Origin of the sequence: Cyclobacterium jeungdonense, from assembly GCF_010994275.1 — a bacterium.
In the GTDB taxonomy this organism is placed as follows: Bacteria; Bacteroidota; Bacteroidia; order Cytophagales; family Cyclobacteriaceae; genus Cyclobacterium; species Cyclobacterium jeungdonense.
The window spans coordinates 1-57671 of sequence record NZ_WMCD01000011.1; the positions used below are offsets into that span (position 1 = coordinate 1).

The following is a 57671-nucleotide window of genomic DNA, read 5'->3' on the forward strand; positions in this document are numbered from 1 at the left end:
AAGCTACTGGCCAAACCCGTGGATCGACTGCCCTCCTGGCACGGAGCCGCAGGAAGCAAAGCATGGCTTATGGTCGATGAAATTGTGATGAACTAGGGGAAAAGCAGCGACAGCTAAAATGAATCAAAAAGCCGAGATGGGGAGCTTAACAAATAGAATATCGGACTTGAAAGCACTATTAATTATATTGATTTGGGCAGTTTTTATTTCATGTTCAGCTAAACATGAGAAAGGATTGATTCCGACAAATACCTCTATAACCGAACTACAGTTTACTGTCAAGGAAGCAGCTAATTGGACAAATCTTTTTAAAAGAACATCCGGTTGGTTTGGTGGAGATGGGATATTTACGATACCTTTAGATGGTCTGGAATCGGCTGTTGCCGACACCTCAGGAAAAACATTGGTCCTTTTTAGCGACAGTCTGATTGGAGAAATAACTGACGGAAAGCTGGACAGTCCCTTTGTGATGATCAATAATTCAGTTGCGTGGATGCACGGGGCAGAACCGATAGCATCCAACATTTCTTTCCATTGGGCCCTGGATGAGCAAAATGCACCGCTGTCTCTTTTTATACCCAATACCCCAAATTCTAAACCAGGTGAATATTTCTGGTTAGGAGACGGTTTTGTAAATCAGGCTCGGAACAACGATATTTACTTGTTTGGTTACCGAATTACAACCACCGGAGCAGATGCCTTTAATTTTAAGGAGGTTGGAAATACGTTGATTGTCCTTCCCTCCGGGAGTAAACCTCCGTTTGAAGATCAGCGCCAAATAGACACCCCTTTTTACATGGATGGAAAACCGGAAAGTACAGGTTCCTTTGGAGCGGGCATTTTGGTAAACACAAAGGATGCCGGAGCATTGAGACCCGATGGGTATGTATACATTTATGGCGTAAAGGGAATAAAAAAAGAGGTGATGGTAGCGAGAGTAAAGCCCAAGGACATCGAAAAATTTGATCTTTGGAAGTTTTGGGATGGGACTAGCTGGCAAAGTGAAATGAAGCAGGCGGCATCCATTGCAGAAAGAGCTTCCAATGAGTTGAGCGTAACTTCCCTGGAAGACGGGAGGTACGCCATGGTTTTCCAGACAGACGGCATCGCCTCCACCGTAGGACTACGTTTATCCCAATTTCCGGAAGGGCCTTTTGGCCCCATAATCACGATTTGGGATGCCTCGGCTGACCTAAGCAAGGGTAAACACCTAATCAGTTACAACGCGAAAGCACATCCCAGTCTGTCTATGCCAGGGGAATTGCTAATAAGTTATAATATTAATTCGTTCGATTTTTTTGCAGATGTCGAAATCTCACCAAACTTTTATAGACCCAGGTTTATCCGATTGAAAATAGGGGATTGATAGGGTGTTGTATCCCTCCCGATAGGTTTTTGTTTTATTCGCTCTTAGTGGCTTCCACCCAGTGCCTGGCATCAATAAATGCCTGAATCCAAGGAGTAACCTCTTGTTTGGCCATTTCATCGGTGATATGGGGCCAGTTCCAGGGTGCTAAGGAGCGCTCGATATGTGGCATGATGGCCAAATGCCTGCCATCAACGGAGGACAATCCTGCCACCGCATGGTCTGAACCATTAGGATTTCCAGGATAGGATGTGTAGGAGTAGGTCATACAAGTATGGTAATCCTTTTTATCCATCGGCAGCTGAAACTTGCCTTCCCCATGTGCCACCCAAACGCCAAGTCGCAATCCTGAAAGGGATTGAAGCATGATGGAGTTGTTTTCGGGAATGGTCACGTTGACAAAAGCGGATTCAAATTTATGGCTGTCGTTGTGCAGCATCTTGGTTTTCTGCGCATGTTCGGGATTCACCAGTCCCAGTTCGATCATCAACTGACAACCATTGCAAACGCCCAGACTCAGGGTGTCTTTCCTTGCATAAAACCGATCAAGCGCTTTTTTCGCCGTTTCATTGTAAAGAAAAGCACCAGCCCAGCCTTTGGCAGAACCCAACACATCCGAATTGGAAAATCCTCCTACAAAAACAATCATATTTACATCTTCCAGGGTTTCTCTTCCGGAAATGAGGTCGGTCATGTGGACATCTTTCACATCAAATCCTGCTAACCACAACGCATAAGCCATTTCCCGGTCACCATTGACTCCTTTTTCCCGAATGATGGCTGCCCGGACCCCGCTAGCATTTTTTCGTTCCGGATTCAGGCCCAAGGCATGGTAGCCGCCTTTCCAGCCTTCTGGGAATTGGTACCGTAGGGGTTGCTTCGTATAGTTTTCGAATCGTTCTTTCGCCAATACTAAGCCCGATTGCTGCCGGTCCAACAAATAGGAAGATCGGTACCAGGTATCCCGGAGTTCAGGCATTTCCCAGCTCAAGTCAAGGGATTTGATAGTGATTTTTCTATCGGTCTTAACCGTAGCGACGGTTACGCTAGCGATTCCTTCTTCTTTTAAATAGTCGGATACTTCTTCAGGATTCTGAACCTGAATGACCAATCCCGGATTTTCCGAAAACAGGGCTTTGACGGCATCCTTTTCGATCAGGTTTTCCAAATGAATTTGCAAACCGGAACCTTCATTGGGAAAACACATTTCCAGCAAGGTGGTAATGATTCCTCCCGAAGAAATATCGTGACCGGCCATAACATTGCCTTGTCTGATTAATTGCTGAACAGCGGCAAATGCGGTTAAAAAATAACCTGTATCCATAATGTCCGGCACTTGGCTACCAACCTTATTGAGCATTTGCGCAAACGAGCTGCCGCCTAATTTTGCCTCGTCATTAGATAGGTCGATGTAGAGTAGGGTGGAATCGGGAATTTCCTTAAGTGCGGGAGATACGATGCGGTTTATGTCGTCGCATTCACCCACGGTAGAAATAATAACCGTGCCCGGCGCCAGCACTTTTTGCCCGTCGGGATAGTTTTGTGTCATGGAAAGGGAATCCTTGCCCGTCGGGATATTGATGCCCAGTGCGATGGCAAAATGGCTGGTTGCTTCCACTGCCCGGTAAAGCCGGTCATTTTCGCCCTGATTTTTAGCGGGCCACATCCAGTTGGCACTGAGGGATACCCCCTTCATTCCTTCTGTTAAAGGAGCCCATATCAAATTAGTCAGTGCCTCTGCAATGGCCAGCCGGGATCCCTTTTCAGGACTGGCCAAGGCAGCTATGGGAGCATGGCCGATAGAAGTGGCTATTCCCTTCTTTCCGCTGTAATCCATGGCCATCACTGCCACATTATTTAAGGGCAGTTGAATGGCCCCTATGGTTTGTTGCTTTGCAACACGTCCGGTAACAGACCGGTCCACTTTATTGGTAAGCCAGTCTTTAGAAGCGACTGCTTCCAATTGTAATACCTGATTCAGGTACTCACTGATCTGGTTTTCTGTGTATTCCGGTTCGGTATAGGATTGGATGGAGTGCTGGTCTTCCAGCACTGTTTTTGGAGAAGACCCAAACATGTGCTGCAGGCTCCAGTCGATGGGTTTCTCACCGGTTTGGCTATTTTCAAACCGAAAATGAAAATCGCCGGTGGTTTCTCCGATTTCATAAAAAGGAGCGCGCTCTCTTGCTGCTATTTTTTTGATAGTCTCCAACCTGGACTTTTCCAGCACCAGTCCCATTCTTTCCTGGGACTCGTTGCCTATGATTTCTTTGGCAGAAAGGGTGGGGTCTCCAATGGGAAGTTTTTCCATCTGTATGGTTCCTCCGGTGTCCTCTACCAACTCCGAAAGGCAGTTGAGGTGTCCGCCGGCACCATGATCATGGATGGAGATGATGGGATTGTCATCGCTTTCAGCCATAGCCCGGATCACATTGGCCACCCTTTTTTGCATTTCCGGGTTGGATCTTTGTACGGCATTTAGCTCCAGGGAATTCGTGAGAACTCCCGTGTTGACGGAGGATACGGCACTTCCCCCCATTCCGATCCGGTAATTATCTCCTCCCATCAATACAATGCTGTTACCTGTACCAGGTTTTTGCTTCAGGCTATAAGGGGCCCTTGTGAATCCTACTCCACCGGCCAACATGATGACTTTATCATAGCCCCATTTTCTGCCCTGCTCCTCGTGCTCGAAAGTCATGAGGCTGCCACAGATAAGTGGCTGTCCAAATTTATTTCCAAAATCGCTGGCGCCGTTGGATGCTTTAATAAGAATATCCATTGGGGTTTGGTACAGCCATTTTTTTTCTTTCAGGTCCATTTCCCAGAAACGGTCCTTAGCGGTTCGGGGATAGGAAGTCATGTATACCGCCGTGCCGGCCAACGGAATGGAAGCAGTACCGCCCGCCATCCTGTCTCTTATTTCACCTCCCGAACCGGTGGCTGCACCGTTGAAGGGCTCGACCGTGGTGGGGAAATTATGGGTTTCGGCTTTTAAAGAAAGAACGGTATCTATTTCCTTAATAGCGAAAAAATCTGATTTATCATGGCTTAGGGGGGCAAATTGAACTGCTTTCGGGCCTTTTACAAAGGCCACGTTGTCCTTATAGGCGGAGACGATCCCATTTGGGTTGGCTGCAGCCGTTTTCTTAATCAACTGGAATAAAGAAAGGGGCTTTTCTTTCCCGTCAATCACAAAGGTTCCATTAAAAATTTTGTGACGGCAATGCTCTGAATTGACTTGGCTAAATCCAAATACCTCGCTATCGGTCAGGGGTCTTCCCAATGATTTACTTACCCCTTCCAGGTAGGTGATTTCTTCCGGATTTAGTGCCAGCCCCTCTTTTTCGTTATAGCCTCCGATATCTTCAATTAACAAAATGGGGTCGGGCTGCTTGTCTATGGCAAATACCTCTTGGTCCAGTTGGGAATAGAGACTTTGTAACATGGGATCGATGAAATCACCTTCTTTATAAGGATAAAAGGCTTCCATTCTTTTAATGGCAGAAATGCCCATGTTTTGGCAAATTTCCATGGCATTAGTGGACCAAGGAGTGATCATTTCCTTTCTGGGACCTAAAAATTGCTCGGAAATCTTGTCCTGGTCCAGGTAATTTGCACCACCAAAGAGCCAGGTTAATTTTTCCAGGGTTGTTACATCTAATGCCTGGCTGCACTCCAGGGCATATACTGTTTTTTCAGAGGTTTGAAAAAAGATAATCGTCATAAACGGATCGATAGGTAAATTGAAGCAGCAAAGGTACAAAATTGCTTTAATAATTTAGCGACCATTCGCCTTGCAAAGGACCTCCTATTTCGGTTTTACCTGTACGAAAGCGAATACTTTGCTGATTTAATTGTTCGATAACGTACAGTAGGTGTAAATAATTAACTGATTTCGGAATAATATTCGGTTTTAATGAGAGGTTTTTCACGGTGCCTATCCTAGAAATTTTGGAGCCTCAGGGATAATACCGCAGCAATAGAGCTGGTTTCCTTCCTCTTTTGAAAAAAAATACTTTAAATTTGCGGAAACTCTGAACCTTTTGAAAGTTTCCTGAGTTTTTTGGCAGGAAGTTTATGAAATAATATTTGGAAACGAGAGAAAAAATAATTGAGGTAGCCTTGGAACAATTTCTGGTTTATGGAGTCAGGGCTGTTACAATGGATGAAATCGCGAAACAAGCGGGTATGTCTAAAAAGACGATTTACGAAGAATTTTCAAGTAAGGAAGCACTGGTTAACGCATCCTTTGATGTGGCTTTGAAAGAAGACGAATGTGCCTTTCACGAATTGATGGAAGGGGAAGATGGAGTGATTGATCATTTATTGCACATGACCCGTTATTTGCGAGAACGGTTTTCCAGAATGAATCCCTTGCTATTGCAGGACATTCAGCGGTTTTATCCTAAATGTTGGAAAAAATTGGAAGATTTTAAACGAGAGCATGCCTGGAAAGGGATCGTTCAGGTTTTGGATCAGGGAAAGCAATCAGGGGATTTTAGGAAGGAAATTAATTCTGAGATTTTGGCATACATGCGATTGGAGCAGATTACCAGTCTTATGGCGGGCAATGTAATTTTGAAAAAATACAGTTTATTGGATTTTCATTTACAGGCATTGGATCATTTTATTCACGGAATACTAACCGATCAGGGGAGAAATACCTATTACAAAAAATTACAAACACAGCAATCTTAATTTTATGAAGAGTAAACAGGTAATTATAATCGTTTTTGCTTGGCTGTTTGGGTACCAAATGGTGGCCAACGCCCAACGTGTACCGCTGACTTTGGAAGAAAGTGTCTCTTATGCCCTGGAAAATAATGCGGAGGCCAGGAATGCCAGGCTTGAAATAGAAGCAGCACGGGGTTTGGTAGGGGAGCGAACCGCTGAGGGCCTCCCCCAAATTAATGCCAATCTCAGTGCCAATAATAATCTGGTTGTCCCCATTTCTCCTTTTCCGGCTGTGATATTTGATCCGGAGGCGGAGGAAGGTGAGTTTATTGGCGTTCAATTCTCTCCGGAGTTTACAGCCGGATTGTCAGCGACCGTTTCCCAAATGATTTTCAACGGTTCTTATTTTATTGGATTAAAGGCAGCCAAAACCTATCGTCAATTAGCCGAAGTGGATCGCAAGTTTACCGAACTCGAGGTAATTGAAAATGTAAAAAAAGCCTATTACTCGGTTTTAGTCAGCGAGGAAAGAGAGGAACTAGTGAGAGCTAATTTGAGCCGAATTGACACTCTCCTAAAAGAAACAAAAATTCTGTATGAAGAGGGTTTTGCAGAAAAAATCGATGTTAGTCGGATTCAGGTTCAGCACAACAACATCCTGACTGAATTAGATAAGGCGAAAACAGCGACGCTAGTAAGTCTGCGGCTGTTGAAATTCCAAATGGGGATGCCCCAGGATCAGGATATTATCCTTGTGGATTCGATTACAGGCCTGGAGTCTCTTTTGGACGCCGACAGGTTGTTGATGGAGGATGGCCAGCCGAGAGTAGAAATTGATCAGATCAATACCAATTATGATCTAGCTACCCTGGATCTAAAAAACAATCAGATTCAATACATGCCACGTCTGGATGCAAATTATACCTTTCAGCGAAATGCCTTTGGAAACAATTTTTCAAACCTGTGGTCTGGAAAATGGTTTACTGGGTCGGTTGTGGGCGTTACCCTACAAATTCCCATTTTTGACGGATTTACAAAAAGGTATAAAATCCAGCAGAATAGGGTACAACTCAGGCAACTTGAAGTGCAGAAGGAGTCGGTACTTCAAAACATTGCATTAGAAAAATTTCAATCTCGTCAAAACCTGATTAATAGCCTAAAAGCACTGGAAGTGCAAAGGGAAAACAGGGATTTGGCGCTCGAGGTATTTGATATGGCCAAAATTAAATATCAGGAGGGAGTTGGTTCCAACCTTGAAGTAGTAGAGGCAGATTCTGCCCTTAAAGAGGCTGAAACCAATTATTTCTCAGCCTTGTATGATGCCTTTATCGCAAAAGTTGATTTAGAAAAAGCATTGGGAATTTTAAAATAAAAAAAGGATACCACAAATTTATGAAACATACCATCAAGTTTTTAAGCCTTGCCCTACTGATTGGGGTAGTTTCCTGCTCAGCACCAAAAGACGAGCTAGCCGATAAAAAAGACCAGTTGCAGTCCTATAAATCAGAAGCTGCAGCATTAAAAGTTTCTATCCAGGAATTGGAGGATGAAATCGCCCGATTGGATCCAGAGTTCCGGAAAAACCAGCGTAAATCTATCCTTATCACCACGATCCAGCCGGAGCAAGGTGATTTTGAGCATTACGTGGAAGTTACCGGATCGGTCCTTTCCAAAAAGAACGTAAATATCAGCGCAGAACTTTCCGGTAGGATAGAGGAAATCGTCACCCGGGAGGGAATGGCCGTCAGAAAAGGGCAGGTAATTGCCACCATAGATTCTGAATCTGTACAGAGAAGTCTGGATGAAATCCAAACCCAATTGGATTTAGCCAAAACGATTTTCGAAAAGCAAGAACGGCTTTGGAATCAGCAAATAGGAACTGAAATCCAATATTTAGAGGCGAAAAACCGGATGGAAACCCTGGAAAAAAACCTGGCTTCACTGCAATTGCAAGAGGACAAAAGTACCGTCAGAGCTCCATTTGATGGGACAGTAGAGGAAATGCTGGTCCGAGTCGGAGAGTTGGTTCAACCCGGTACTCCAATTGTAAATATGATTGGAGAAGATGACCTGTTTATCGAGGGGGATATTTCCGAACGGTATATAGGCATTTTACAGCAGGGAGACTCGGTAGATATCCGTTTTCCCTCAATCGATAGATCGCTGAAAACCAAGGTGACCGCAATTGGAAGTGTCATCAATCCGGACAATCGAACTTTCAAAGTAGAGGTGTTTTTACCTAAGATGGATCTTGTTAAGCCTAACATGCTTTCGGTATTGAATATACAGGACTACGAAAATTCCGAGGCGGTGATCGTGCCTACTTATTTGATTTTACAGGATAATCAGGGGAGTTATATGTTTGTGGTGGAAGAAGGCTTGGCCCGAAAAAGGTATGTGGAGAGAGGGATGACCTATGAAGGCAAAACAGAAATTCTGGAAGGCCTGGACGGATCTGAAACCCTGGTAGATAAAGGTTTTCGGGAAGTCGGAGATAATTTTAATGTAAATATCGCATCGTAACGCATTTATGGCTACAGAAGATACATCAAAAAAAGGCGTGATCAGAGAGTTTGGTATTTCTTCGCTTTCGGTTGACAACCGGACCAGCGTCGTGATTCTAACTTTAATTATCACATTTTTAGGCATGTTTGCATACCGCACCATGCCTAAGGAAAGCTTCCCTGAAATCGTTATTCCTACGGTCTACGTTGGCACCGCTTATCCGGGCAATTCGCCGGTGGATATGGAGAATCTGATCACCAGACCGATAGAAAAGGAACTTAAATCGATCAACAATCTCAAAGATGTGAGTTCTACCTCCATTCAGGATTTTTCTTCCATTGTGGTAGAATTTAATCCCAATGTGGATATATCCAAGGCGCTTCAAGACGTGAAGGATGCGGTAGATAAGTCCAAAAGTGAATTGCCATCGGATTTGGATCGGGATCCAGACGTGTTGGAAATCAATACGTCGGAATTTCCGATTATGAATGTCAATATCTCCGGAAACTACACCGAACAGGAATTAAAAAAATACGGCGAATACCTGGAAGATGAAATCGAAAAACTCTCTGAAATTTCCAGTGCAGATTTGAGCGGGACGATCGAGCGGGAGATTCAGATCAATGCTGATTTGTACAAAATGGAATCCAATGGCGTTACTTTTTCCGATATTTCCAGTGCAGTAGCAGACGAAAATGTAACGATTTCCGGAGGCAATATTCTGTCTGGTGATTACCGCAGGACCTTGCGTATTGCAGGGGAGTTCACGGATCCGATGCAACTGGAAAACGTAATTGTAAAGACCGAAAACAATAATATCGTTTACCTCCGGGATGTGGCTTCTGTCAGCGACACCTATAAGGAGAGGGAAAGTTATGCCAGAAGCAATAAGCTCCCGGTTGTCACCATCAACGTAGTCAAAAGGAGTGGAGAAAATTTGCTGGATGCCTCGGATAAAATAAAAGAGCTGATAGAGGAAGTAAAAATCAACCGTTTTCCCGAGGATTTGGAGGTAACCATCACGAATGATCAGTCAAAAGCTACCCGGTCTCAGGTAGACAATTTGGAAAACAGCATCATTTCCGGTGTTATTCTCGTGGTTTTGGTTTTGATGTTTTTTCTGGGGTTTCGAAATGCTCTTTTCGTGGGAATCGCCATTCCGCTATCCATGTTTATTTCCTTTTTGGTGCTCAATTCGCTGGGAGTGACACTGAATCTGATGGTGCTGTTTTCATTGATCCTGGCATTGGGAATGTTGGTGGATAATGGCATTGTGGTAGTAGAAAACATCTATCGGTTGATGCAGGAAGGAAAGTCGCCCGTGAGGGCTGCTAAAGAGGGCGTTGGTGAAGTGGCCTGGCCAATCATCACTTCTACTGCTACTACCCTGGCAGCGTTTCTTCCATTGGCGTTTTGGGACGATATTATAGGGGAGTTCATGAAGTACCTTCCCATCACGCTTATTATCGTGTTGTCGTCTTCACTTTTTGTGGCACTGGTCATTAACCCGGTACTTACGGCGTTGTTTATGAAGATTCAGGATGTAGACGAAAAGAAGCCGGTCAAAAAACCAATGATCGTAGCAACAGTACTCACATTCCTCGCCATCGTGTGTTACTTTATAGCCTGGATAGCATTAGGTAATTTATTATTTTTGGCAGCGCTATTGACTATTTTCAATGTTTTTGCTCTTCGCAAAGCCATTCGCTGGTTTCAAAATGTCTTTCTGGTAAAGCTGGAGAACCTGTACGAAAATACGCTTCTTTTTGCTTTAAGAGGATTTAAACCTTATCTGTTTTTTGGAGGGACGATACTATTGCTAGTAGTGTCTCTGGTACTACTGGGAATCAGGGCACCTCAAATTCTCTTTTTTCCGGACAATCAGCCTGCCCTGGTAAGTATTTATATGGAAAAACCCATCGGCACAGATATTGAAGCTACGAATGATTTCGTCCATCAGTTAGAGGACGACCTTTTTGAGCTCCTCGAGCCCTATGAAAGTATCATAGAGTCCGTCATCACCCAAATAGGTGAAGGAACGGGGGACCCATTGGAAGGTCCAAGTCAGGCTACTACCCCCCATAAGGCAAAAATTACTATCGGATTTGAGGAATACCAGTTTCGGGAAGGGGTGAATACCAATGAGGTCATGGAAAAAATCCGTAATCTCGCCGAGGGATATCCCGGGGTGTTGGTAACCGTAGACAAACAGCGTAACGGTCCTCCTGTGGGTAAACCAATCAATATTGAAGTAAGCGGTGAGAATTTTGATCAACTTATCACGTTTGTAAATCGATTTCGGGAGCATATCAATGAATCCGGAATCCAGGGAATCGAAGAATTGAAGACCGATTTGGAACTCGGCAATCCGGAACTTATAATTGATATTGATCGTGAAAAAGCAAGAAGGTTTGGATTGTCCACCTCTACGATCGCCAATGAATTGAGAACGGCTTTATTCGGATTGGAAGTATCTAAATTTAAAGAAGGAGAGGATGACTATCCCATCCAATTACGTTTGGCTAAAGAGTACCGATACGATATAGGGGCACTTTTAAACAAAAAGATCAGTTTCAGGGATAAATTTGGCAATCTAAAAGAAATACCCATATCCTCCGTTGCCAGTCTGGAATACAGTTCTACTTATGGTTCGGTAAAGAGAAAAGACCTGGAAAGGGTGATTACCTTGTTTTCGAATGTCAATGATGGATATAATGCCACTGAAATCAACAACGAGATCAAACGATTGGTGCAGGATTTTGAAGTTCCGGAAGGTATCGATGTGAGCTTTACCGGCGAGCAGGAGGAGCAGGCCAAATCTGCAGAATTCCTCACTAGAGCCTTACTCATTTCCATATCCCTGATATTCCTGATTATCGTTGCTCAGTTCAATTCCGTGACTACCCCGTTTATCATCATGGCTTCTGTGATTTTCAGTACCATAGGCGTTTTTCTGGGATTGGTAACGTTCAATATGAATTTTGTGATCATCATGACCGGTATTGGCATTATTTCACTGGCGGGTGTCGTGGTTAATAACGCCATCGTTTTGATAGATTATACAAATCTCGTGAGAGCCAGACGAAGGGAGGAACTAAATATTCCCGAAGGTGAGTTTTTAAGCAAAGAAGATTTATTAGACAGCATTATTCAGGGAGGGAAGATTAGGTTACGACCTGTATTGTTAACGGCCATCACTACCGTGCTGGGATTGATTCCTCTAGCGTTGGGGATGAATATTGACTTCTATGGATTACTATCCTCTTTTGATCCGAAATTCTATATCGGCGGGGATAACGCAGATTTTTGGGGACCCATGGCGTGGACAGTAATATTTGGCCTAACCTTTGCAACCTTTTTAACGTTAGTAATAGTACCTGTCATGTATTTATTGGCAGATAAATTAAATTCAGTCGCTCGCAAGAGCAATTGATAAAATTTAATTAAAGGTTGGTGGTTTTTTTAAGTGTTCAAACCTCCGGGGCATTGCTCCGGAGGTTTTTTCATGGGGTTTTAGCAACCTTCTTGCCCATAGTAGGCACCCTCACCGTGTTTTCTTTCGTAATGTTTCTGGATCAAAGCCTCCTTTAACCTGGCTGCATTGGGGTTTATTTGCAGGGTAAGGTAAGCCATCCGAGCGATTTCCTCCAATACCCGACTGTTATACACCGCCTTTTGCGCATTTTTCCCCCATGTGAAGGGGCCATGATTGCCAATCAATATCATTTCCACCTCTTCATAAGACAGGTTTTTCTCGGAAAAACAATCCAATATTTGTTGCCCGGTCATGTGTTCGTAATCCCCGGCGATCAACTCATCGGACATAGGCGGGGCACAGGGAATGTCTTTGGTATTGTGATCGGCATGGGTAGTACCAAAAATCGGAATGTCCATTTGGGACTGCGCCCAGGATACGGCATAGGTGGAATGGGTGTGGCAAATGCCCCCGATCTTTTGCCAGTGCTTATATAAAAAAGCATGGGTTTTGGTATCCGAGGAAGGCCTCATTTTACCCTCTACCACCTGGTTATCATAATCTACAATTACGATATCTTCCGGTTTGAGGTCCTTATAGGGTAATCCACTGGGTTTGATAGCAAAAACAGCTTTTTCCCTATTCACGGCACTTACATTACCAAAAGTGTAGACCACCAAACCTAGATTTGGCAGTTCCATATTGGCCTCATAGCAGGCCCTTTTCAATTCTAAATATTCACTCTTCATATGTTTATGAGTTTTTCAGTCGTGTGATGTGCTGGATAAGTACAGGCTCCAGAAGGTATTGGTCCTTGTTTTCCCTTCCCTGTATTTGCCTTACGACATCCATGCCGTCCAGTACCTTTCCAAAAGCTGCAAACCCTTGTCCATCCGGATGGCGCTTTCCGCCGTAGTCCAGTTCCGGCTGATCACCGATGCAAATAAAAAAGCTGCTTTGTGCTGAGTTGGGATCAAGTCTTGCCATGGAAAGGACACCATTTTTATGCAGAATTCCGGTAGACCGGGTGGTTTCTATGGGTATGGGGGGCAATAGTTGTTCCTCAGAAACGTTTCCACCTTGTATCACCTGTATCTGTATCGTCCTGTCGGACTCATTCCCGGGCGTACAAACCCTAAAGAATGTTGAGCCATCATAGGCATCGTTTGCTACGTATTGGAGAAAATTGGCCACCGTTTCTGGAGCTTTATCCGGATAAAGTTCTATGATGATGGGGCCTTTATCCGTTGATATCCTGCAAGTTAAATCCGATTGGGAAGTGCCATGGAAATAGCTGAAATAGAACAAAAAGATAAAGCAAGTTAACTTATTCATTGGGTTTCTGGAACGATCATTTCAATAGCTACTTATTATTTTCTTAATATCCAAAAAAACGATTGCTTCGGCAATTAATTTTGGAGCAGACTGATGGCATTTAAAATAATTTCATTTCAAAAAGACATTTTAATTCGCATACCCCCCCCCATTTCACCGATCCTGGAAATTTCTTTTCTGATTATTTTAATTTCCAAAAATAAGGTGTAAATATGACATTTAAAACACAAACAGGTTCTATGAAAAGTTTTCCCCAATATGAAGTATGGTTTATCACAGGCAGCCAGCACCTGTATGGCGAAGCCACCTTGTCTGCGGTAACCTTGCACGCCCGAGAAATAGCTGCAGCTTTGGACGCATCAGAAAAAATAGCGGTTCCTATTGTTTTCAAGCCCATAGTCACCACTGCAGCTGAGATTTATGAAGTTATTACCCATGCCAATGTACAAAAAAGGTGCATAGGGCTCATCACCTGGATGCACACCTTTTCTCCAGCTAAAATGTGGATTAATGGCTTAAAAATTTTGAACAAGCCCCTGCTTCACCTGCATACCCAATTTGAGCGTAGCATTCCCTGGGAAACCATAAACATGGACTACATGAATTTAAATCAAAGTGCTCATGGAGATAGGGAGTTTGGGTATATATGTGCCCGGATGAAAGTTCGAAGAAAAGTAGTGGTAGGCCATTGGAAAGAAGCTTTGGTTCATAAGGAAATTGATAATTGGAGTCGTGCAGCTGCCGGATGGAATGATTGGCAGGGAGCGAAATTTGTCCGTTTTGGGGATAATATGCGTCAGGTGGCAGTAACTGAGGGAGATAAAGTGGGAGCCGAGATGCAATTCGGATTTTCGGTTAATACCCATGCCGTCGGAGACCTCGTCGAACAAATTAACCGGATTTCCCCGGATGCAGTCGAACAATTAAACAAGCAGTACGAATCAAGCTATATCCTCGACGAGAAATTGAAAGTGAGTGGCAGCCATCGGAATTTTTTGAAGGAAGCCGCACGGATAGAATTAGGCTTGAGGCAATTTCTTGAAGAAGGTGGCTTTAAAGGATTTACCAACACCTTTGAAGATCTTTACGGCATGCACCAGCTTCCCGGCATAGCGGTTCAACGATTAACCCGTCAGGGCTACGGATATGCCGGTGAAGGAGACTGGAAAACCATGGCTCTTGTACGTGCAATGAAGGTCATGGGAACGGGCTTGCCTGGAGGGAATGCCTTTATGGAAGATTATACCTACGATTTTCAGGAACAGGGAGGACTGGTCTTAGGAGCACACATGCTGGAAGTAGACGAAAGTCTGGCAGAAGGAGATATCCGATGTGAAGTCCATCCGCTGGGGATTGGGGGAAAAGCAGATCCTGTCAGGTTGGTGTTTACAGCGGGGGAAGGCAGGGCTATAAATGCATCACTGGTAGCTATGGGAGATAAATTCAGATTGGTGATAAATGAAGTACAAGCCATCAAGCCTCCAAGAGACTTACCAAACCTACCAGTGGCCAGAACCATGTGGCGTCCGTTGCCGGATTTTAAAACCGCCTGCGCAGCATGGATTTTAGCAGGAGGTGCACATCATACCTGTTTTAGCCAAAACCTGCCCGTAGCAATTCTTGAAGATTTTGCCGAAATGGCGGGGTTGGAATGGCTGCTAATTGATGAGGAAACCAACTTGAGAAGTTTCAAGCTAATGCTTAACCAGATTAATGGATGAAAAAAAACCTTCACGGGCCAGTTTTTAATCGTTGAATTCCGTAATCAGCTAAACAAATCTGTCCTCATTATTCCTCCTCACATGGAAGCACCATCAAGGGGGTTTGGCCATCATGTACCAAATCATTGATGAAGAATTTTCTGAAAAGTTGATCGTTTAGGGTCCGGGATCCTTTTTGCAAAACCAGGTAATTATCCGGAAAATTTCGGTACCTGGTTTTAATAATTTCAAATGCATCCGCACCTTCATATAATTTGACGGTGCACCTGTATTGGATAGATAATTTATCTTTTAGTTTATTTAGGTACGCTTCACTTTCGCCTCTTTCTTCTTTATCCGTCAGAATGGTTAGGAGTTCAATTTCCACAACAGAGCTGCCAAGCGTATTCAGTAGAAAAGAAAGGGCCTGCTCATTTAATGGGTATTTTACGTGACAAGCTAATGCCAGCTTGGTTGGAATGGCATGCTCAATAGACTTGGGTAATGCAATAATCAGCCGGTTTAGATGGTTGATGATATCGGTTGCAGTACTGCCTATTAATAGCTTTTTAAGGAAGCCAGTACCTTTCAATCCCAGTAATAGAATGTCATCCTGGCTTGTCTCTTCAGATAAAAAATGAGTTAGCTGCTTGTCGATAGCCAGAAAATCAACATCCCCATGGGATACACCTAACTTATTTATTGCGTCAGTAAAGGCTTTCCCGGCTTCTTTTTTCTCGAATTCAATTATTTGGTCTTTACTGGAGGAATTGGCAAGGGTGGGAGCTAAACCAGGGATTTTATAAATGAACTTCAGTGAAATATCGTACGATTTTTGCCATTCAAATGCCAGTTTTAAAATGGTTTGCGTATAGGGCGAAAAATCAATAAGTACGATTAATTTCTTCATGGTCAGCTGAAATAATCCGTGTTAGATTAAGAAAACTAAAGTTAGCGATTATCCGACAATTTTCCATCACCGCTCATTAAACCTGACCTTCTTCCAATTATTGATCTTCGTACCATTTTTCCTCAAAGGTATGCGTGGATTCAAATGCTGCCTTCAACACTTTGATGACCATCCAGATCATTAATATTGGTGACAGGGAAAACATCATCAGGATAATGGCTGTATTTATATTTACTGCAATCGCGACTACGTAAACCAGCAAAAATCCGGTTACTATCGCTACGGGGGTTAGGGAATTGTCCATGGTTTCTTCCTTTTACTCCTAAAACACAAGAACGGAAAGATTTGTTTACCAATACGTTACTTTCTGAAAAAGGAAAGGAATGGTCAAACTTTTTCAATTCTTGGTGCCCAATAAGTGCAATAAGCATCGGCCTGCACCGGCCCTTTGAACAACTGGCAGCCCCCGCATTTTCTTTCGGCTGTCGGGGGAAGGTAAAGCTGGCAATTGTCACAACGGTTTTCGGGAACGGGAGTATTCGCTTCATAGCCCAAACTTTTCCGTTTTTCCAATTCTTCTTCACTAAGCCCAGTGAGGTCGGCACAGTCGGTTATGCCTTCCAGGTTGTATTCTTTTTTTGGGGGAGCGCATCGGGACAATAAATACACAAGTCCGGTCGATCCGAATAAATACTTTACGAGATTTCTACGCGTCATGCAGGAAGCAATTTTAGAAAAGAACGGCCAGGTCCTTCAGTTGAGTTTCGGATTGATTTTCTTTGGATTCCAGCTGGGAAAGCAGGGATGATAAGCTTTCGGTATGTCGATCGGAGGATTTTTTCAGCCCGGCCTTTAACCCTTCCAGGGCAATTGCCTTCCAATTTTCAACGGTTTCGTTCGGAAGCGTTGAAAGCAATTCCACGAAGGATTGGATGGATTTTTCATTTCCTTTTGCGCCCTGTATATGGGAGACTTCCTTGATGTAATCCAGTTTCCAACTTTCGGGATTGTCAAAAAAAGCATACTCTTTATCCAAAATTTCCAGGGTTTCAGGAGCGGATCCCGGGTTTGAACTAAGGATTGCCGTTCGAAACCATTTGTTTTTGCCTTTCTCAATCAGAGATGCTGCCATTTTTTCTCTGGCAAAGGAGCTCTCGAAATTGCCCAGGCTCAAAATGGCCTGCAAGGAAACCATGCTGGACGGATCGCTGGTTTTGGCGGCTATTGCTTCTTCCATTTCTGGAAAGGATTCTGCCAATACCAGCGCATTTTTACGTACTCCAGCATGCTCGCTTTGCAAAGCTTTGGAAACCAGATCTGCCGTAAGCGCGTCCATGGATTGCAATAAATATAAAGCCAATACCCTGGACTCGGCTGCCGCCTCTTCCGCCAGACTCTTTAGAAAGGGAACATATTCTTGCTTTGAATTTTCTAATATCAGGCGTTGAGCGGTTGTTCTCCACCATCCATTTTCGTTTTCTAATTGACCAACTAATGTAGCGGCATCCATGGATGAAAAATCAGGAAGGGAGTTCAATTGGGACGTTTTGCCCTCGGGGAGAATGCGGTAAATTCTTCCTTTGTCCTCACCGTTCATAAAATCCATCTCTTCTTTTAGATCATCCGGAATGGAAACGGGAGTCTCAATATGTTGCCGGTAGAAATCAACCAGGTAAAGGTAACCATCCGGGCCAACGGTAAAACCTACCGGCCGGAACCAGGGGTCGGTAGCGGCGAGAAATTCACGGTCCCTTTCCTCGGGAGGCCTACGGGCAATTTGGGTGGGACCTTGGCTATCCGGGATCAGCAGATCCCGGTGAACCAGGTTCCCGGCCACATCGCCGGTAAATACGTTACCACTGAATCCTTCCGGAAAAGCTCCTCCATTATAAACGATTCCCCCGGAGGCACCCGTGAAATAGTCTTCCGCATGTTCTACCCGGTCCAATTCCTGCTCCTGGTATTGCTTATTGCGCCGCCTGGTTCTTTCTGCTCTCCAATAGGGAGGCGGCGTCATTTGGAACATTTCAAAATCATGGTCGGAAATATTATGGTTAACGGACATGCTTGATAAATGACCATGTCGCTCCAGATACCTTCTGGGGATAACCGCCTGCTGGATATGGAGGGTGTTTTGGGTAAAAAACTTATTGCCCCAGTTGTCGAAGGTCATTCCAAACTGAGCGGTGCCACTCTCTTTTTCAAATTTTCCCTTGTCCAGACGAAATCTAAAATCCGCACCCTGGAGGTTTAACGAGCCTGCTCCGGGTTTTTCTTTATAGGTTACTTCACTTCGTTGGCCGTTATTGGCAGCATATATCCAATTATCTATACCCAGGCGGAGATTTGTAATCTGAGCCTCTGAGTTGTTTTCAAAAAAACCTGAAAAAAGTTGTTCTTTGCTATCTGCCTTGCCATCTCCATCAAGGTCTTTCATGTAATAAATATAGGGAGCTGCCGTTACCAGAAGTCCTCCTTTCCAGGGCATTAGACTGGTAGCATCTGCGATGCCTTCCGCAAATACGATGGAGGAATCAATGGTACCATCCCCATCCGTATCCACAAGCTTTTTTATGACTCCACGACCTTCTCCCTGCTCCGGTTTGTAAGGGTAATCCGGCATTTCCACGGCATAGGCCGCTCCGGTTTCATCAAATACCAGATCTACCGGGTCCTTGATATGTGGCTCTGCAGCAAATAATTGAACTTCAAAATCTTCGTGTATAGCAAAGGTGGCCATGGATGCTTCAGGGCTTAGCGCGTCCGCATATTTTTTTTCCTGGCATGAACTCAGGCCCAAACCGAAGAGCGTGGTCACCAAAAGGGAGGTGGTTGTTCGTATCATTTATTTTGTTGATATATTCATACAGTAAGCCAATATCCTACATTAATCGAAAAAATAAAATTATTTTAAGATGGAATGAGACGATAGTATAAGTTTTTACGCAAACGGAATATAGACAGGATCGGCTACTCAAATAAATTCCGATTTTCCGGTTCAAACCCGAAGAATTCATCCAAAAATGCATACGCCTCTTTTCGGATAGCAGGAGGGAAGTCATGTCCCGTATCCGGATACCGCACAATCAAATGCGCTGGAAACCCTAGCCAGGAATATACCGGATGAATTTCCGCTATTGCAGCTTTTACGCCCTCTACAGCGAAATTACTATCCTGAACGGGCGCATTGGTAAAAACGGGCCTCGGAGCAATGGAAGCGATGATATCCGTAAAATCGAACGGAAGTTGTGCATCGGGGAGTAATTTTTTGATAGCAGGCATGTATCTGTCCTGTGCCCAGGGACCAAGCCGGCCACCATATCGTTCCGTTCCAGCTTCCCCAATATCGTAATAGTCAAAGGGAGTCCAACCACAACTGCTAACTACTGCCTGGATGCGCTCGTCATGTACAGCAGTAAAAAGGGCATTGTGTCCGCCCAGCGAGTGCCCGATCACCCCAATTCGGTCGGGGTCCACTTCCTTCATCTGACTCAATACATCCACACAACGCATGTGATTCCAGACACCAAGGAGCGTGCCGGAGGGAAATCCATCCTTGCTAAAATCATGATCCATCTGCTCACCAAAGCTTGGGTAATCAGGTGCAATGACCACATAACCTCTCTCTGCCAGCTCCCTTGCAATTCCCCTATTTTCCAGGGGCCCTTGGCCATCCACAATTTTTTTACCTAAATCCCCAGTACTATGAAGAACCAACATCGCCGGCCGGCTGGAGCTTTTTTCTGGAACGTACAAATAGGCGGTGACCTCGTTGGTATCATCAGAATCGAAACGGATACGATACCGGTTAAACCCGTTTTCTTTGACAGTATCCAGGTAGGTCAGGGAGGGCACGGCAAGGTTCTCACGGGACGGCAGAGTGCCCATGATTGCTGCCATGTTGTTTTTCCAGGTCCTCTTTTTCCCCTTCCATTCAGCCAGTGTTTTTATTGGGACGTTCTTTTCATTTTGGAGTATATATGGACTCTTTTGGTCGTTTACTTGTCCCGGATTGTGAAGCAAATTCTTTATTGCTTTCATTAATATAGGTTCGGCTTCTGAGGTTACCGGGCTGACGTTTATTTCGTAGCCATCTTCTTCATAGGCAGCCGCAGTGCCAATGTAGAAGGGCCCGTAATCTCCATAGGCAGCCATGGCCACAAAAAGGTCCGGTCGTTCTGCCTTGGCGGCCAACTGGTATTCTACAAAAAGCTCGCCCGGAAGGTGAAGGATTCGGGCATCTCCAATGGAAAGGCAGCTAATGGCTATCTTTTTACCTTGCTGCTTTCGCTGGTACCAGGCCAGTTTTTGCATGTTATTGGTGAGCCATCGGGCATTTTGCTGATGCATTTCGCGACCAATTTCTGGAATTTTTTCATTGGCGGGTAGCCGCACCGATTCTTGATTCCAATACACAGCGGAAGGGTTGATTTTCGATTTGACGGTATTTCGCCAGGCTTGCTCCATTCCCGCAGCCAATCTTTCGGCTAGTATTTTTCGGTTAATTTTTGCTCCGTCGTTGTACTTACCAGCGGTCACATTTGCCCCGGCACCATTAAAATGTACATGCAGAGCCTCTGGTACAGCAAGTTGCCGTAGATAGCGGGCTATACCTGGAAAGTCCGGGTTGGCAATCTTGGTAAGGTAGTAACTTTGCGGATGCACTGCATAATAGCTCAGCACGGCCAGCGGCTCCTCTTCGTTCCAAAAGCTGATCAGCGAAACCTCTGGATCGATCAATCCCTCCGGGTAGTCCCTGATTTTTGGATCTTTGGTAGAAGAAGTCCGGGAATAGCGGATTTTCCCATCAGGTCCTTTGATTCGCCGGTTGGAAGCCACTTTTTCTACGGTGGCTTTTCCTGTACCAATATGGGTGAGGGGCTGGGGAGACTGCATGGTCTTTTGGATTGCTTTATCCAGTCTATCCAGAAGGACCCTGTCAAAAGAGCTGTCAAAGGCTTTTGGATCCAATCCGGCATCCAATAAAAGCTTCTCGGCACCCCAATCGCTGATCGGTGCATCGTGCTGATGCACCGTATGTACTGCTACACGTGAAGGGAGGGTGGAGGCAGCTTTGGCCAGCCTGGATTTAAAGGCATCCTGGCTTTCATTGGCGATACCAATCCAATCCACTGCGCAAAGGACGATGGGCAACCCACTACCTATGATGACGATTCCCCGGGCACGAAGCCCCAGGTCGTCTTTTTTTTCCATGGGATCATAGGCAAGCAGGCTTCCAACAGGTGGCGTAGCATCTACATCAAAAACGGCCAGGGACAAGCCGCTATCCCCACCATTTTCTATTTGCCGGCTCATTCCAGGAAGGCTGGAAAAAAGAATAATCAGTAGGCCAAAGACCAGACTGGAAGTAGTAAGCGATAATGATAACTTCATTTTATTCATTGGTCATTTGGGTTTGCTGATAAATCCAGGAAATCATTTCTTGTTGGGATTCCAACCCAAACCGATTAAATCCTTTTGGTATATACTGATCAGGCAGGTGTTTGCCACCCATTTGATCGGAAATTTTTTCCAGGCTTTCCAGGCTGTTGCTGATCTCTTGCAAGTCAGCGTGTCGATCCTGTTCGGGGCTGATTACCAGTAAGGGCTTGGGAAGACTGGAAGCCAGTATTTCAGGAAAATCGACCGGTATATTCGACGGACGCTCGGAATAAAATCCCCAATTTGGAATCAACCCATACAGATGCGAATAGGCTTTGATTCCTTCCATGGATGCATCAGCGCTGCGTAGTGGCGTAAATGCTGACGCGATTGCCAGTCCGGCCACCTGGTCCTCCAGGGCGGCGGTAAATAATGCTACAGTCCCGCCAAGAGCATATCCTGCCAGAAAAATGCGGTTGGAATCCAACCCTTCGATCTGACCCAGTGCACGAATGGCATCTCTGGTGTCTTTAACCATTTTGCCCATTTTGGACCAATTTGGATACCTCTTATAAAAGGATGCCCCCTCCTCAATGCGGCTACCATATCCCAGCAGGTCCATGGTGAATACGGCCATCCCTTTATTCAGGCATTCCCGGATAAAGGGATTCATTTCGGCATCGAATCCGGTATTAATGTATTTGTGCAGGTACACGACAACCGGAATTTTACTTTCTTTAGTCAATGGTTTATCCAAAGGGAGGTATAAAGCTCCGTGCTGGTAATCCCCCAGCGCATTATAGGGAGCAATATTTTGCCTCCGGCCGTTTGAAACGGCTGGACGATTAAGTAGTAGGTCCATGTAGTCGGTATTGGAACTAAGACTGACTATGGGAGAAGCGGCAATTCCCTCAGGCTGCTCACCAAGGGTCCAACGGGTCCATTTTCGAATATTCTCCTGCCAGTCATTAACGTCAGTTCTCTCTCCGGTTTTGATGGCATTTAGGTATGCAGCCAGACTCAAAGGCACATTTTTGTCGGTATCTGATGGATTTTTGCCCTGTTTCCAGGTATCAAAATCATAGGCATAGTACCGCTTATTTTCCCAGGTATCTTGTGACCTTCCAAATTGCAGATCCAGCCAATCCACATAGGATTCAATATCTCGTGCGGCAAGGGCATGTTTGCCATCCCGGAAGCGCAGGCTTACCTTTTCCGGTACGCCAAGAAAGGAATACACCTTTTTAAGTGACAGGTAATTTTGCTCGATGGCCCAGGGGTCGCCACCTCCTGCTTCCCGAATGGAGGAACTTAATAATAAGGCATTTGGGGCGATCAACGCCATGAGGGAATTTTGATCAATGGGCAATTTATGTTCCCTGCCGTTGTAAAAGCGCAATCTTGGATGAAACCACTGAGGCCGGATGGAATTGAGGTAATCGATGGATTCGTTAGCATGCCTTTCATCGGTATAGCGGTAGGGGATTTCCCCGCCTGTTCCGCCACTGCTACTGATCACAGCCGTAATCCGGGGATCAAAAGCAGCCGCAAATAAAGATAATTTGGCGTTTCGGGAATGACCAGTTAACGCAATTTTTTCTTTATCTACCTGGGGAAGGGAATACAGGTAATCCACGGCCCGATGTGCCCCCCAGGCCCGGGTCATCAAGGCGGACCAATCGAATTCGGGATATACTTCCTGATAATGAATGGTTTCATCGAAAACATCTGCCCCAGCATAAATCACTCCCAAATAACCCCTTCTCACAGCTATTTGAACCCAACCCCGGTGGTTCCATTGACTCATAAAGACCGGGTGGGGCCCGGGTCCGGGAGGAAGGAATACTTCCAACGTCAGCCGGGCTTTGGGGTGTTCTCCAAATTTGAGGACCACCGTTTGAACTTTGATTTTGCCTTCCATTCGTTCTTCTGTGATCTCCCAACTCAGGTTTTCAGGCGGATCGGGAAAGGTGCCCGAAAGTAGCTGTTTGACATGTTGGCTGATTACTTTTTTTTTGGATTCCCACTGAGATAGGGTCTTGATGGGAGTAGGGTTCTTTCCTTCATTCGTAACCAATAGTTCGGGAAGAAAAGGAATATCCGGCAAAGCCTCAAAGTTGGGCGGAAGCTCACCGGTACGTTTTTGCCAGGCATCCCAGGTACTGTCTTTGAAGCTGAGCCGCTCAAAGGAGGCAAAAACATTTCGTGCCCTTTCGCTTGGATCTGGATGCGGACGGTTTAGTTGCTGTAGGTTTTCCAGGTATGCCTTTCTTAAGACGCTATCTTCCGATTGAGTCTTGGCTGCATGCGGGTTAAGCAACGAAAAGGCTAGCAGTAGCAGGAAGGTCGGAGGGAATAAAAGGGAAAGTTGGCAATTTTTCATGGCAATAAGATAGGGGTATACCTTCAAATTTGTCACTATAATTTGAAAAATACCAAATCTTAATTCATTAAACGGTAAAAATACTTCCTGATCCGCTAAAACATAAAAATCTTCACCTTGTACGGCCTTTATTTTAAGGAAAATGGCCAGGTGAACTTGATTATCAAAGAAAATGCTGGATTCCCGGTATGTTTGCCATGTTTGATCCTGTTAAAACCATCTTTTACCGTTTCTTTCTTGAAAGGAATAGGAATAATAATATCTTTGTCGAAATTTAAAATACATATATTTCTTTAATTGCTGATATGGAACAATTATTTCTCTATTTGGTCCCTTTTTTGGGTATTGTTGGGCTAGTGGTGATGGCCATAAAATCTGCCTGGGTGACCAGGCAACCTACCGGTGATAAGAACATGGTCGAACTGGCTGGTTACATTGCCAAAGGGGCGATGTCGTTTCTGAGGGCTGAGTGGAAGGTAATGATCTATTTTGTAGTGATCGCTGCGATTATTTTGGGATGGTCCGGAACCTTACTGGAAAATTCCAGCCCGGTGATAGCCATATCGTTTATTATCGGCGCTGTGCTATCTGCATTTGCCGGCTACCTGGGAATGAAGATTGCTACCAAGTCTAATGTAAGGACTACGGAAGCGGCAAAAACCAGCCTTGCCAAGGCGCTGAATGTGTCTTTTACAGGAGGTACGGTAATGGGACTTGGAGTGGCTGGATTGGCTGTTTTGGGAATGGGAGGCTTGTTTATTGTTTTTTACCATATGTTTGTACTCTCTGCGGGGGGTGGTGTAAACGGCCATGAAATGGAGACGGCGCTGGAGGTTCTGGCAGGTTTTTCACTGGGAGCAGAATCAATAGCCCTTTTTGCCCGAGTAGGCGGGGGTATTTACACCAAAGCTGCTGATGTAGGTGCCGATTTGGTAGGCAAGGTAGAAGCCGGAATCCCGGAGGATGATGTGAGAAATCCAGCTACCATTGCAGACAATGTGGGAGACAATGTGGGCGATGTAGCAGGTATGGGGGCCGATCTTTTTGGATCTTACGTGGCCACCATTCTTGCTTCCATGGTTTTAGGAAGAGAAATTGTCAGTAACGATAATTTTGGAGGTATTGCACCTATATTATTGCCTCTGGTGATAGCCGGATTGGGATTGGTTTTCTCTATCGTGGGAACCCTTTTTGTAAAAATAAAGTCAGAAACAGGGAATGTGCAGGCAGCATTGAACCGTGGTAACTGGATTTCCATTTTGCTTACGGTGGCGGCTTCCTATTTTGTTATCCAATACATGTTGCCCGAAGGCGATCTGGTAATGTCCCGGCTTAATTCCGTTTCCTTCACCAAAATGGGTGTATTTGGAGCAGTGTTCATTGGACTGATCGTAGGCGCCCTGATGAGTATCATCACGGAACATTACACGGCTATGGGCAAAGGCCCGGTTAATTCCATTATCCGCCAATCTTCCACCGGTCACGCTACGAATATTATCGGCGGCCTGGCAGTGGGAATGCAATCCACCGTTTTTCCAATTCTTGTATTGGCCGGGGGTATTTTTACTTCTTATATGGCTGCCGGATTGTACGGAGTGGCCATTGCTGCCGCCGGAATGATGGCCACGACGGCCATGCAATTGGCGATTGATGCATTTGGCCCTATTGCGGACAATGCCGGAGGAATAGCCGAGATGTCCGGATTACCAAAAGAGGTAAGAGAAAGAACCGATATTTTGGATGCCGTCGGAAATACCACAGCTGCCACCGGTAAGGGCTTCGCCATTGCCTCAGCGGCCCTAACGGCATTGGCATTATTTGCTGCGTACGTCGGTATTTCAGGTATTTCCACTATTGATATTTACAAAGCAGACGTATTGTCCGGACTTTTCGTGGGGGCGATGATTCCCTTTATCTTTTCCTCCCTGGCGATAGCGGCGGTAGGAAGAGCAGCCATGGACATGGTTAATGAGGTGAGGAGGCAGTTCAAGGAAATGCCCGGAATCATGGAGTTCAAAACCAAACCGGATTACGAGAAATGCGTGGAAATCTCCACCAAAGCATCCATTCGGGAAATGGTGGCTCCTGGAGCCATTGCTTTGGTTTCTCCGATAATCGTGGGCTTCCTTTTTGGACATGAAGTTTTGGGGGGTATGCTGGCTGGTGTAACCGTTTCAGGGGTGCTGATGGGGATTTTCCAGAACAATGCCGGTGGGGCCTGGGATAATGCCAAAAAGTCTTTTGAAAAAGGCGTGGAAATCAATGGTGAGATGTATTACAAGGGTTCTGAACCACACAAGGCCTCCGTTACCGGGGATACGGTAGGTGATCCTTTTAAAGATACCTCCGGACCTTCTATGAACATTCTGATAAAACTTACTTCAATCGTTTCCATCGTTATTGCCCCTTATATCCCGCTGGACAGTCCCTTGGGTATTTCAGATAATGCGGGTGTGGAAGCCCTGCCTAAGGTGGTGCAGGTGCAGCAAGAACCGCCGGCATCTGTTGAAATTTTGGAGGTGAATTAATTCCTTACGCATTTTATACAAGCATTTTAAAACCGCCTCGAATTCCGGGGCGGTTTTCATTTGTTAGGGAAGGAGTTTCCTACTTCGGGCCCTATTTCTTTTAACCGGGATAAATTTGGTAAAAAAAATTATCTTTGGTTTTGAAATTGTATTCTGTTTAAAAGTAATTGCCTGTCTGATCGGTACTTGAGTCACACAGGTCATTTTCGATCCTAACTCATCTCCATGAAGCACCTTTCTTGTTTCCCATTGATCGCGTTGTCCGTCATCCTATTGCTTGCAGGCTCTGTTTTTGCGTTGCCCCCAATAGGGCAACTGAATGAAAGGCAACATACGGATTCGATTAAGGGCAAGGTCATTATCCTGGATCCGGGTCACGGCGGTACGGCTGCCACCGATTCCTACCGGGTTGGGCCTACTGGTGAGCGGGAGGAATGGGTGAATTTACGGGTCGCTTTGTACCTTAAAGATATGTTGGAGAGAGCCGGAGGGGAGGTTTTACTTACCCGTGCGGGGGATGTATTTGTGCCGTTGGAGGAGCGAAGCCAACTTGCCTTGCATAAGCAAGCGGACCTCTTTGTTTCCATTCACCACAATGCTACGGCAGATAGGTCGGTCAATTTTCCCATTATTTACTTCCACGGGTCAGCAACCGAAAACCTGGGTAGCGTACTTTTGGGAAAGGAAATAGCCGTTTCTCTGCGCAAGCATTTGTTCAAAGACAAAGGTCCTTACAGTCTGGTGTCCGATTATACCATCTTTTCAAAGTCAGGAGCCAGCGTTTTGCGCGGGACTTATGGCATACCGGCAGTAATCGGTGAGGCCACTTTTTTCACCCATCCTAAAGAAGAAAAAAGGTTGAAGAGGGAAGCGTATAACCGGAAAGAAGCCCGTGCTTATTTTGAGGCGATCGCCGCGTTTTTTTCAGAAATTAGGTCACCCATTTTGGAAAAAAATCTCCCGTTAAAAATCCCTCCTTTTGAAGTTTTTCAGGAAGCGGAAAGAATGCGCCCGGAAGCGTTACAATGGAAGGAAAACTTTCAGGAGGCCAAGCGCCTGTATGAAACAGGTAGCTCCGAAAATAAGGAGCGTGCCATGAGCTTATTGGATCTCTGCGTAAAATCGTTTCCAGATTCTTACCTTGCGCGAGAATGTCATGTGCTGCGAGCCACTATTTTGGAAGAGCAAGGCAAACTGGATGAATCTGCCATGGAGTTCAAACGGCTGGAGGCTTATTATCCGGAGAATTAGTTATTTCTATCTTTCAATTCTTCATCCAATTGAATCAACACCGTTTCCAGGACGGTGTTGGTCTCCATTATTAAGGGAGAAAGTTTATCAGCCTGCCCCTGATCTTCTGCCAAATCCTCTATTTGCCTTATAATGGGACGGAGAATTTCAATTTTGAGGTTGTCGATACTGGGTTTAATCTGGTGGGCCAGGTTTTTGATCTCAGTGAAGTCTTTTTGATCAAAAGCCGAATTCAGGCCGGATATGGTGCTTTTTGCTTGTTCGATGAAAAGTTTTATCATTTCGACGATAAAATCATCGCTACCTCCGCTAATTTCCTCCAAATTAATCAAATCGTAGAGTTTTCCCTGGTTGTTTTCCATTATCAGTTAGGTCGAATGTTGCCACAAATATACCATTTGTATTGGTTTTACCGAATGTCGGAATTTCATCATTTTTCGGGGCTTGGAAAGAAATTTTGGCTTAAATTGCGGCCGTTAAAAAAAATATGCACGCTATAATTTTTGTTCATGTCAGATTTGAATCATTATTCAAAGATTGCCAGTGAGTTAGGTATTCGGGAAAAACAGGTAAGTAGTACGGCAGCGTTGCTGGATGAGGGAGCCACGGTGCCTTTTATTTCCAGGTATCGGAAGGAAGTAACGGGAACCTTGGACGAAGTACAGGTTGCCGCTGTTCGGGATCGATTGCATCAGCTGAGGGATTTGGAAAAAAGAAAGGAAGCCATCGTTAAGTCCATTGAAGAGCAGGGTAAATTGACAGACGAGCTGACAAAAAAAATCGCTGCGGCGGAAACCATGTCTTTGCTGGAGGATATTTACCTGCCTTACAAGCCCAAGCGGAGAACCAAAGGAACGGTGGCAAAAGAAAGGGGGCTTGAACCTTTGGCCACTTTGATTTATTCTCAGGAAAGCGCCTCTCCAGAAATGGAAGCCAAATCCTATGTGGATGCTGAAAAGGATGTTAATACCATTGATGAGGCGCTACAGGGTGCCAGAGACATCATCGCAGAATGGATTAACGAGGATGCGGAGGTAAGAAAGCAATTGCGTCACTTGTTTATCGAAGAGGGAAAATTTGTTTCTAAGGTCATTCCGGGAAAAGAGCAGGAAGCAATCAAGTATCAGGATTATTTTAATTGGCAGGAACCAGTTAAAACAGCACCATCCCATAGGGTATTGGCCATGCGACGTGGGGAGAAAGAGTTGTTTTTGATGCTGGACACCGGTCCGGAAGAAAAGGAAGCCCTGCTTTTGATTGAAAAGAAAGTGTTGAAGGGAAACAATTCCAGTACCGAGCAGGTCAGATTGGCTATAAAAGATGGGTACAAGCGACTGCTGAAGCCTTCTATGGAGACAGAAGTCAGAGTATTTGCTAAAAAGAAGGCAGATGAAGCAGCCATCAAAGTATTTGCTGAGAATCTAAGACAACTGCTGCTCGCCTCCCCGTTGGGAGAGAAAGCAGTACTAGCCATTGACCCGGGCTTTCGGACCGGCTGTAAAGTGGTATGTCTGGGACGACAGGGTCAATTCCTTCAGAATGAGACCATATATCCCAATGAACCGCAGAAAAAAACCATGGAGTCTGGCGCGCTGGTAAAATACATGGTAGAAAAGCATGGGATTGAGGCCATAGCCATTGGAAATGGAACGGCAAGCCGGGAGACAGAAGCTTTTATTAACAGTCTGGGCCTGCCAAAAGAGGTACTCGTGGTAATGGTAAATGAGAGTGGTGCTTCTATATACTCAGCCTCCGAAGTAGCCCGGGAAGAGTTTCCGGATTTTGACCTTACGGTTCGGGGAGCGGTTTCCATAGGAAGGAGATTGATGGATCCCCTCGCAGAGTTGGTGAAAATTGATGCCAAATCCATAGGTGTGGGCCAATACCAGCACGATGTAGATCAAAATGCCCTGAAGAATTCACTGGATGATACCGTTATGAGTTGTGTGAATGGCGTTGGAGTGGAGGTAAATACGGCTTCAAAGCAACTATTGACCTATGTATCTGGGTTAGGCCCCTCTCTGGCTCAGCATATCGTAGCCTACCGTAATGAGAACGGGCCGTTTAAAAGCAGGGAAGAAATAAAAAAAGTGCCACGGTTGGGAGAAAAGGCATTTGAACAGGCAGCCGGTTTCCTCCGAATACGGAATGGCGTGAATCCACTGGATGGTAGTGCCGTCCATCCGGAACGGTACGGACTGATAAAGCTGATGGCAGATGACATGGGTGTATCCGTAAGTGCTTTACTAAAGGACGATCAACTTGTCCAAAAGATCCCCCTGGAAAAATACGTGGGAGAGGAGGTAGGCTTGCCTACCCTTAAGGATATATTAGAAGAACTAGGAAAACCAGGCAGAGACCCCAGGAACAGGTTTGAGGTTTTTCGGTTTGAGGATGGGATTAATGAAATCAAGGATCTGAAAATAGGGATGGTACTGCCCGGGATTGTCACCAATATCACCCAATTTGGTGCTTTTGTGGATGTGGGTGTGCACCAGGACGGGTTGGTGCATTTAAGTCAACTTGCTGACCGCTTTATCAAAGACCCCAATGAAGTGGTGTCAGTAAATCAAAAAGTGAAAGTTACGGTAATGGAGGTGGATATAGCCCGCAAGCGAATCGGACTAAGCATGAAAGCAGACCCTTTTGGGAAATCTCCCCAGAAAGGAAAGCGGGATAAGCCCTCCGGGAAGCAAAGGGCCAACAAGCCGGAACCTAAGGAGAGTATGGAAGATAAACTTGCTTTATTAAAGCAGAAGTTTGGAAAATAATTTTCTCGTTTTCATACCTGAAAACTAATTTTATGAACGACAAATGCAGCCAGGTAATTTGATTGAATTTTAGATCGGGTAGAGGAATAGATTTCTTTATTCAACTTTTACCCTACAGTTGCTATTCATAGAGCTCGTTTTGCACTGAGCTGATACCCATGATCCGATTTTTCAGATCATGGGTATTTTTTTTGAATAGGATCGGTATAATGGAAAAGCACTACTGAATAGAGTGAAACCCCTGGTTGCTAGCACAATCACCTGGTAACGTATCAGCCAATAAAATATCCCCTGGCAGGGAAAACCAGCTACCCGGCAGGCAGACAATTGGCCCATTTTCCGATTAGCGATAAATATGGAATCGTTACGTTAAGCAATAGAATAATATTTGGTATTTAATGATAAAAACGGAAAAATAATTTAAAACAAATTTATTAAATTATTTGGTATAAAAATGAACCATAAAAAATGTTTAGAACATAAAATATTAAAATGTAGGGGTAATTATAAACTAAAAAAGGTAAAAAATAATAAATAGTTTAAATATAAGGCAATAAAATTCCCTGTTGTAATTTAAACAGTATTTTTATAGTAACTATTTAAAATCATTAAAAATAGTAATAAATAATAAAATTTAATAAATATACCAATATATATTTAATAAATTTAAATAAAATTATTTTAAATATAAAAATATCAATAATATTTAATTATTTCGTTTTATTCGATTTTTTAAAAATTAATTCGGTAAATTTTTCTTATTCGAATTCCCGGTTTATATTGACAACGAATTTAAAAATGAAGGGTTAAAATGTACCCTATTTGTCATTTTAATATTCAAAAACCCCAAATAGCCCTTTCAGAAATACCCAAAATTTAACCACTTGGGACAACCGGAGAAAAACCGGTGTTAATCTTCACTTATTAACCATTAACAACATGATTAAAAAATTTACTCACGCAAAGGAAAGGAGTAACGGTGTTTTTACCAAGCTCTTCCTTGGATTGATGATCCTTACAGGGTCGATGCTATTTAATCCGCTCTTTGCACAGGAGCGGTCGGTATCTGGAAAGGTAATTGATGAAAATAAGCAATCGATTCCAGGTGCAAGTGTGCTTGTAAAAGGCACCACAAAAGGAGCTGCCACCGATATCAATGGAGAGTTCACGCTTTCTTTAACTGGATCGGAGGATGTTTTGGAAGTTTCTTTTATCGGTTACGATAAAAAAGAAGTTAAAGTAGGCAATAAGAGTGAAATGACTATTTCTCTGTTGCCCGATGAAACGGCGCTATCTGAGGTAGTAGTGACCGCCTTCGGAATGGAACGCGAAAAGAAGGCGTTAGGCTACGCTACGCAGGCGGTTGAGGGTAGCCAGTTAGCTGATGCCCGCCAGCCGAATATTGCCAATAACCTGTCCGGTCGTGTTGCCGGAGTACAAATTAATAGTAACTCCATGCCTGGTAGTGGTTCTCACATTGTCATTCGGGGATCTTCTTCCGTAGCAGGTAACAACCAGCCTCTTGTGGTTTTGGATGGTGTCCCACTGGACCAAACCTCAAGCAGAAGATATGGGGGAGGCTTGTCCGAGATCAATCCTGACAATATTAAGGAGATAAATGTATTGAAAGGTGCCACTGCGGCGGCGCTATATGGATCCAGAGCAGCAAACGGTGTGATCATGGTAACTACAAAGGACGGTTCCGGAAGCAAAGGAATTGGAGTAGAGCTCAATACCAACATGACCTTTGACAGACCCTTGGTAGAACCAGGTTTACAGAATATTTATGGTGGAGGCATCGGGTACAGAACCTGGTATGTAGACGGAAGAAACGGATTTGATGCGGATGGAATTCGTGGTACAGCGGGAGTGGATGAAAGCTGGGGGCAGCCTATGGATGGATCATTGGTTCCATTATGGTACAGTGCACCCGGTAGAGAGCCGTTATTACCGCAGCCAGATAATTTTCAGCAGTTTTGGGAGACAGGTAGAAGCATGACGAATAACGTGGCGGTATCAGGTGCTAACGAATATGGAAATTTCCGACTGTCTATGGGAAGACTGGATCAAACCAGTATCATGTATAACAACAATTATTATAGAAACAATTTCAAACTTAATGCTGGCTACAACTTCACCGATAAGTTAAGTTTCACAGTTAGCGCGGAGTACGTGAAATCCGGATCGGATAACCGAAGGTATACCGGGAGTTCTGACTTTATCTGGGCTCACAGGCACACGGATTATGACAAGTTGAAAAACTGGGAGCAATATTACCCGATACAGCGAGAGACCTTCCGGCCTGGCGATGATTATCCGTACGCCAACTGGCAGCACGAGTATTTTACCAATCCTTATTTTCTACAGGATCGGTATACCAACGCCAATGAAAAGGACCGACTGGTGGGAAATATTGCCGCCAATTATAAATTTTCCGATGAACTCAGCATCATGTTACGTTCCGGAACCGATTTCTGGTCCGATAGTCGGACTGACGTGACCAGCGTGGAAAGAACCAAGAATTTTGTACGCATTCTGGGAGCCTACACCGATACCCAGATGACCAGCCAGGAAACCAACAGTGATATTATCCTGACTTATAATAAAACGTTGGACAACGGATTTTCTATTAATTTCCAGGGCGGAGCTATCAATAGGACCAACAACTATCAGATGACTGAAGTGAATGTCCGGGAACTTACCATCGACGGTTTGTACAACCTGGGCAACTATGCCAGTCCGGTGGTTCCTTCCAGTGAAATCAGGAAGCAGGTAGTTAATAGCGTGTTTGGTTCGGCGCAATTTGGTTATGCCAATTCCATCTTTTTGGACGTGACTGGAAGAAATGACTGGTCCAGTACCTTGCCAACCAACGCCAATTCTTTCTTTTACCCTTCTGTAGCCTTGAGTGCCGTTTTAACCGATTTGTTTGCAGTGCAAAGTGATTTCCTCTCTTTTGCCAAGGTCAGAGCTAGTTTGGCACAAGTAGGTAATGATGCAGATCCCTACTTGTTAAATCAGGTATTCGCTTCTCAGGGACTATGGGCAGGCACCACTCCAATGTATGCAGCTTCAGATGAAATCGCTAACCGCAATCTTAAGCCTGAAATCACTACGGGTCAGGAAGTAGGACTTGATTTACGTTTTCTGAATGGAAGGATTGGACTTGACTTTACCTATTACCATCAATCTACCACCAACCAGATTTTGGCAGTTGCCATTTCGCGTGCTTCCGGTTATGAAAGTCAGATTTTAAATGCTGGTGAAATCACCAATCAAGGTGTGGAATTAATGCTTACAGCTGGGATTCTTCAAAATACAGGGGGGCTTAACTGGGATGTTGCGGTGAATTTTGCCCGAAACAGAAACCTGGTGGTAGAATTGGCTGAAGGTCTTGAAAACTACACACTCGGAAGTCAGAATAGTTTAACCTCTGAGGCCAGGATTGGCCAGCCTTATGGAACCCTTTACGGTAGAAGATACCAAAGGTCTCCAGAGGGCGAAATCGTATACAGCAACGGATTACCGCAATTAGATGCAGGAACATTCCAATTAGGAAATATTCAACCTGATTGGATTGGCGGATTATCCAACACGTTTACCTACAGGGGGTTTACCCTCGGCTCGTTGATTGATGTACGAATGGGCGGAGATTTATTCGACGTGGGTACCGGATTGGCCAGAAAGACCGGTCAGTATGTAGAAACGGCCATTGGAAGAGAAGAGGGAGTGATCGGAAAAGGCGTGATGAACGTTGGAACGGACGAAAGCCCTGTCTACGTGACCAATGATGTAATTGTTGGAGCACAGCCTTTCTGGAATGCGCAAAATCCCCGAACTTATCACGAAGCAGGTATTTTTGATGGCTCGTTTGTAAAATTGAGGGAATTGTCCTTAGGCTATAGTCTTCCGCAAACCTTTCTAGCCAATACTTTTCTCGAGAGTGTAAGACTATCCCTGGTTGGAAGAAACCTAGCCATCTTGTTTCGAAACCACCCGCACCTGGATCCCGAGTTTGACGCCAAAGGAGGCAATGCACAGGGATTTGGTTATGGTGAAATGCCTTCGACCAGAAATATTGGATTTAACCTGAATGTTAGCTTTTAAGTGAATTCCAACTTGCAAAAGATTAAAACCATGAAAAATTTTAAAATACTACCCTATACCTTATTACTCGGGCTTTTCCTTCTGGCAGGCTCTTGTACGGAAGAATTTGCTGAAATCAATACGGATCCCAACAACCCGGTTACCATCTCTCCGGCGCTATTATTACCCAATGCCATACAGGTTTCTGTAGATAGGTACTGGGGCCATAGCACCCGATTTGAAAGGTTAAATATCGATGCAGCCATGTGCTGGATTCAACATCTGGCTAGAAATATTTACATCAATGCGGAAGGAGATACCTATGAGATTCCAATTACGGTTTCCACCGGAACCTGGGATAATCTCTATAACAGTTCGCTGGTGAACCTGGAGCAGGTAATCGAATTAGCTGGGGAAGGTGGAGAATTTGAGAACCGAAACTACGAAGGAATAGCCTTGGTGATGAAAGCGTTTACGTTTTCTTACCTGACAGATGCATTTGGCCCCATTCCTTATTCTGAAGCCCTTAAGGGAGCAGCTGAGGAGTCCATCAATTCACCGAAATACGACTCTATGGAAGAGGTGTATGCCGGGGTTTTGGCGGATCTTAAGCTTGCCAACGAAAAGCTTTCAATCAATGGTCCGGTAGTAAATGGAGATATCATGTTTGATGGGGACATTTTGAGATGGAAAAAGTTTGCTAATTCATTAAGAATCAAATTGGCAAACCGGCAGGCTGTTAAAAAGCCGGCCGAATCCAGAGCCATTATGCAGGAAATACTCGCTTCTCCCGAAACCTATCCTATTTTCACAGGAAACGATGATTATGCGGAATTAAAACATGCAAATGTCATCGGAAGTAGAAATAAGATGTTTGATGTCTTCTCCACACGTTCGGATTGGAATATCAGTACGACTTTGGTAGATAAACTGTTGGAACTGGATGATGACCGTATTTCAGTGTATGCCTTGCCTTTGGGAGATGGATCGTACAAAGGGTTACCAAATGGGTTGACAGATGCGGCTGCATCTACCATTTCAGCCTCTACAATTGGTCAAAAATTCCTGGATCCTGAAGCACCCAGTATTTTGATGACCTATTCTGAATTGATGTTTATCCTTGCCGAAGCGGCTCTTGACGGAGATATTGCTGCAGATCACATGGAATATTTCGAGGAAGGAGTGAGAGGTTCTTTTGCGCAACATGGATTGGAAATGCCTGCCGATTATATCGGCAAACTGGGTTCCGTTGACAAAGAAACCATCATGACTCAAAAATGGATTGCACTCTTTGGGCAGGGAATTGAAGCCTGGACAGAATACAGGAGAACTGGTCTCCCGCAAATGCCCACGCCTGATCCAAATTCCATATTTGTAAACGAGGGCGTGTTGCCTACACGTATTGAGTATCCACCATCTGAATATTCTCTGAACATGGATAATTTGCAGGGGGGCATACAAATGCTGGGAGGAGAAGACAATATGCGAAGCGAATTATGGTGGGCGGAATAAGGGATTCATTCCTTTAGAAGAACCTGTTTTTGCAAATAGATATTTTCAAATTCAATTGAAATCAAACTATGAAAAAAATTATAAATAAATTTGCTATACTAGGCGTAGTGATCAGTGTTTTCTCTTGCGTTGAAGCAGAGGATCTGGCTACTCCCAACGTGGCCGCACCCGTTTTGGTAGTGCTGGAAGGGAATGAATTTGACGCCGCTACAGGTGTTGCAGTTTCCGGTTCGTTTTACGAATTGGACAAGAGCGGTATTCTAGATCGTAATATAGGTATTGATTCCATTCCTGTCTCAGGTCTGGAGGTAACGGTTTTTATAGACCAAACAAATGAGATTGGCACACTAACCACTGATAGCCAGGGCAAAATTTTATTTGAGAATCCCTGGACTACACTTGGTTTGTCGGAACCAAGTTCTGGTTCACAAATTCGTCTGGAATTTGCCGGAAGCTATAATGACATTGCCTTCAGGAAATACCACAATGTACGTGTAAGATAGACGTAAACAGATAAGGACAAGATTCCTTGGGTAAGGGATGTTTTGTTTGGTAAAGGTTTTCTCTGCTGGTACGGGCTAAACTCCGGACAAAAGCAGAAAATAATCATCCTGACAAAACATCCTTTTTTCATTCTATAAATAAACATTCACCACTAACAACCAAATCAAAAAAAGATGACTAATTTAAACAGAAGAAATTGGCTGAAATCCAGTCTTACGATGACAGCCGGCCTCATGACCATGGGATACGCGGGGGCTGGTACAGAAGAGGAAGTAATTTCTTCCTTTCTTCCAAAAAAGGAGCGCTACGCCAGGTTGACTTCCAACGAAAATCCTTTTGGCCCTTCCGACTCCGCTAAGAAGGCACTAAAAGCGGCTATTGATGATGCCTTTTTATACCCCAGAGAATACAGGCAGAAATTGATGAGCCTGATAGCGCAGGAGGAAGGCGTAACAGAAGACCACATTTTACTAGGAGCGGGTTCAAGTGAACTACTCCATGCATCGGCCAGAGTATACGGAGGAGCTAATGGCAAAGTGTTATCTGCCGATCCCACCTATACTTCGCTGGTACGTTCTGCAGAATATATGGGTTCTGAATGGGTAAAAGTCCCGCTGGATAAGAACTTTGACCATGACTTGTCAACTATGGAATACAAGGTAAAGCCGGACGTATCCCTGGTATATCTGGTAAACCCAAACAACCCTACCGGTAAGATTATGACTGGAGAGGAAATTATTGGTTTTTGTAACACCGTATCGGATAAGGTTCCTGTATTTGTAGATGAAGCCTATTGGGATTACATGGAAAACCCTAAAGGGTCTACCACTTCGGCTTGTATTAAGCAAGGGAAAAACGTCATTGTGGCCAGGACATTTTCAAAAGTGCACGCATTTGCAGGATTGCGAGTTGGGTATTGTATCGCCCAGCCGGAGGTAATCAAAGAAATAGCCAAAGAAGGACCAAGAAACAGCCTAAGCGGCCCTTCCATGAGTGCGGCCACAGCTAGTCTTGTCGATAAGGAGTTTATCAAGTATTCTGTAAAAATGAATAACGAAGGGAAAAAATTTGTATATGATGTACTGGAAAAGACCGGACACGATTATTTTCCTTCCCATACTAATTTCATTCTTTTTCCTATTGCTATGGATAGCGAAGACTTCAAAAAGAAGATGCTCGCTAAAGGGGTAGGGATCAAAAGCATGAATGTAGCGGGACAGGATTATTGTCGCGTAAGTATGGGTAAAATGGATGATTTGGAAATGTTTGCCGGTGCTTTTAAGCAGGTTATTTCTACAAAAATAAATCAATCTTAATTTAGGGTGCAATAAATTTGTAATCAGACATTTTTATAAAAATAAAAACCGGTCCGGATCAGGCCGGTTTTTTTATGTTTTATCGGGTTCCTAAAAAGGGGAAAACGGTTTTCATTGAGATTAACGATTACAAGGTACAGCATTTTAGCTTTCTGTTATTTTTCACTAGGTCAGTTTTATCAGGATATGAACCTGCTGTTTTTCAAAAATGTCAAGACCAGGACAACTATCCCCCTATTCTGATAGTGAATAATTTTAAATCCTTTCTAAAGCCCTGGTATTAGGTCGGGACAGCGAATCCGATTTGTAGTATCCGGATTCGTCCCGGTTAATAAAAAAAAAGCAGCTTTCCACCTGAAAAGCTGCTTTCTGTAGTTAGCAGAGGTTAATCTGATCACATTTTAAATTAATTGTTAGTGGTAAATTTTTTAGGAGGAATGGGTTTCTTTCTCCAATGCTGGTTCATATTCTATCAATTTAAACCACTTTAACAGTGGTTTGAATAACCCTAAGCCAAGAAATACGAATCCTACAGAGAACAGCGTAGTAGAGGAAGTGAATATTTCCCCGAAAGAAAATACAGTTAACATGATCACCGTTGTAAAGGGGAGTGAGCAGGCCAGGATATTCACAGCTAATTCCATATCGAAGGTCTTGTTCCTTTTCTTTTCATTTTCCTGCTCCAAGGCAGTGACGGATGCCATGTGTGCAAAGGGCCAGAAACTGATGGCACTCTGCGGGAACACCACCAAAACCAATATGGCGGCATATGATAATTGGGGGGCAAAGATCAAAACAAAACCGCTTAACAGAAAGGTAAGACCGGAACGGATCATCAGTAAACCAGCGATTTTTCTAATTTGCTTCCAATTGAATACTACTGCAATTCCAATGAAAATTAAAACCAATGGAGTCATCAGGTTACTCAGCGTACCTATGGCTGTACCAATAAATACCGGCAGGTTTTCCAGATGAATCCCTACACTAATTAGTATCAGTGCAAGAATTATAACCATATTGATAGGTTCATTCACCAGGCTTAACAGTAGCGATTTGATTTTGTCCCGGTTTCCGGTTTTAATGTCGTTATTGATTTTAAAATACCAGCTCATCGCAATCATGTAGGCGATTACGAGAACAAATATCTTGTTCCCTATATCGGCTAGTGCTCCCCATGCCAGCGCATCGTCTCCGAGATACTCTATCAAGAATGGAAAACATGAAAGCCCAGGAGCTAACGATGGAAAGAGCAACAAATAAGTTCGGTAGGAAGAGGAATCCTTTTCAATCCCGAAGAGTGGCAATGTATATTTAAGTATAAAGTAAAGTATAAAGTTAAATGAAATGGCCATTATGGGCAGGGCCAACAAATCCCATTGAACCTCCGCTTTGAGCAATGCTACAAATATAATTGCCGGTAAAGCGACCGTGAGGATTAGTGTTTTGAGCCCCTTCTGCTGGGCCGGATCTTTCAGCTTTTTTCTCAGTAAAAACCCGATAACCAATAGCAATAGCAGAGAAAGCGTCTTTTGGACAGCTAAGTTCATATGAATAAATAATCAGTTGTTAGTGAAAGTGTAGTGGGTGGCTATTCAGGGTTTATTGCTAATTGCAGGCTCAGGTAGTTACCGTTTTCAAAGCATTGCTAAACAGCTTCATCTCATCCATGGTACCCATACTTACCCTGCACCAAGGTTGGTCTGCGATGGAGTACACACGAATACCGACACCTTGATCCATCATTTTCCCGGCAAAGACTTTACCTTCCTCTTGGATAGGGAAAATCATAAAACTGGTGTGCGAGGGAATGGGATCAAATCCCATAGATTCAACTTGCTCTAACGTATAAGCTTTGGATTCAGCATTCCATTTTCTGCACGAAGCAAGAAATTTTTCGTCCTTGATACTGGCAATGGCGCCTTTCAGGGAAGTTACACAGAGTCCCATTGTACCTCGAACCATGCTGGTGATAGATTTAATACGTTCTTCAGTAGCCACCAGGTATCCTACCCGCAAACCTGCCATGCCGTGAATTTTAGAAAAGGTTCGGGCCACCATGACATCGTGTCCTTGAGAAACAAGATTCACCATGGTGTGATCCTCTGGTTTGTCCATAAATTCCAGATAGGCTTCATCTACGAATACAGGACGCTTTTTAGCGGCGCTTTTACAAAATGCTTTTAAATCTTCCGGATCGGTAATGGCGCCCATTGGATTATTGGGGTTACAAACATAAAGAAGCTTGGTTTCGGAATCGATGGCCGCTTCCATGCCGTCCAGATCATGTGAGTAATCCATTTTCAAAGGAACTGCTTTCCATTCGCCTCCCATGGCTTTTGCCGTATTGACAAGTGACATGTAGGAAGGATCAGCTGAAACTACGTTTCCCCCATCTTTACATAAGACAATGGCCGTTTTTTCCAGCATATCAGTGGATCCAGGGCCAAGCATGATGTTTTCTGGTTTTACTCCCTCTTTTTCAGCCAACATATCTATCAAATAGGCAGCATCCGAATGTCCATACCTGTTTCCCAGGCTGATGGATTCAGCGATGGCTTTCTGTACGTTGGGGGAAGGACCAAAAGGATTTTCATTGGCCAAAAGCCTGGCCTTCATCTTTACATCTTTGTAAATGGGATTCATTTCCCATAACATGCTTTCGCTGCTCCAATTTTTTCCGGATACCGCAGTCGTTTTTGCATGTAAGTTTCCAGTAATTAATGGCAGGGATCCTAAACCTAGTACGCTGGTCTTTAACCAGTCCCTTCTGTTGAAATTTTTCATAAGTCCTCTTTTGTAAAGTGGTTAAATATTTTGGTATAAATTTAACCCAAATTTGAATGAAAAAAAATATAATTAATAAAAATAGGTGCTAAAAATAACTATGTTTATTATTATGTGTATGAAAAAATAGAAAACAAGGTAAAAAATAAACCAATTGATTAAACAAACTATAGTTTAGTCAAAAGCGTAGCCTTTACCTAGCTTATTTTTTTAGGTTCTTATTTTTCTTGCATGCTTTTACCTTGTTTAATTGCAAGTAAGCCTGGGGAGTTTGGTTATTTTTTCGTTGGACAGTAAACCGGTTAAAAAGAGAAAAAAGGCGATTTTTGTTGGTTTATAAAAATAACATTTTTATTTTTATAATGTTGATTTAACAAACATCGCTATGAGAGAATCGGACAGAATCCAATTTACGGCTAAACAGCTATCTTCAGGAAATCTTCAGGTTAAGTTTTACATTCAGCATGCCGATAAACCCAGTTATGGGTATTTATTAATAGAAGCGGGCTGTACGGAGGAAGAAATCCGTAATGAAATAAAATCGCGTCTTGCTCGCCGGGAGGATTCGGGAATGGACTTGCTACGATTCACCTTCAAAAATCAGTGGAAAGACGACCATCAATTTTATTATTATTCCGCATGAATCGGTTACCTGGAAATTTACGGTTTTTGCGAAAGAGGGCTGGCATGACGCAAGGGCAGCTGGCTGAAAAAATTGGAGTCCAGCGGAGTATGATTTCAGCTTATGAAGATGGGAGATCCGATCCCAAACTTGCTGCTTTGGAGGTGATGGCCTCCGTTTTCGATATCGTAATCGACGAACTTCTTTTTTGGGATATTGAATCTAACGGCAGGAGGTATTTGCAACAGAATAAACTTAAAATCTTGACAGTAACCCTGGACGACCAAGAGGAAGAATGGATAAGTATGGTCGGAGCGAAAGCTTCTGCCGGCTATTTAAATGGGTATGCAGATCCTGAATACATGGAAAACCTACCTAATTTCAGGCTTCCCAATCTTTCTAAGGATAAAACATACCGGGCATTCGAAATAAGCGGGGACAGCATGCTTCCTTTAATGCCGGGAACCCTTATCATCGGAGCTTACCTGGAGCATGGGATGGAAATCAAAAATGGAAAAACCTATGTGTTGGTCACAAAAAGTGAAGGGATCGTTTATAAAAGGGTTTTTAATTACATAGCGGAACATGGAAAATTGTTCGTTGTATCAGATAATGACCGGTATAAGCCTTATGACATTCCCATCGAAGAGGTACTTGAGATTTGGGAAGCCAAAGCCTATGTAAGCGCTCATTTTCCAGACCCTTCTTCCGGACCACTCACCATCGAAGATTTGGGGAAAATGATCCGGGAGGTGCAGCAAGATATACGAAAAATTTCAGGAAGTTGAGGCTGAGCTTTGCGTCAGCCCGTTGCCAATGACCTAAATTTTTCGAGAATACTTGCTTTTGCATCGAATCCCCGATCAATATTTATAATTCCTTTATTAAATTCATGCCAGTATCCGTCTCCACAATCCAGGTATATCCCCTTATCGACAGGTTCCTGTTCTTTAGCTGAATCATAGTCATAGTCCGGGATAAAAATCAGAGAAGCTAATTTCCTTCCTTCTTCCCAATCCAGGGCTCCTGTTTGTTCATTTATTTTTAGCTCAACCCGTCTTATCGAAAACTTGAATAATAGTTCCACGAATGTTTCCTTTTCCGGACTAATTTCTTTAAAACGGATGCACAAGGGAGCCTCTTTCTTGCTAATCTCATAAATGGCCTGGATGTAATCCTGACAACTCAGGTACCAATCTTCCTGATTAAGCGGAATGTCGCGGGTAATTTTGCCATGTATGTCTTTGGCTAGTAATTTGATGCCTCCTTTTTCTCCAAGGGTTTTTTGGTTAGACCACTTGGATGAGGCATATAATTTTTTGAAAACATTTTCCCATAAATTCGGAATCTCACCCGTATACCGGTAATCGTCATCGAGGGTAAATCCCTCTTCGGTAATTTCCTCTGGACTTAATTCCTCTCTTCCGGTATATTGAATATCAAATTGGGTGTTGACGAAGTTCTTGCCAAAGGATAACTTTAACTTAAACACATGACTGAATGGTGGTGGGACCTCTCCGGTTTGATAATCAACTTCCAGTCGGGTGATATCGTCAGATTTTAAATGCATGGTGGTTTTTTTGAAAACAAGCCTCAAAATTAATGCTTATTCATTATTTCCAAGGTTTAAAATAGCAATTTCAATCAGAAAAACCTGAAATAGTTTTGCTAGGAGAGACTTTTTTCCTGAAATGTCATGAATATTTTCGAATTTCGCAGGTATGACGCAGTATACCCCTCTTTCTAGCACCAGCACTAACGAGCAGATTGCTCAGGAACTCTATCAAAATGGCTGGTCCATAACGGATCAATACATTTCAGAAAGCTTCAGAAAGGAATTATTGGAAGAGCAGCAGGATTTGGTATATCATGGTCAATTTCGCCATGCCGGGGTGGGAAAGGGCGAATCTTTTGCGATTCAACCTGAAATAAGGAGTGATAAAGTGCTGTGGATGGATGAAATGCAACTGACTCCGCTGCAGCAGACGTATTGGGATATGCTGGAAAATTTACGACTGGCTATTAACCAGCGTTGCTATTTGGGGCTGCGATCCTACGAAGCTCATTTTGCCATGTATCCACCTGGTTCTTTTTACCTCAGGCACCTCGATCAATTCCAGTCGGTAAGCTACCGGAAGGTGACCGTCATTCTCTATTTGAATGAGCATTGGGAAACATCGGATGGTGGTGCTCTTCGAATGTATTTTACGGCAGAAAATGGTGTGGAGGAATATCGGGATGTGCTTCCTGTCGGAGGAAGATTGGTCACTTTTCTAAGCGGAGAAATACCACATGAAGTCTTACCCACGAAAAAAGCGCGCATAAGTATTACGGGATGGTTTAAGGATAGTTAATAAGTGCCTGTAAATTAACGGGGTTTATCATTTGCGTTCATTTCCCGGATACGCATAGGCATGGCATCAATGGTTCCGAAAAGCTCCTTCCAATCAATTTTGGACTGTTCTCTGCGAAGTTTGGTTCCTCCATCTTTTCCTATCAGAACATAGCAGTCTTTTTTGGTGCCCAATGTGTGTTTTGCCCGCAACTGTTCGATGTAATCGGTGGAAAAAGTGAAGTCACTGTTGCTTTTTAGCGAATCTCCAAAAACAAAATACACCATATCCCTTTCTTTAATTTCACTTTCCAAGGTATCACTCTCAGGTATGAAAAGGTAATCTGCGTTTTCAGAATAGGAAGAAGTCGGAAAAACCAATAAAATGCGATTTTTCCAACGCAAATCTTCTAGTGTAATCTGATCATTTGCATCCATACCAGCCATAAGAAGTAAGAAAGAAAGAAATACTATTTTCACCTGTTTATTATTGTCTTTAAGCAGCCATAACCTGTCTCGATTTATCGGGGTGGAATCTCGCAAATGATAATCATCCCTCCGTTGGTCGCATGTGCCATGTTTGGTTTTATGATCAATTTTTATTTAGACCCAAGACATAACATCCATATCCGGGTAAAGGTTTGATCCTGTTTCACCTGGGTAGAAAAAAGAGAGTTGATGGAGGTCGTGAGATTAACTGATAGAGGCTCCGGGAGGGGTAGACTCATGGGGACCTAATAGCCGGTAATTTCCTTTTCCGTCGGCGGCCATAAGGATCATCCCTTCGGAATCAATCCCTGCCATTTTTTTAGGGGCCAGATTAATTAACATGGTCACTTGTTTTCCTACCAGCTCCTCGGGTGAATATTGCTCCGCCACGCCACTCAATACCGTCTTCTTACCCAAACCAGTATCCACCGTTAATTGCAGCAATTTTTTCGATTTTTTTACTTTCTGAGCATCCAAAATTGTTACCACGCGCAAATCTAGCTTGGCAAAATCCTCGAAAGGAATGATTGGCTTTATGGGGTCTGCCTGATGGGGAGCTGTCTCGTTTTGCTTTTTGCTGTCCTCCAGTTTTTTGATCTGGGCGTCCACGGTGTTGTCTTCGATTTTCTGAAAGAGCAATTCTGGCTTTTGAATGGGGTCTCCCGCTTTCAAAAGATCCATCTGTCCTGCATCAGACCAATTCAAGACTTTCAGTCCCAACATCTTTTTGATTTTTTCTGCTGTGAATGGTAAAAATGGCGCCGAAATAATCGACAAGTTGGCGGCTATATTTAATGCGATGGAAAGGATAGTAGCTGTCCGATCAGCGTCCACTTTAATGGTTTTCCATGGCTCGGTGTCGGCCAGGTACTTGTTTCCGGTTCGGGCAAAATCCATCATATAGGCGAGTGCTTCTCTAAATCGGTATTTTTCCAGTGATCCCGAAATTTTTCCCGGATATTCCTTCAAAACAGATAACACCTCCTGATCTACCGGTTGTAAATCGTGTTGAGCAGGGACTTTTCCGTCAAAGTATTTGTGGGTGAGCACCACCGCTCGATTAATAAAGTTACCATAGATGGCAACCAGTTCGTTGTTATTCCTGGCCTGAAAATCTTTCCAGGTAAAGTCGTTGTCCTTGGTTTCCGGGGCATTGGCTGTCAAGACATAGCGAAGCACGTCCTCCTGTCCTGGAAATTCGTCCAGGTACTCATGCAACCATACTGCCCAATTTCTGGAGGTAGAAATTTTTTGTCCTTCCAGATTTAGAAATTCATTGGCAGGGACATTATCCGGTAGAATAAAATCTCCATGGGTTTTAAGAATGGCAGGAAAAGTAATGCAATGAAATACAATATTATCCTTTCCAATAAAGTGGACCAATTTGGTATCTTTGTCCTTCCAGTAGGGTTCCCAATCCCTTCCTTTTTCCTTCGCCCATTCTTTGGTGGAAGAAATGTATCCTATGGGGGCATCAAACCATACGTACAACACTTTACCCTCAGCTTCCGGTAAGGGCACCGGAATACCCCAATCCATGTCCCGGGTCATGGACCTTGCCTGCAGGCCTTCCCCCGCTTCCAGCCAACTCCTGCACTGCCCCAGTACATTGTTTTTCCAATCCTTTGCATGTTCCTCCAGTATCCATTGCTTCAGGAAAGGAGTATACTTACCCAAATCCAAAAACCAGTGTTTTGTCATCTTAAGGACAGGAGTATTTCCACTAAGTTTGGATTTGGGCTGGATCAGGTCGGTAGGGCTAAGAGATGAGCCGCACTTTTCGCATTGATCCCCATAGGCCTCACTGTACCCACAGTGCGGGCAGGTGCCCTCTATGTAGCGATCAGCCAGAAACTGCCCGGCTTCCTCATCGTAATATTGCTCGGTTTCCTGGACTACAAATTCCCCTTTGTCGTACAGGTCTTTAAAAAGCTGTCCAGCGGTTTCGTGGTGAACAGGAGAGGTGGTTCTGGAATAATGATCAAAGCTGATTCCAAATTTTTGGAAGCTTTCCTTCATAATGCCATGGTAGCGGTCTACCACTTCCTGAGGGCTGATTCCTTCATTTTTAGCTTTTATGGTAATGGCTACTCCGTGTTCGTCAGAGCCGCAAACGTATACGACGTCTTTATCTTGTAACCTGAGGTAGCGAACATAGATATCGGAAGGGATGTAGCAGCCAGCTAAATGACCAATATGAAGGGGGCCGTTGGCATAGGGTAGGGCAGATGTAATCGTATATCGTTTGAAATTTTTCTCGCTCATAGCGCACAAAGATAGGGTAATTTCGGTTTTGGGTAAAATCTCCGGACACAATAATCGGGTACCAGAAGAAGGTGCCATTTTTTGCTATTGACCGCTGGTTTTTCCGAAGGGTATGTTGAGTCCCAGCCAGGGAAGGGCAATAAAAGTATCTACAGTACCTATTAACGGCAGGAACAAACCAAAGTCAATGCTCATTCGGTTTATAATTCGTCTCCCTCCAAAAGAAATGATACCCAACGTTTCTCCGCCTGCACCGATAAAATAATTTTCAGTAAGCAAATAGCCCCTTGGTCCTGTTCGGATCATTCCGGCCACTGAAATGGTCGGCGAATTGGCTATTTCCCCGCCAGCGAAGGCCCAGCCCAGTCCAAGAGTCATGTTTTTATCCCTTGACCCAAAGGTAGATAGGCCGTAGAGCAAACCGAAACCACCCTCATCACTGCCAATTATCGTCCCTGCTAGGGCTCCGGCTCCCAAATTAAATTTATCTTTGACAACCGGAAAAGAAACCTTCGGAGTGATCCATACCGGAGTCTGGGAGCCTGCAAAAAGGAAAAGTGGAACCATTCCCGCACCAATTGAAAAGTTATCGGTAACACCCGTGGATACCTGATTAAAAAAAATCCACACGTTTTGGTAATAGGATTCTCCTTTTTTCAGTCCATACCCGTTTGGAATCCAAAAATAACGGGTAGCCTGAGGATTGGCAAACCAGAATTGGCCTTTTACCTGAGTAAGGGTGTCTAATCTGCGCATCCAAATGATATCCGAACGAAGCAATGTGATGGTGCCGAGATTTTCTGTTACCAACACTATTTTGAGCTCATCCTCGGTCAGGATGCTACCCGCGTATTCGTTACCATCCCTCGTTTGAATCAGGTAAATTTCCTTTTCACCCTGCCCTTCAACAGGTTCATTTTGAGCAAAGGCCGCCATTTGGACAAAAAACGGGATTAGAAATAAAAACAATCCGATTTCTGATAGACCTTTACGCGTTTTCATAATCCTTCAGTGATATACCCCATTTCATGGGAGAGTGGAGGAAATAGCAAATTTTTTTTGTTAAGATACGGATTTTCCAATCCAATTGTACCAAGCATTTTCCAATTAAAGAGCAGTAGAAAACCACACTTAATGGTTAAACGGGTAATATCACTCGTCGTGGTTTTAAACGGATCATTTAATCGTCTACCGCCGCCCCGACCATCTGTTTGAATTTCCAGGCAGTCTGGTCGCCAGTTGGTCCTTGAGTCTGCTTCATGAGGATCCCGATGATGTTTTCTTGAGGATCCGCAAAATATTGGGTGTTGAAATAGCCCCCCCAGACAAAGGTGCCGGGACTTCCCAGGCCGCCTTTCGCCTGTCCCCGTTCGGTCAATACCCCAAAAGCCAAACCATAATGCTGATCGGCCCCTCCATACAAATCCAATGTTTGGTCTGCCATCATGCTGGCAATGGTGGTCCTGCTAAGAAATCGCTTCCCATTTAATTCTCCCCCATTCAAATACATTTGCAGAAAAGTAGCGTAATCCTCTGCTGTACTGGATAAGCCGGCTCCCCCGGAAAAAAATGATGCGGCTCCTGTGATAGGATAATTCACATCGTAAAAGGTATTGGGATAGTCCTCCCACTCTCCGTTTACTTTATGCTGTATGGCTACCAATCGGTCTGATTTGGATTGGGGAAGGTAAAACCCGGTGTCCTCCATACCCAAAGGCCTGAAGAGTCTTTGATTTAGAAATTCTTCGAAGCTCATTCCTGAAATGATTTCTATGAAATATCCCAATACATCCAAGCCCATGCTGTAGGTGAATTTTGTTCCCGGGTCATGGTGCAGGGGCAATTCGGCCAACTTCATTACTACCTCTTTGATGGTCACATTCTCTGTGGTAAAAAGATCCGTGGTGCCCGCCTTGTGGTACAGCATTTTCATGCGCTCATCTCCATCTATTACCCCATAACCCAAACCAGAGGTATGGGTAAGCAGGTGGCGAATGGTTATTTCTTTATCAGCAGGCCGAGAAGTATAACTGGTGTCTGCATACCTGAAATTTACCAATACTTCGGGGTTTTTGAATTCAGGAATGTATTTGGAGATGGGATCGTCCAACTGGAATTTTCCCTCTTCCCACAACATCATTACTGCAGTGGAGGTAATGGCTTTGGTTTGCGATGCAATTCGAAAAATAGCGTCTTTTTCCAGGGGTTTCCCTGATTCATTGGCTTGACCATAGGATTCATGGAAAACGATTTTCCCATTCCGGGCAATCAACGCCACAGCCCCCGGGATGGTGTTTTCTTCCAGGGCTTGCTTAAACATTGCGTCTATTCTACCCAACCTCTCAGGGGACATGCCCACACTGGATGGGGAATCGGTCGCGAGGGGAAGAGATCGCTGAAGAGAAGTGGTTTGGCAAAAGGTCTCCGCCACTGTCAGGCAAAGAAAAACCAGAAAAAACGAAACTGTTATTTTTGACATGGGGTAATTGTTATTGTTTGACTCAGATAAATGAAATTGAATGTAACCAATTCCTGTAAAAAATCACCGTTTTAAAACGGTTATTACTGGTATTTTGCAAGGTTTATTTTTCCAGGCCCTTAAATAATCCTAATTTTGAAAAGCATCAGGGAATCAAAAAGTGGAAAAAGAAAAAAGGCGTCTCATTATCTGGTCGGTGGTCATCAGTTTGGTATTGTTGATTATCAAGTTTTACGCATACTTCCAGACTAGTTCTAATGCTATCCTGACTGATGCGATGGAGAGCATCGTAAATGTTGTTGCTTCTTGTTTTGCGCTTTACAGTATTTATCTGAGTGCTTTGCCAAAAGACAGTAATCACCCTTACGGGCATGGAAAAATTGAGTTTTTTAGCGCCGGAATTGAAGGAACCTTGATAATTCTGGCCGGAATTTTTATCGTTTACCAGTCGATATGGGCATTGATTTTCCCACAGGAACTGCTGGATCTGCCTTTGGGAATGGCTTTGGTAGGGTTTTCAGGACTGGTTAATGGTGTTTTAGGGTATTTATTACAGAAAAAAGGAAAGGCATTGAATAGCATCACGCTAGAGGCAGATGGGAGGCACCTGTCCACAGATGCCATATCCAGTTTTGTATTGATTATCGGCATTGGGATGATTTTTTTTACCGGATGGACCGTAATGGATAGCTTTCTGTCCCTGGCATTTGCGGGATACATCATATACAATGGGTATTTTCTAGTTCGGCGTTCAGTAGCAGGGCTTATGGATGAATCCAATCCCAAAGCCATCAACAAGGCGGTTCAGGTGCTAAACCGAAACCGCAAAGCAAATTGGATCGATATACACAACATGCGGGTACAGCAGTATGGGGGAGACAGCCATATAGACCTACACCTGACCCTGCCGTATTATTTTGATTTGATTCGGGTTCACGATGAGGTCCATGAAGTAGAGGAGGTTTTGGAAAAAAGCCTGCCTGGGTACATTGAAGTTTTTGTGCATGCAGATCCCTGTTTGCCTGAATCTTGTTGTCATTATTGCCAGATAAAAGACTGTGTGGTTAGGAAATATCCCAACAGTAAAAAGATTAAATGGACCGCTGGGAACATGTCAAAAAATCAAAAACACTATCACGAATTGAGTCACCTTTCGCCAGTGAAGAAATAGTGTCCCCTGAATTTCTGAAAACTTCGGATACCGTAAAAGAGTAAAAAAATTAAGGGTTTTTCAAAATAAATAATAATAACTGTCGTTCCTATAGCTTTTTTTGCTAAAACCTTGTGTTTTTCACAAGTTATTTCCTGATATTTGTTAGGAATAAAATAAATTTGTATATATAAAATTTTGTTTTGTAGGTCTTAATTTGTAACTTAATTCCGTTGTTTTATTAAAAGATCTGAGCTATGAAAGATAAACAATTTACCGTACTTATAATGGTGTCTGCTATAATATGGTTGTTGATAATAGGATTTATCATCATTTAACAAAAATACCTGTCTTTTTTTCCTACCCATTTTTATTTCATCTTACAACACACATCGTGAATTCCTGGTGTGCGTTTTCAAAAGGGGCTCAAAGAGAGCCCCTTTTTTTTGGGTGTGCCCGGCATGGGCGGTGCTTTTAGAGAATTAATCGAATGAGACTGCTTTTTCTCGCAGCGGCCGCAACGGGTTCGGAGCGGCTGCAGTGAGTGCTCAAAATGCTCCAAAAAAATCCCTACAGAAAGGAAAAGTCACGATGGCAATTTGGCTACTATCGCCTCCCCCTGGGTTTGCCGCGCCTTCGTTTGCGGTCTTGGCGGGAAACTCCTGTCCAGAATACTTCTCCTAAAAAAATTTCAACGCCCGGGAATCGATTTTCGCCACCAGGTTAGCCAATAGGTTTCGTTACCAAATCGCAATAGGTGCCGCCTGGTATCAAAAAATTAACCGTTCACGCTTGATTCCTTCTACGAAATCCTTAATTTGACCAGTGAAAGCCTGGACTCGGGTGGTGGACATAGTCCGTATACACGCCACTTGGTTCAAAATATAGTTGTATATGGATGTTAGGCACAAGCAAAAATGAAACTAAGTACAATTATAATATTTGGAATTTTTATGTCACTAGCCCAAACAGGAAAGTGCCAAGAAAAAATTCCTCCGACATCGGTTCATGTTTCGAACAATGATTCCAAGCATACCAATGAGTATTTGGAAAATCGAATACTTGGCTCAGAATTAAATACCCCATCTCTTGCGAGATTCTTGATTACCGCTCAATACGATAGGTTTATAGAAAAGGGTTTGGAATTTATCCAGTCAAATTCCATAAAAAAAGAAGAAAAAGAAACCATCCTGAACACTATCATATCCATTCACAGCCTTAGGTATGAATATCAAGATATTTCTGATTTAAGAGAAGAATATCATTTAGATAAGTACAACCTTTCTCTAAATTGGAACGAAATCGATTTTTTTAAGCAATATACTACCAAGGTTGAACTGGAAAAAACCTTGCCCATAAAATTGCCCCTAAAATGGTCAATCGCCAAAACCCCTATGGTCGAAGTTGAGATTGACGGGCAAAAATTTTCATTTTGGTTGGACATAGGAGCCTCGGGAAGTGTTATCTCAAGCACCGTAGCAAATAAAATAAATGCAATTGAGAGCAATGTAAAAATCACAGAATCTGCTGGCTCAACGGACAACGTGTTTTCAGTAAAACCTGCCATTATTCAAAACCTTGCCATTGGGGAGATCACGCTAAAGAATTTGCCAGTTGCGATAATAGACATAAAGGAATTGACCCTGGCACCAGGAATTACCATTGATGGAATAATAGGATTACCATTCTTATTTGATTATACAACGACAATAGACAACGAAAAATCTATTTTAACATTAAGTCGCAATGAAAAATATATCCCAACCCAAAAAAATTTCTTTTGGATCGGTTACCCGATACTTGAGTTGCATCTTTTAAACGGGAATAAAACTTATTGGGGCTTCGATACAGGAGCAGGAACAAGTAGAATAAAAGATGGTTTATTGCAAAAATTAGACAGCACATATCAAATCAAGCCAATACAAATTAAGGAATCTGGTGTAGGTGGTTTGACCGATAAGTTTCAAAGTTTTATGCTTCCTGATTTCACTATATTTTGCAAAGACATCCCCATTGTTTTCAAAAATATAAAATCAACAACCCCAGAAGGTGTTCGGACTGAATTAATTGATGCTGACGGAAAAATAGGTTCGGACGTCGTTTACCATAGTAAAGGCGTAAAGTTTTCGTTTAATCAAGGCTTTTTTAAATTTATAGAATAATGCCAGTGCCTAACAATTGCTATAGTGCCTATCGGGTTGGTGTTAAAACCGGGAGTTTTACGTTTTTTTAGTACTTTTATACCCAGCGAATAGGTAAACGTCATAATAGCCGATACGCACCTTAGCCGTGGACGTTGTGGCACATGCGATAACGATGACTCGACCGACAAGAAATCATTTAGAAATTCTGACTGAAATCGACAATCTCCTGAAAACAGAGCAACTCGAATCAGCGCAACTTTTTTTGGAGAATGAAATTAGATCAAGTTCGACTGGGAATGAAATCTGTTTAAGAGCTGGTTCGACCCTTCTGACTTTGAAGAATAAAAAGGAAATTGACTTGGTCGTAGGGAAACAAATTGACGAATTCGTGAGGTACTGTAATTCCAATGGACTTTTTCCGCGACCAACTAAATTAAAAAAATAAAAAAAGCACGATGCGCCAACAAATGATATGAACGCTTGCCTCTACCTGCTATCTTGTAACTGATGTGCAAATCCGATACTTTAGAGGAAATTTGGAAAGTCCAGAGGCACGCGTCATATCTGGACGTTATGCCTCAGCCTTAATAGGCACGATCAAAAATGGAATGATAAATTTCGATGGCATAAACTCCCGGATTGCATCCCGCCGCGTTCGCTGCGCCCATGGCGTGAAACCCTTCCCAAATGTTTTTCTCCTTGGAATTCCCCAAAAAATTCAACTTTACCTTAACTAAAATCCCCAATCTTACTATTTTAGAAAAATCTTTCATTTTAGCTATCCGTTTATCCGTCTTTTTAAATGGCCCTATTCCAAAATTCCGTAATCAAAAAATACATGGCCGCCCAGGTGTATTTAGCAGCTATAGATTTTTGATCAATTGCCTACTGCTTTAGCTGTAGGCAACTGGTGCTTTGTCGGCATTCTTGGCTTTAGCCAAATCGAAATGGCTAATATGCCGTTATCTTTCCACAATTTTGACTAAAGCCGGGGATTAATTGTACTATTTGCTGGAATGGGCTATATTCCTATTGAAGGGGTTTTGGTATTGGTTTATGTGCTATAAAATAGTTGCAATTTTAGGATAAGTTCGTAAAAAGAGTCCATCGAATAGTTAAGTCCTGAAAGGGCTGGATATTTTCCTACGTCTGATGTATGGATCGACAAATTTATTTCGCCCATTCAGGGCTAGGGATGTCTTTATTGATGTTTTCACAGGGCTTCACCCTGTGTTTTGGTATTGCGCCCCTACCGGGCTTTCGAAACGAAAGTTAAATTTCGGGTAGGACTAACAATGAATGAAAATTAGAGCTGTAACATTTTTCAGAAGGGAACACTTTTTCATTCCTCCAAGCCCTGAAAGGGCGAAATCTCCCAGCGATGGGTGCAGCCCATCGATAAGGAACCCCATCGAATAGTTGAGCCCTGAAGGGGCGGGATATTTTTTCCTGAGTTGATAATGTGGTCTTTACCAGGTTATCCGCCTCTAATCTTCTCTAAATGGAGTAATTCAATATATTTCTAACCAACATGCCCATCATGAAAGGAAGACATTCCAGGAAGTGTACCGGGTATTTTTAGAATAATATAATGTTGAATACGATGAGAGATATGTTTGGGACTAAGGAGAATACTTCCTGGAAGTTGGTATTTTGCCCTTTATGGATTTGGCCTTTACCTCCTGTTCTTTTTTGGACGCAAAATTAACCCTTATTCAATTAATCCCCCCATTTAGTTTTCCTGTATTTCCAAACCGGCCCGTTTTATTAAGGCATTGGTCTCAGGACCTCTTCCCCGGAATCTTTTGTAGAGTATTTCCGGATGCTCCTTTCCTCCCATCGCCAGGATATTGTCCCGAAAGGAGTGAGCTGTTTCCGGGTCAAAAATCCCATTTTCGAGAAACAGTTCAAAGGCATCCGCATCCAGGACTTCTGCCCATTTGTAACTGTAATAGCCGGCCGCATATCCTCCTTGAAAAATATGGGAAAAGGAAGCACTCATCTGGGTGCCTTCGACTGGTTCCAGAAGTTCAGCAGATTTGGTGACCTCCCTTTCAAAAGTAGCAATATCTTCAATTTTGGAAGGATCGGTTGAATGATAGGCCATATCGAGTAAAGCCAGACTGATCTGCCGCACGGTTTGATATCCCTGATGGAAATTGGCTGCTTTTTTTATCCGCTCTATCAGTTGTTTAGAAATGGGCTCTCCGGTTTGATAATGCTTTGCGAATAGATCCAGGCAATCCTTTTCATAGCACCAGTTTTCAAAAATCTGAGAAGGAAGCTCCACAAAATCCCAATACACATTAGTTCCAGATAGGGATTCAAAAGTCCCATCTGCCAACATACCATGTAAGGCATGCCCAAACTCATGGAAAAGGGTGGTCACTTCATTGAAGGTAAGTAAGGAAGGTTTGGTTTTGGTAGGTTTCGTAAAATTACAAACAATAGACACGTGTGGACGTTGTTCCTTGTTCCCTTTTCGTTTTTGACCACGGTAGATGGTCATCCAGGCACCGTTTCTTTTTCCTGCCCGGGGGAAAAAATCAGCGTAGAATACCGCTAAATGAGCTCCATTTTCATCCTTTACTTCATATGCTTTGACATCTTTATGGTATACCGGGATGGTAGTGTTTTCTTCAAAGGTAATTCCAAATAATTTCTGAGCGGTCTGGAAAACACCCTTTATGGAACTGTTTAATTCAAAATAAGGCTTAAGTAACTCGTCATCTACTTCAAATTTTTTCATTTTGAGTTTCTCCGCATAGTAGCCGACATCCCATTTCTGAAGCTTTTCCAACCCGTCTTTTTTCCTGGCAAAGGCCTCTAGTTCTTTCATTTCGGCTACCGCTTTGGGATACGCTTTTTGAAGTAACTCCTGCAAAAAATCCATGACCTGCTTCTCGTCTTTAGCCATTCTTTCTTCCAGGACAAAGGCGGCAAAATTGGGGTATTTTAGAAGTTTGGCCCGTTCGTTTTTCAGTTGCACCATCTCCTTTATTATTTCCCGGTTGTCCAGGGCATCCCCTTTTGAAGCTTTCGTATTGTAGGCAATGAACAGTTCCTTTCTTAACTCCCGGTTGGCAGCATAGGTCATAAATGGAATGTAGCTGGGATAGGCAAGGGTAAATACCCATTTTCCGGGTTTTCCTTTTTCTTCTGCCGTTTGGGAAGCCGCCTCAATTACACCTTCAGGTAGACCTTCCAGGTCTCCTTCATTACTGATTACCAGCTCGTAGGAATTGGTTTCCTTCAATACATTTTCCCCAAATTGCAGGCCTAGTCTGGACAGCTTCTGGTCGATTTCCCGCAATCGCTTTTTTCCACTCGCATCCAATAGTGCTCCATTCCGGATGAAAGATTTATAGGTTTTTTCCAATAGGGTATTTTCTTCCGTGGTTAAGTCTAGTTCTTCCTTTTGAGAGTAGACTTTATGGATTCGGTCGAATAAATCCTCGTCCAAGAGAACATCATTACTGTGTGCGGATAGCAGCGGGGAAATTTCTCGGGCCAGTTTTTGAATTTCTTCATTGGTCTCCGCTGCATTCATGTTAAAGAAAATGGAGGCAACTCTTGATAATTTTTCCCCTGAATTTTCCAGGTGGACGATGGTATTAACGAAATCTGGTTTGGACTCTTTTTTTATATGGGAAATTTCCTCTTTTGCCTGTACGATGGCTTCTTTTATGGCAGGAAGGAAATGTTCGTCTTTGATCAACTGAAATGGAGCGGTTTCAAAAGGGGTATTGAATTTTTCCAGTAATGGATTCATATCGTATATTTATATTGAAATGCAAAATTAACAAAATAATGGAGACAAGTAAGGGATTGCCAGAACCTAAAGCCGGAACTTACCACCTGTTTTACAAGGGGTATATAGAGCGGGTTTCCGGAAGGGATTTGAGAAAAATTTCTGCGGAGCAGGAACATTTCATTTCAAGTGTGTACGGAGATTTGTCCCCAGCAGCCGCAGCCAAAAGTTATCAACCTGGAAAATGGTCCTTCAATCAGGTCTTGGGACATGTGCTGGACACGGAAAAAATAATGCATTTCAGGGCATTGTGCATCAGTAGGGGAGAGAAGGCTCCCTTACCCGGATTCGACCAGGATCTTTATGTCAAATCTGCGGGATTTGAATCCCAGTCTCCCCAAAAAATTCTGGCCTCCTTCCTCCTTCACCGGCAATTATTTTGGGAATTTATTGAGGACATATCGTTGGATCAGTGGCACTTCGAAGGAATCGTAAGGGATCAAACCATGGCTTTTTCAGCATTGGTTTACATCATTTTTGGGCATATGGAGCACCATGTGGAACTTCTGAGAAAACATTACCTTCCCTTGCTTCATCCCGGATCTTCTTTGTGATTTTTATTACTGTTTTCTTTTGATACAGAAAGTATCTTTGTAAGCAAATTAAACAGAAAGTATTATGGCCAGTGGAAAAAGTTTCTCAGAAATTATAAATAGTGACCAACCCGTATTGGTGGATTTTTACGCAACCTGGTGCGGCCCATGTCAAATGATGCAACCCATCCTTCAGGAAACAGCAGCCAAAGTAGGGGCGAAAGCAAAAATTATCAAAATTGATGTGGATAAAAACCCGCTAGCTGCCAGTAAATATCAAGTCAGAGGTGTGCCAACGTTGATCTTATTTCAGCATGGCAAACCAGTATGGAGGCAGTCTGGAGTGGTTCCCGCCCACCAATTGATTCAGGTTATCAACCGGCAGGTGGCTGAAACTGCCTAAGTCAGTTTTAGTCCTACCTCCTTTTAAATGACCAGGTGATGGCAAAGGAGGCGGGGCTTTCTCCGTTAGGAAGTTGACTGCTTACGGCTACTGTGACGGTGGCGGTATCTCCCGGGTACCTCAATCCGGCAATGGTCTCCTGAATTTTCTTCCCGTCAAGGCATGACATTGTGACCGTTTGATTGGCTTTCTTATGGAATGTTGCTTCAAAATTGGTCACCAGCATGGAATAGGAGCCTTTTCCTGTAATATGTAGCATGCAGAGGGCACCACTTGCCAATTCCGCGGCCCCGGCCATTGCTGAGAAATAAATGGAACGGAAAGGGTTTGTGGATCTCCAGTTAAAGGGAAGTCGGGTGTGACATTGCGCAAGATCCAAGCGAGAAATTCGTATCCCCCAAAAAATTACGGATGGTAATTTTCGCATCATGTACCAAACAAATGAGGGAGGAGAAACCAGGGCTTTTTGTATTTCTTGTTGGCGGGTATTCATAATGAAAGGGACTGAAGCATTTGATCGCCGGTTTTTGAGTGGGAAGTCAATGTTTTTACAATATAAAAAAACCGTAGCCAAAATGGCTACGGTTTTTCCTTTATAAACCCATACTAAAATTTTTATCACCCTTATTTGGCTAAACCTAGGTGAAAAATAATTTTTCTAGACCGCTACCAGTACATTGCTTCCAATGTTTCCCTGAGCCACGATGACACCGAGTTGCTCGGGAGATAAGTGAACGTTAACATAACCATCAATCGTTTGAAGATCTTCATAAGTTAAGGCCGTTCCATCGTCCAATGCCCGCAATGTGGTCTGACTCATTCCGGTCGTTCCATTCACCGGATTAAAGGAAACAATAATCCCCCCTCCTGTTGCCGCAGAATTGGCATGAATATGAGCTGGATGAATTCCTCCATCGGGCGTATTTTCCAATTGGATGGTGGCCAAAGTGAATCCGTT

General features: G+C 43.6%; 41 protein-coding genes (1 of these 41 running past the window's edge). 20 read left to right on the top strand and 21 right to left on the bottom strand.

Annotated elements, in window-relative coordinates:
- The first annotated feature begins 235 nt into the window (after positions 1 to 235).
- On the top strand, positions 236 to 1366 hold the full coding sequence (locus GKS34_RS19050) for a DUF5005 domain-containing protein (RefSeq protein ID WP_240459370.1): 1131 nt from the start codon (positions 236 to 238) through the stop codon (positions 1364 to 1366).
- 34 nt (positions 1367 to 1400) lie between these two features.
- On the opposite strand, the gene purL is transcribed toward GKS34_RS19050, so the two are convergent.
- A complete protein-coding gene (purL, locus tag GKS34_RS19055; protein ID WP_163386580.1) occupies positions 1401 to 5093 on the bottom strand; it encodes a phosphoribosylformylglycinamidine synthase in 3693 nt (1230 codons plus the stop codon).
- Positions 5094 to 5458: 365 nt separating this feature from the next.
- On the opposite strand from purL, the gene GKS34_RS19060 reads away from it, so the two are divergent.
- From GKS34_RS19060 to GKS34_RS19075, 4 genes are read left to right on the top strand one after another with little or no spacing between them, the layout of a single operon-like run.
- Complete coding sequence (locus tag GKS34_RS19060) at positions 5459 to 6067, top strand: TetR/AcrR family transcriptional regulator (protein WP_163386581.1); 609 nt, start codon at positions 5459 to 5461, stop codon at positions 6065 to 6067.
- 4 nt (positions 6068 to 6071) lie between these two features.
- Positions 6072 to 7415 (top strand): TolC family protein, encoded by a 1344-nt coding sequence (locus tag GKS34_RS19065; protein WP_163386582.1) that lies wholly within the window; start codon positions 6072 to 6074, stop codon positions 7413 to 7415.
- 20 nt (positions 7416 to 7435) lie between these two features.
- A complete protein-coding gene (locus GKS34_RS19070) occupies positions 7436 to 8566 on the top strand; it encodes an efflux RND transporter periplasmic adaptor subunit (protein ID WP_163386583.1) in 1131 nt (376 codons plus the stop codon).
- Between the two features lie 7 nt (positions 8567 to 8573).
- Positions 8574 to 11981 carry an efflux RND transporter permease subunit gene (locus tag GKS34_RS19075; RefSeq protein WP_163386584.1) on the top strand — a complete coding sequence of 1136 codons (3408 nt, stop codon included), beginning with the start codon at positions 8574 to 8576 and terminating at the stop codon, positions 11979 to 11981.
- A gap of 80 nt (positions 11982 to 12061) precedes the next feature.
- Here GKS34_RS19075 and GKS34_RS19080 read toward each other — a convergent pair whose 3' ends face one another.
- Both GKS34_RS19080 and GKS34_RS19085 read right to left on the bottom strand, forming a co-directional pair.
- Positions 12062 to 12772: an L-ribulose-5-phosphate 4-epimerase gene (locus tag GKS34_RS19080; RefSeq protein WP_163386585.1), complete on the bottom strand. Its 711-nt coding sequence runs from the start codon at positions 12770 to 12772 to the stop codon at positions 12062 to 12064.
- A 4-nt stretch (positions 12773 to 12776) separates the two neighbouring features.
- A complete protein-coding gene (locus GKS34_RS19085) occupies positions 12777 to 13358 on the bottom strand; it encodes a peptidylprolyl isomerase (protein WP_163386586.1) in 582 nt (193 codons plus the stop codon).
- A 239-nt stretch (positions 13359 to 13597) separates the two neighbouring features.
- Here GKS34_RS19085 and araA point away from each other — a divergent pair, with 239 nt between their 5' ends.
- On the top strand, positions 13598 to 15079 hold the full coding sequence (gene araA, locus GKS34_RS19090; protein WP_163386587.1) for an L-arabinose isomerase: 1482 nt from the start codon (positions 13598 to 13600) through the stop codon (positions 15077 to 15079).
- A 67-nt stretch (positions 15080 to 15146) separates the two neighbouring features.
- Here the strand turns inward: araA and GKS34_RS19095 are convergent, their stop codons facing one another.
- The 6 genes from GKS34_RS19095 to GKS34_RS19120 form a co-directional block, all read right to left on the bottom strand.
- Positions 15147 to 15968 carry a universal stress protein gene (locus GKS34_RS19095; protein WP_163386588.1) on the bottom strand — a complete coding sequence of 274 codons (822 nt, stop codon included), beginning with the start codon at positions 15966 to 15968 and terminating at the stop codon, positions 15147 to 15149.
- Between the two features lie 97 nt (positions 15969 to 16065).
- Positions 16066 to 16272 (bottom strand): hypothetical protein, encoded by a 207-nt coding sequence (locus GKS34_RS19100; protein ID WP_163386589.1) that lies wholly within the window; start codon positions 16270 to 16272, stop codon positions 16066 to 16068.
- An 83-nt stretch (positions 16273 to 16355) separates the two neighbouring features.
- The gene (locus tag GKS34_RS19105; protein ID WP_163386590.1) at positions 16356 to 16685 is read right to left on the bottom strand and encodes a high-potential iron-sulfur protein; all 330 of its coding nucleotides are present in this window, start codon (positions 16683 to 16685) and stop codon (positions 16356 to 16358) included.
- A 13-nt stretch (positions 16686 to 16698) separates the two neighbouring features.
- Positions 16699 to 18813, bottom strand: a complete 2115-nt coding sequence (locus GKS34_RS19110; RefSeq protein ID WP_163386591.1) for a PVC-type heme-binding CxxCH protein — start codon at positions 18811 to 18813, stop codon at positions 16699 to 16701.
- Positions 18814 to 18938: 125 nt separating this feature from the next.
- Complete coding sequence (locus tag GKS34_RS19115; protein ID WP_163386592.1) at positions 18939 to 21362, bottom strand: alpha/beta hydrolase family protein; 2424 nt, start codon at positions 21360 to 21362, stop codon at positions 18939 to 18941.
- A 1-nt stretch (position 21363) separates the two neighbouring features.
- Positions 21364 to 23733 carry a glucuronyl esterase domain-containing protein gene (locus tag GKS34_RS19120; protein WP_163386593.1) on the bottom strand — a complete coding sequence of 790 codons (2370 nt, stop codon included), beginning with the start codon at positions 23731 to 23733 and terminating at the stop codon, positions 21364 to 21366.
- A 305-nt stretch (positions 23734 to 24038) separates the two neighbouring features.
- Here GKS34_RS19120 and GKS34_RS19125 point away from each other — a divergent pair, with 305 nt between their 5' ends.
- Both GKS34_RS19125 and GKS34_RS19130 read left to right on the top strand, forming a co-directional pair.
- Positions 24039 to 26261 (top strand): sodium-translocating pyrophosphatase, encoded by a 2223-nt coding sequence (locus tag GKS34_RS19125; protein WP_163386594.1) that lies wholly within the window; start codon positions 24039 to 24041, stop codon positions 26259 to 26261.
- A 225-nt stretch (positions 26262 to 26486) separates the two neighbouring features.
- On the top strand, positions 26487 to 27512 hold the full coding sequence (locus tag GKS34_RS19130; protein ID WP_163386595.1) for an N-acetylmuramoyl-L-alanine amidase family protein: 1026 nt from the start codon (positions 26487 to 26489) through the stop codon (positions 27510 to 27512).
- Here the strand turns inward: GKS34_RS19130 and GKS34_RS19135 are convergent.
- Entirely contained in the window at positions 27509 to 27874 is a 366-nt protein-coding gene (locus tag GKS34_RS19135; protein ID WP_163386596.1) for an Hpt domain-containing protein, read from the bottom strand. The genes GKS34_RS19130 and GKS34_RS19135 overlap by 4 nt on opposite strands.
- A 147-nt stretch (positions 27875 to 28021) precedes the next feature.
- On the opposite strand from GKS34_RS19135, the gene GKS34_RS19140 reads away from it, so the two are divergent.
- The 5 genes from GKS34_RS19140 to GKS34_RS19160 all read left to right on the top strand — a co-directional run bounded on the left by GKS34_RS19140 (position 28022) and on the right by GKS34_RS19160 (position 37701).
- A complete protein-coding gene (locus GKS34_RS19140) occupies positions 28022 to 30283 on the top strand; it encodes a Tex family protein (protein ID WP_163386597.1) in 2262 nt (753 codons plus the stop codon).
- Positions 30284 to 31222: 939 nt separating this feature from the next.
- Positions 31223 to 34390, top strand: a complete 3168-nt coding sequence (locus GKS34_RS19145; protein WP_163386598.1) for a SusC/RagA family TonB-linked outer membrane protein — start codon at positions 31223 to 31225, stop codon at positions 34388 to 34390.
- A 30-nt stretch (positions 34391 to 34420) separates the two neighbouring features.
- On the top strand, positions 34421 to 35881 hold the full coding sequence (locus tag GKS34_RS19150; RefSeq protein ID WP_163386599.1) for a SusD/RagB family nutrient-binding outer membrane lipoprotein: 1461 nt from the start codon (positions 34421 to 34423) through the stop codon (positions 35879 to 35881).
- A 68-nt stretch (positions 35882 to 35949) separates the two neighbouring features.
- Positions 35950 to 36384, top strand: a complete 435-nt coding sequence (locus GKS34_RS19155) for a hypothetical protein (protein ID WP_163386600.1) — start codon at positions 35950 to 35952, stop codon at positions 36382 to 36384.
- A gap of 174 nt (positions 36385 to 36558) precedes the next feature.
- Positions 36559 to 37701: a pyridoxal phosphate-dependent aminotransferase gene (locus GKS34_RS19160; RefSeq protein ID WP_163386601.1), complete on the top strand. Its 1143-nt coding sequence runs from the start codon at positions 36559 to 36561 to the stop codon at positions 37699 to 37701.
- A 428-nt stretch (positions 37702 to 38129) separates the two neighbouring features.
- Here GKS34_RS19160 and GKS34_RS19165 read toward each other — a convergent pair whose 3' ends face one another.
- Both GKS34_RS19165 and GKS34_RS19170 read right to left on the bottom strand, forming a co-directional pair.
- Positions 38130 to 39248, bottom strand: coding sequence for an AEC family transporter (locus GKS34_RS19165; protein WP_163386602.1), 1119 nt, complete (start codon positions 39246 to 39248; stop codon positions 38130 to 38132).
- Between the two features lie 70 nt (positions 39249 to 39318).
- On the bottom strand, positions 39319 to 40485 hold the full coding sequence (locus GKS34_RS19170; RefSeq protein ID WP_163386603.1) for a pyridoxal phosphate-dependent aminotransferase: 1167 nt from the start codon (positions 40483 to 40485) through the stop codon (positions 39319 to 39321).
- Between the two features lie 385 nt (positions 40486 to 40870).
- On the opposite strand from GKS34_RS19170, the gene GKS34_RS19175 reads away from it, so the two are divergent.
- Together GKS34_RS19175 and GKS34_RS19180 are read left to right on the top strand one after the other, a co-directional pair.
- Entirely contained in the window at positions 40871 to 41128 is a 258-nt protein-coding gene (locus tag GKS34_RS19175; RefSeq protein ID WP_163386604.1) for a hypothetical protein, read from the top strand.
- Positions 41125 to 41895 (top strand): LexA family transcriptional regulator, encoded by a 771-nt coding sequence (locus tag GKS34_RS19180; RefSeq protein WP_163386605.1) that lies wholly within the window; start codon positions 41125 to 41127, stop codon positions 41893 to 41895. Before GKS34_RS19175 ends, GKS34_RS19180 begins: the two co-directional genes overlap by 4 nt.
- A 14-nt stretch (positions 41896 to 41909) precedes the next feature.
- On the opposite strand, the gene GKS34_RS19185 is transcribed toward GKS34_RS19180, so the two are convergent.
- Positions 41910 to 42677 carry a hypothetical protein gene (locus GKS34_RS19185; protein ID WP_163386606.1) on the bottom strand — a complete coding sequence of 256 codons (768 nt, stop codon included), beginning with the start codon at positions 42675 to 42677 and terminating at the stop codon, positions 41910 to 41912.
- A gap of 151 nt (positions 42678 to 42828) precedes the next feature.
- Here GKS34_RS19185 and GKS34_RS19190 point away from each other — a divergent pair, with 151 nt between their 5' ends.
- Entirely contained in the window at positions 42829 to 43461 is a 633-nt protein-coding gene (locus GKS34_RS19190; RefSeq protein ID WP_163386607.1) for a 2OG-Fe(II) oxygenase, read from the top strand.
- A gap of 14 nt (positions 43462 to 43475) precedes the next feature.
- On the opposite strand, the gene GKS34_RS19195 is transcribed toward GKS34_RS19190, so the two are convergent.
- From GKS34_RS19195 to GKS34_RS19210, 4 genes are all read right to left on the bottom strand, one after another.
- Complete coding sequence (locus tag GKS34_RS19195) at positions 43476 to 43919, bottom strand: DUF4174 domain-containing protein (RefSeq protein WP_240459372.1); 444 nt, start codon at positions 43917 to 43919, stop codon at positions 43476 to 43478.
- Between the two features lie 213 nt (positions 43920 to 44132).
- Positions 44133 to 46193 carry a methionine--tRNA ligase gene (gene metG, locus GKS34_RS19200; RefSeq protein ID WP_163386702.1) on the bottom strand — a complete coding sequence of 687 codons (2061 nt, stop codon included), beginning with the start codon at positions 46191 to 46193 and terminating at the stop codon, positions 44133 to 44135.
- An 84-nt stretch (positions 46194 to 46277) separates the two neighbouring features.
- Positions 46278 to 47195, bottom strand: a complete 918-nt coding sequence (locus GKS34_RS19205; protein WP_163386608.1) for a hypothetical protein — start codon at positions 47193 to 47195, stop codon at positions 46278 to 46280.
- A 178-nt stretch (positions 47196 to 47373) separates the two neighbouring features.
- Positions 47374 to 48672 (bottom strand): serine hydrolase domain-containing protein, encoded by a 1299-nt coding sequence (locus GKS34_RS19210; protein ID WP_163386609.1) that lies wholly within the window; start codon positions 48670 to 48672, stop codon positions 47374 to 47376.
- 160 nt (positions 48673 to 48832) lie between these two features.
- Between GKS34_RS19210 and GKS34_RS19215 the strand changes: the two genes are divergently transcribed.
- Both GKS34_RS19215 and GKS34_RS19220 read left to right on the top strand, forming a co-directional pair.
- Positions 48833 to 49843: a cation diffusion facilitator family transporter gene (locus tag GKS34_RS19215; protein ID WP_163386610.1), complete on the top strand. Its 1011-nt coding sequence runs from the start codon at positions 48833 to 48835 to the stop codon at positions 49841 to 49843.
- 896 nt (positions 49844 to 50739) lie between these two features.
- Entirely contained in the window at positions 50740 to 51984 is a 1245-nt protein-coding gene (locus GKS34_RS19220; protein WP_163386611.1) for a retropepsin-like aspartic protease, read from the top strand.
- 566 nt (positions 51985 to 52550) lie between these two features.
- Here the strand turns inward: GKS34_RS19220 and GKS34_RS19225 are convergent.
- Entirely contained in the window at positions 52551 to 52739 is a 189-nt protein-coding gene (locus tag GKS34_RS19225) for a hypothetical protein (protein ID WP_163386612.1), read from the bottom strand.
- A 959-nt stretch (positions 52740 to 53698) separates the two neighbouring features.
- Complete coding sequence (locus GKS34_RS19230) at positions 53699 to 55738, bottom strand: M3 family metallopeptidase (RefSeq protein WP_163386613.1); 2040 nt, start codon at positions 55736 to 55738, stop codon at positions 53699 to 53701.
- A gap of 38 nt (positions 55739 to 55776) precedes the next feature.
- Here GKS34_RS19230 and GKS34_RS19235 point away from each other — a divergent pair, with 38 nt between their 5' ends.
- A complete protein-coding gene (locus GKS34_RS19235; RefSeq protein WP_163386614.1) occupies positions 55777 to 56331 on the top strand; it encodes a DinB family protein in 555 nt (184 codons plus the stop codon).
- 64 nt (positions 56332 to 56395) lie between these two features.
- Positions 56396 to 56713, top strand: coding sequence for a thioredoxin (gene trxA / locus GKS34_RS19240; RefSeq protein ID WP_163386615.1), 318 nt, complete (start codon positions 56396 to 56398; stop codon positions 56711 to 56713).
- 13 nt (positions 56714 to 56726) lie between these two features.
- Here trxA and GKS34_RS19245 read toward each other — a convergent pair whose 3' ends face one another.
- The gene (locus tag GKS34_RS19245) at positions 56727 to 57206 is read right to left on the bottom strand and encodes a PaaI family thioesterase (protein WP_163386616.1); all 480 of its coding nucleotides are present in this window, start codon (positions 57204 to 57206) and stop codon (positions 56727 to 56729) included.
- A 165-nt stretch (positions 57207 to 57371) separates the two neighbouring features.
- Positions 57372 to 57671, bottom strand: the 3' end of a protein-coding gene (locus GKS34_RS19250) for a CHRD domain-containing protein (protein ID WP_205602106.1). It continues 2031 nt past the right edge of the window; 300 of the gene's 2331 nt are visible here — the last part of the coding sequence; its start codon lies off the right edge, out of view; the stop codon is at positions 57372 to 57374.

Bases quoted from the DNA above. Each gene is read 5' to 3' on its own strand.
- purL (WP_163386580.1), bottom strand. From the start codon at position 5,093: ATGACGATTATCTTTTTTCAAACCTCTGAAAAAACAGTATATGCCCTG.
- GKS34_RS19065 (WP_163386582.1), top strand. From the start codon at position 6,072: ATGAAGAGTAAACAGGTAATTATAATCGTTTTTGCTTGGCTGTTTGGG.
- GKS34_RS19070 (WP_163386583.1), top strand. From the start codon at position 7,436: ATGAAACATACCATCAAGTTTTTAAGCCTTGCCCTACTGATTGGGGTA.
- GKS34_RS19075 (WP_163386584.1), top strand. From the start codon at position 8,574: ATGGCTACAGAAGATACATCAAAAAAAGGCGTGATCAGAGAGTTTGGT.
- GKS34_RS19080 (WP_163386585.1), bottom strand. From the start codon at position 12,772: ATGAAGAGTGAATATTTAGAATTGAAAAGGGCCTGCTATGAGGCCAAT.
- GKS34_RS19085 (WP_163386586.1), bottom strand. From the start codon at position 13,358: ATGAATAAGTTAACTTGCTTTATCTTTTTGTTCTATTTCAGCTATTTC.
- araA (WP_163386587.1), top strand. From the start codon at position 13,598: ATGAAAAGTTTTCCCCAATATGAAGTATGGTTTATCACAGGCAGCCAG.
- GKS34_RS19095 (WP_163386588.1), bottom strand. From the start codon at position 15,968: ATGAAGAAATTAATCGTACTTATTGATTTTTCGCCCTATACGCAAACC.
- GKS34_RS19100 (WP_163386589.1), bottom strand. From the start codon at position 16,272: ATGGACAATTCCCTAACCCCCGTAGCGATAGTAACCGGATTTTTGCTG.
- GKS34_RS19105 (WP_163386590.1), bottom strand. From the start codon at position 16,685: ATGACGCGTAGAAATCTCGTAAAGTATTTATTCGGATCGACCGGACTT.
- GKS34_RS19110 (WP_163386591.1), bottom strand. From the start codon at position 18,813: ATGATACGAACAACCACCTCCCTTTTGGTGACCACGCTCTTCGGTTTG.
- GKS34_RS19115 (WP_163386592.1), bottom strand. From the start codon at position 21,362: ATGAAGTTATCATTATCGCTTACTACTTCCAGTCTGGTCTTTGGCCTA.
- GKS34_RS19120 (WP_163386593.1), bottom strand. From the start codon at position 23,733: ATGAAAAATTGCCAACTTTCCCTTTTATTCCCTCCGACCTTCCTGCTA.
- GKS34_RS19125 (WP_163386594.1), top strand. From the start codon at position 24,039: ATGGAACAATTATTTCTCTATTTGGTCCCTTTTTTGGGTATTGTTGGG.
- GKS34_RS19130 (WP_163386595.1), top strand. From the start codon at position 26,487: ATGAAGCACCTTTCTTGTTTCCCATTGATCGCGTTGTCCGTCATCCTA.
- GKS34_RS19135 (WP_163386596.1), bottom strand. From the start codon at position 27,874: ATGGAAAACAACCAGGGAAAACTCTACGATTTGATTAATTTGGAGGAA.
- GKS34_RS19140 (WP_163386597.1), top strand. From the start codon at position 28,022: ATGTCAGATTTGAATCATTATTCAAAGATTGCCAGTGAGTTAGGTATT.
- GKS34_RS19145 (WP_163386598.1), top strand. From the start codon at position 31,223: ATGATTAAAAAATTTACTCACGCAAAGGAAAGGAGTAACGGTGTTTTT.
- GKS34_RS19150 (WP_163386599.1), top strand. From the start codon at position 34,421: ATGAAAAATTTTAAAATACTACCCTATACCTTATTACTCGGGCTTTTC.
- GKS34_RS19155 (WP_163386600.1), top strand. From the start codon at position 35,950: ATGAAAAAAATTATAAATAAATTTGCTATACTAGGCGTAGTGATCAGT.
- GKS34_RS19160 (WP_163386601.1), top strand. From the start codon at position 36,559: ATGACTAATTTAAACAGAAGAAATTGGCTGAAATCCAGTCTTACGATG.
- GKS34_RS19165 (WP_163386602.1), bottom strand. From the start codon at position 39,248: ATGAACTTAGCTGTCCAAAAGACGCTTTCTCTGCTATTGCTATTGGTT.
- GKS34_RS19170 (WP_163386603.1), bottom strand. From the start codon at position 40,485: ATGAAAAATTTCAACAGAAGGGACTGGTTAAAGACCAGCGTACTAGGT.
- GKS34_RS19175 (WP_163386604.1), top strand. From the start codon at position 40,871: ATGAGAGAATCGGACAGAATCCAATTTACGGCTAAACAGCTATCTTCA.
- GKS34_RS19180 (WP_163386605.1), top strand. From the start codon at position 41,125: ATGAATCGGTTACCTGGAAATTTACGGTTTTTGCGAAAGAGGGCTGGC.
- GKS34_RS19185 (WP_163386606.1), bottom strand. From the start codon at position 42,677: ATGCATTTAAAATCTGACGATATCACCCGACTGGAAGTTGATTATCAA.
- GKS34_RS19190 (WP_163386607.1), top strand. From the start codon at position 42,829: ATGACGCAGTATACCCCTCTTTCTAGCACCAGCACTAACGAGCAGATT.
- metG (WP_163386702.1), bottom strand. From the start codon at position 46,193: ATGAGCGAGAAAAATTTCAAACGATATACGATTACATCTGCCCTACCC.
- GKS34_RS19205 (WP_163386608.1), bottom strand. From the start codon at position 47,195: ATGAAAACGCGTAAAGGTCTATCAGAAATCGGATTGTTTTTATTTCTA.
- GKS34_RS19210 (WP_163386609.1), bottom strand. From the start codon at position 48,672: ATGTCAAAAATAACAGTTTCGTTTTTTCTGGTTTTTCTTTGCCTGACA.
- GKS34_RS19220 (WP_163386611.1), top strand. From the start codon at position 50,740: ATGAAACTAAGTACAATTATAATATTTGGAATTTTTATGTCACTAGCC.
- GKS34_RS19225 (WP_163386612.1), bottom strand. From the start codon at position 52,739: ATGAAAGATTTTTCTAAAATAGTAAGATTGGGGATTTTAGTTAAGGTA.
- GKS34_RS19230 (WP_163386613.1), bottom strand. From the start codon at position 55,738: ATGAATCCATTACTGGAAAAATTCAATACCCCTTTTGAAACCGCTCCA.
- GKS34_RS19235 (WP_163386614.1), top strand. From the start codon at position 55,777: ATGGAGACAAGTAAGGGATTGCCAGAACCTAAAGCCGGAACTTACCAC.
- trxA (WP_163386615.1), top strand. From the start codon at position 56,396: ATGGCCAGTGGAAAAAGTTTCTCAGAAATTATAAATAGTGACCAACCC.
- GKS34_RS19245 (WP_163386616.1), bottom strand. From the start codon at position 57,206: ATGAATACCCGCCAACAAGAAATACAAAAAGCCCTGGTTTCTCCTCCC.